Below are 48,824 nucleotides of genomic sequence, written 5' to 3'. Positions count from 1 at the left end.
CAGAATCTGTTACACCCTCAAACGGAGAGAATGAAACATTCTCTCCGTTTTTATTTTTATTGCTTAAATCTGTTTTTCATTACTGCTCATCTTGCTGCGGTACATCATTTTCAGTTTCTAAGCGCTCTTCTTCAACAAGTGGGTGAATATCGCCCCTCATCGCTTTAGGTTCTTGCTCAGGTAGTAATGGTGCAACAACAGGGGCTGACACTGTTGGCAATGCCCCTTCGTTTAAAGGCGTATTAAAGTCATCACTAAGCTTATAGTCGCCTTCAACTTTGGTGAGTAAGTCGCCATCAAAGTATAAAATAAGTTCTTTATGAGTCACTTTAGCGTTACGGCCACTTTTAAAGTGATAAACGTAATACCAAATATTGTCTGCGAAACTATCACGCAACACTGGGCGACCTAAGATGTATTCAGCCTGCTCTTTAGTCATGTCGATACGCAGTTTTTCAACTTGCTGTAACTCCATGTAGTTACCTTGCGGTATATCTGGCTTGTAAATTAAGTAGTCAAAAACGCTACATGCACTTAGTGATACAGAAAGCGCAACGGCGCCTAAAAGGGTAAGACTTTGTTTTTTATTTATCATTGTCTGCGCTATTTCCTAAAAATCTGACGCCATCATACCCAAGGCTTCCCTATGCTGACAAGTGGCTATTGATACTTCATTACTACTTCAATGACGGTTATGACTCATTAGTGACTCAGTTAGTTCCCCAAATTTGACCAATGATGATTTTATTGGCGCTAAATATGTTGTGCAAATGTTTAAAAGAGGTGGTAATAGCGCTGCTATTTATATAAGTTTGATAGTAACTGGAGTTATTTTTAAATGCCGTGTGCCGCCATGGTAATGCTAGGGCATTTAGTGCAGAAAACTCTTAACCTTTTTTTGAAAAAATTGAGCACAATGTCATTAACAAGAGTTGAACCGGGTGAGACTGGACGTTTAGTTTTTGTAGGGACGGGACTGCAACTTGCCGGCCATATCAGTAAATTAAGTCAAAGTTATATTGAGAATGCAGATATTGTATTTTCTATTGTGCCCGATGGTTTTGCTAACCGTTGGCTTGAAAGCTTAAATGGCAATCATATCTCATTACAGTGCCATTATGCTCAAGAGGGTGAAGTGAAGAATCGCCGCGACAGCTATGCTGAGATGGTTGAGGCGATTTTGCAGCAAGTTCGTCAGGATAAGCTGGTGGTGGTAGCCTTATATGGTCACCCTGGGGTATTTTCTTGTGTATCTCATTTAGCCATTAAGCAAGCGGTTAACGAAGGCTATGAGGCGAATATGCTGCCGGGTATTTCCGCTGAAGCATGTTTGTGGGCAGATTTAGGCATTGACCCCGGCTCTAATGGTCATCAAAGCTTTGAAGCAACACAATTTATGCTTTACCAGCATCATCCAGATCCTGCGACTTACTTGCTATTATGGCAAATCGCTTTGGCTGGTGAGCATACTTTGACCGAGTTTAGTACTGATCAACACCGCTTGGAGATTTTGGTTGATCACTTAAGCCAATGGTACCCACTTGATCACCAAGTTATTATATATGAAGCGGCAAACTTGCCAATTCAATCTCCAAGAATTGACCAAATTCCTTTAAAGGATTTGCCGTTTGCGCCATTAAGTATGATCAGTACTTTATTAATCCCACCTTCAATGCCGCTGAAGTTAAATCAGCTGATGATGAAAAAATTAGGGATTAATGCCAATGATATTGGTTAACAGAATACGGGTTATTGTGGACAATAACCGCGCTTGATAGCTGTACTAATCAATAGTGATAACAACCTTGAAGACAAATAAGGAAATAACATGTCAAATTTAACCGAGTTTTTTACTCAATTAAGCTCAGATGCCAAGTTGTTAGAGGCTTATAAGAAAGATCCTCGCGGCGTTATGCAGGCCAATGGTTTATCAGATAAAGACATTGACGCTGTGATGTCAGGGGATATGGCGCAAGTTAAATCCTTGGTGGGTGATGTTGAACTGAAATCAATTTTACTCGTCCATCACTTATCGTAATCTTAGCCTCATGCTAAAAGCGCTTAATCGGTTACTTTGCTCCACGTTATTCATTTTCTGCGCAGCAGTGAGTGCCGATGACGTCAGCGCTGACGATATTGATCAAAAATTAGATCTGCTAGATGTATCAATACTTAAAGATATTGATACCTCTAGCGCCAGCATTAATGAACTGTTTGGTTTGTTTGATAGTCTAAGTCGAGCGCAAAAAATAAGGCTTTATATTTTTGAGTCGGTACGGCTTATTCTTGCCGGAAAATATGAAAGTGCCTTACAGACTTTAGATAAGGCTCTATTACTCAACCCGAACGATGAGCAATTAACGAATATTTATGCTTATAAAATTTCTGCTAGTATTCCTTTAAAGCGCTATGAAGATGCTTTTAGCCTACTGGAGAAAAGCCTAGCACGCATTGACAGCTTTCAAGATAACTCGATTAAAATCAGTTCCTATGTCAGGCTAATGAATACCTATCTAGATTTAGATAAATATGACGAGGTACTTAGGCTTTCGAAGATTGTTTTTATGTTAAATAAAGGCCAAGATAGCAAATCCCATTGCTATGCCATGGTACTGACATCTACAGCGCAATTATCATTGAACCAAATCCCTTATCTAGAACAATTACAATTATTTGCAGATACCCAAGATTATTGTCAGCAAAATAATTTCCCGTTAATTGCAGCTATGGCCATTAAAGGCAAGGCTATAGTTGAGTTTGAACACCATCATTATCAAACCGCAGAAGTGTTATTTCTTAAAGCGTTAGCAGCTTATCAACCGTTTAATTTTGAGTTAGAAATTAATAATATTTACGCTTATTTAAGTGAAGTTTATTTTCAGTTACAACAATTTCAACAGGCGGTTGAGTATGCCGAATTGGTCGATAAACTGACTAACGAGCCTAATAATTATAAGGCTAAGCAGCGTGCTTATAATGTGCTTTCAATGGTGGCCAGTAAACGTGGTCAATTTAAAGTTGCTTATCAATATCATGTGCAAGCCCATGCCATAGGGATGCTGTTAATTAATGATAAAAAGGTCAAAGAAACGGCATACCAAGTTGCAAAATTCGATAATGCAGAAAAGACTCGCCAGTTAAATAAACTGGCACAAGATCAAGAAATGCTAGCGAAAGAGCGCAGCATTATGAATAACGAAAAAAGCGCTTCGTTTATGTTTTCTACCGTCTTGACGGGCACGGTAGCATTTTTGAGTTTGTTGCTTGCCACCGCATGGATGCAAAGAAATCAATTTCGTAAACAAGCTCAAATTGATTTACTCACCGGCTTGTTAAATCGTGGTACTGGCGAAGAAAAAGCCGAAGATGAATTTGTCCAAGTGCTTGCCCGTGGCGGACAATATAGCGTTATAGTGATTGATTTAGACTTTTTTAAACAGATTAACGACACCTTTGGCCACGGCACTGGGGATTGGGCACTGAAAAAGGTTGCTGAGGTGATAACGGCGAATACCCGTAGTACAGATATCGTCAGTCGAATGGGTGGTGAAGAGTTTGCTATTTTTATGCCTTTTACCACAATTGAATTAGCAGTTGAGTTAGCGAAAAAAATACGATTTGATATTGAGTCGATTGATACTCGTTTTTCTGGTCATCAATTTACAATTACCGCAAGTTTTGGGGTTAGCCAAATAACGGCAGATGATCTAAGCCTTGATCTCATCATTAACCGTGCAGATACAGCCTTATATAAAGCAAAATCTGAAGGTCGAAATAAAGTGGTTTATTTATCATAGCTACCTGCTTTGGGCGTTTTTATCTGCACCAATATGGCTTCTGTATTTGCAAGCTTTGACCTTCCTTAGTGCAAAAATGCTTTAAATTGTGACTGTTTTTAACTTTTTATAAAAAAAGATGCATTTTTTTCGACTAAACCAATAACTTTTGTGATGTTGATCCGGTTACAACTCCACCAGTCTAGAGTATATATTCTATACAGCCTATTTTGTTTACGTAAACGTCAAATTAAAACAGTTGTTTAAATTTGGTTGTGATTAAGCATATTATAACTCAATGATTTTAATTATTTTAATGGCTTTACCTCAGGGTATGTTCAAAACAAAATGCTATTTCTACTTTAGTAGAAAACTGCCTTAAGGGTGTACATAATTATTTGCGACATGTAATTAAAGTACTTGTGTAATTACCTTTTTGTGCTGTTGGTAAATTGGTTGGACAAGTTACCAACTAAAACCAATTAAATGTTGTTTTAATTTTTATCTGTTTTAAATCAGTGTCTTGTTGTGTTTTTGCTGTTGGTGTTACCAATTATTAGGTTGCTGTTTGGCTTGTAGAGGATGTTATTTGGTTGTTGCAAATGCAAACGTTTCTGGTTAGGTTTTAGTACGAAACAAACATTTGATGGTTAAAAAGTAGCAGGGTTTGTTTTTAGATATGTGGAAGTAAGTTGTCTGTTTATAAACACTGATAGAGGTGTACAGATAAATACGCTTACTGACCACCATTTAACTTTTAAAAACGAATTATTGCTCAAGGGGCTAAATATGACAGCAGAACAACTAATGGCTAAATATGCTAAATCACAGCCAAGTGCTGAAACTGATTTACCAACAAGCTCAGAGCTTGCTTTGATTGGCCCAGAAGTCCCTGGCCAAGAGGTTATCTTCAATGATGGCTCACTGTCATTATTGGCTAGTTTATGTGGTGCTTTTGCTGCAGAAGTTCCTGAGTTGCTATCACAGCGAAAATTAAAGCAGCAACGCATTGATGATGGTCAATTACCTGGCTTCTTACCTGAAACCCGCGCTATTCGAGATGGTGAGTGGGCGATTAGAGGGATACCTGAAGATCTTACTGACCGTAGAGTTGAAATTACTGGCCCTGTAGATCGCAAAATGATTATTAATGCGCTGAATGCCAACGTAAAAGTATTCATGGCAGATTTTGAAGACTCACTAGCACCAAGCTGGGAAAAAGTCGTTCAAGGTCAAATTAACTTACGTGATGCAGTGCGAGGCGATATTAGCTTTACTGCTGAGGCAACAGGCAAACATTACAGTTTAGATGAAGATCCTGCAGTACTTATCTGTCGAGTACGTGGATTACACCTTAAAGAAAAGCACGTTGAGTTCAAGGGCGAGTCTATTCCAGGTGGTCTGTTCGACTTCGCGATGTATTTTTATCACAACTACCATCAATTATTAGCTAATGGCAGCGGCCCTTACTTTTATCTTCCTAAGCTTGAAAGTCATGTTGAAGCGCGCTGGTGGGCAAAAGTGTTCGCATTCGTTGAAGAACGTTTTTGTTTAAAGCCAGGCACAATAAAATGTACCTGCCTAATTGAAACGCTGCCGGCAGTATTCGAAATGGACGAGATTTTATATGAACTACGTTCAAATATTGTGGCATTAAATTGTGGCCGCTGGGATTACATTTTCAGCTATATCAAAACCTTGAACAAACATGCTGACCGTGTTTTACCAGATCGCCAAGCAGTCACTATGGATACGCCTTTTTTAAGTGCTTATTCACGTCTACTGATTAAAACCTGTCACAAGCGTGGCGCATTAGCTATGGGCGGCATGGCAGCATTAATTCCGGCTAAAACAGCCGAAGAAAATGAAATTATTTTGCAAAAAGTAAAAGGTGATAAAGAGCTTGAAGCGCGTAATGGACATGACGGTACTTGGGTGGCACACCCTGGTTTAGCCGATACCGCCATGGCGATTTTCAATGATTATATTGGCGCCGGAACTAACCAGTTGCACATTACCCGTGATGTCGATGCACCGATATTAGCCGAAGAGCTGCTGACACCTTGTGATGGTGAACGTACCGAAGCGGGCATGCGTTTAAACATTCGTATCGCAGTGCAATATATCGAAGCGTGGATCCAAGGTAATGGTTGCGTTCCTATCTACGGATTGATGGAAGATGCCGCTACAGCAGAAATCTCACGCACCTCGATCTGGCAGTGGATCCAACATGAAAAGTCACTTTCTAATGGCAAGTTAGTCACTAAAGACTTATTCAAAACCATGCTGGCTGAAGAGCTAATTAATGTCGAGCAAGAGCTAGGGCAGCAAAGGTTTACCAGTGGTCAGTTTACTAAAGCGGCCAGTCTGTTTGAGGAAATTACCACCTCTGATGAGTTGGTCGATTTCTTAACACTACCGGGTTATGAGTTATTAACAGCTTAAATTCAGTAGACGTATTACAAAAGTTTAATTTATAGCGGCTGAGAAAGGTTATAGATTCGTGTCGCATCAACAAGAAGTGGGCACAGGTTACTTTGACCAAGTGACAAGCTGTATTCAAGGCGGTTAATCTTCAGTGACGGCATTGACCGGCTTTACCGAAGAAGAGCTGTTTTAATACCACTTCTGTTACAGTTTAGCTGCCATGCAGCTGATGTCCCCCGATGTAGTTCACCTACAGGCTACATCGGGTTTTATCCAGTATTTGGAATTTTAGCGCAAGCTAGTTGTCGTTCTTAATGCGAGGATTTTTACTTCCTACCCAGTAAGTTTTCAACCATTTGCTTGTGTTGCGGCTCTTATGAGCCGTTTTTTTTGCTTAAAATTTATAGCGAAATCACAGCTGATTCAGTTAAACCTTCTAGTTATGTTATTGATTAATATCAATCCAAAGCGGCTAAAGGATTAGTGAGTCATTATCGAAGGCACCTAATGCTAGAGTAAATAACATAGACACTAATAGAGGGGAGTTTTGTTGCTGTATTCTTTTGCTTATGGACTTTTTTGACTGATAGCTCGTTAAACTCATATCTTGAGAAACTAATCGATTGTTTGGCTTAAGCGCTCAAGTAAGCAAAGCCAGCGTAGCTAAGTTGCTGGCTTAGGTTTTTAATCAATATTAACTTATCGATAGAGGTTATTTAGCTTGTTTCTTTGCGCCTATCAACTGCGCCACGGCTTTGGCATTGTCGTTAGGCACTGCAATACTTAAATGATATTGAATAATTTTCCAGCCATCATCAGTTAATTGTAGTGCACCTGTACCGCGACATAGACCATAACTGGCGCTTTCAAGTAATTCATCAAAAACAATGGTGTTATCAAACTGCAGTAGCTGGCGTGAGCTGACTTCATAATGCCAACCATCTGTAGGTCTGGCATAACCGGCAAATTGTTGCATATCCCAGCGCTCTGTGGCATCAGTGCCTAAAAACACCGCTTGCTGGTGATATAGCGAAAAGTAACTGTCCCAGTTCGCCTGGCTGGCATTTTGGTGTAGTTGGTCGAGAATGCTATTAGCTTGTTGCTTTGACTCGTCAGAGAGTGCCTCTTGAGCTGCTAGGGGTAAAGAAGACATTAAACATAAACTAGTGGTTAATAATAATCTTAAGATGGCTTTGTGCATGAAAATTCCTTGTCTGCTAAATGCTGGCTGGTAATGATAGCCGCGAAAATCAATGACTCAATGCTGATCTTAATGCCAATTGATTGGGTCTAGCTGATAAAACTGACTCAGTTCTTTATAAAGCAATTGATGCTGTTGGTAAAACGCTAACGGTTTCTCGAAAAAGGTTTCACTAATGACGGCAAAAAACTCAGCAGGATTGGTCGCACCATAGTAGTTAAACAGCGAGGGTAATTGATGCTGGGCACAATATTGCAGCGCTTTAAACTCACGACCGAGTGTTGCTGACCAAGTGGCATAATCGGTGAACTCTTTTAATGGCGGTGCGCCATTGGCATTGCCGTTTTCCTGATCTAGCTGATGAGCAAACTCATGAATAACCACATTTTGACCATCAAATGGCGCTGCAGCGCCGTCCAAAGTACTTTTCCACGACAAGATGATCTTGCCATTACCCCAGGACTCTCCCAGTAACACATTACGTTCATTAGAGGATACGCCGGCAAAGTCGGTGTTATTTTTCTCAACAATAAACGCATAGGGATACACTAAAATTTGTTTTAACTTGGGGTAAAAATTGGTTTTTCGATTGAGTAATAACAAGCAGGCTTGCGCGGCAATGGTCACTCTTACTTCGTCGGTAATGTTGAAGCCATCACAGCCGACAAATTGTTTTTCATCAATAAAAATCTGGATTAACTTTTTTAGTTGTAGCTGCAGATCTGTGGGCAATGCATGAAAATAGGGTAAGCGACGCTTAAGGATTTGCCGCCATGCTTTAGGGAAAGGCCTTGTCATAAGCTGTTGCCTGCGCTTTTCAGTGCGTTGAGACTTAGTCATAATCAACGCGATGGCAGTTACCGCAACGGTGACAAGTAAAAACACTGCAAACATTCAGCTCTCCCAGATTATATTAGCTTGTCATTATGTTATTGGGTGAATTTGCGCCAAATTCAAGTGGCTGATTTTTATTGAGACAAAAAAACTGGCAAACAACCAAGGTTGCTGCCAGAAAGAAGGGGAGGGAGTTTATTTTTATAGTTGATTTAACGTATTTGCAGTCGTTGCTCTATTTGCTGTTGTTCTTCAAGTGATAATGAAAAATGCTGTTTAATCAATATTCTAATTAACTTTGACTTTGCCGATTGGCTGCTTTGACTTAAGCAGTTTAATTGCTCAATTGCCGCTTCACTTAAGGTAAATGTTGCCCGTCTAAATGGTTTAGGTTTTTCATTTATGGGTTCATTCGCTTCAGCTTGGGTGGTTAATTCCCATAGTTGCTGCATCGCCTGTTGGTTTGAATCTGCATTTTTACAGGCGCTCGACTGCTGTGGTTTGCCCATAGCGTAAAGATTTGCTGCCTCAATAAAGTCATCAACTGACATTTGCGGCAAAAAAGGCGTACTACATGGCGTAACGGTTTTCTTCAGATCGGCCAGGCCCATAACTTCCCCCTAATTGCGTTACATTATCGTTATTATTTCGCTGCCTGATTAGCTGTTTGGCATCGCTTACTTCTAGCAATTCACAAGCAATATTACGGATTTCAACCGCGGCTTTTCCATTGGGGTCTATTTCAATGACTGACAAGCCAGACTCTTCACTGTCGTCATAAATATTTCGGCTGTAAGTAATCGCATCAAGCACGTTAATATCGTAAGTTTTACATACCTCTTTAGCTTCGAGTATTCGACCTGCTTGGTTAGGCAAACTTGGACACTGAGTTACCACAAAAGAGGCTTTCATGGTGGGATTAATCATTTTGCAGGTAGCGACAATATCATCCATGTGACTGACCGTTTTTAGGTCTCTACGCTTGGGTCTTAGGGGCATTAAGGCGTGAGAGGCCACTGATAATGTAGCGCGCAGGGCTAAATTGTCTTGGCCGCCGCAGTCAACGAGTACATAATCATAATGTTTCTCAAGACTGAGTAAGTCGTTACGGATTTTTCCGTACAATTGGACGCAATTTATTGCTGGTAATTCAGGGTTGTTATTGCGCGCTTGGATCCAATCTGATGTGGTTCTTTGCGGGTCGCAATCGACCATGATAATACTGGCTGTGGCTTCTTTAGCGAGAAATACTGCGATATTTTGGGCTAAGCAGCTTTTACCACTACCGCCTTTTTCACCACCGACTAAGATAATCATCAAAACATCTCCTGATGTGGTATAACGCCATTGGATTGTCAATCATTATTGATTCGCTTGGTTATAAAAGGTTGATTTTTCGTTGACGCTTTATGTTGCACTTGTTATTAACTTTATGTTGCTATGACTTGGTCGTCAATGTGCTATAAATTGACGGTTTTAGTGGCTTTGACAGGCGTTTGTTTTTTGACAAAATAGCGGCTAATGGCGATTTTTTGACTGTGTTAACCTTATGAGCTATTCACTAGAATTTATCAATAAATTGAATTGCTTAAGTTGATTATTTGATAAATCAATGACCAGAAAAGTGGCTAGTGTTGCCAACCGCTAAATGTAAATGACTCTTATCTATAACTAAACTTTGCTTTTGTATTTATCGCTATTCCAAAATGTTATATTGCTATTGTTAACTAAATCTCCTGAACAAAAAGACTTTGACACTATGAATGAGAAATTATTATTAGAAGCCATTAACCAAACCATGCCATTTGGTAAATATGCTGGACGAAAGTTACTGGAATTACCCGAGCCATACCTGGTGTGGTTTCATAGTAAAGGTTTTCCTGAGGGGAAGTTAGGCGAGCAATTGGCATTGATGTATGAAGTAAAACTTAATGGTTTAGAGCAGATGCTGCAGCCGTTATTAACAAAGTAAATCCACTGGTTAACGTGTTTGTAAGACTTGTCTTTATCAGTTGATATCTTGCCTTGTGCTGCTGAGGATTAAGATTTAAGTGAGCGGCTTGCTTAAATAGAAACTATTAATCACCTGCTGTTGACTGATTTGGTAGCTTGGCTGGATCAGTGTAAACCCTTGCTTGATGAAAAATGCTTTTGATAAGTATGACGCATCAACATTCAATTCTGCGTAGCCTTGGCTGAGAGCCCACTTTTCTAAGGTTTCATAAAGCTGACATGCTAGCCCTTGTTGCTGATAGGCGGGGGCGATATACAAACTATCAATATAACCGCGGCTTTTAAAATGGGTTTCGACATTGATAACCCCAATAACCTTTGGCTGCTGACTTGCTAAAGTATCGGCTTTGTTTGTTGCCAGCATTAACCAAGATTGCGATCGCGTCAGCCGTAATTGCCAATGTTTTGCTGAGCGCGGTTTAGTTGACCATGCGGCTAACTGGGCTTGAGAGTATCGTCGGTGTGAGATTTGTCGAACACTTTGATGAACTAGCTCACTGACTTGCTGAGCAAAAGCAGGCCTGAAGGTGATAATTGAATATTGCGCTGTTTGAGTCATGGCTGCTTGATATCAGATAAAAAATCGGCTAATGAGAATTAGCCGATTATGGGGTATTTATTGCTAAAGCGAGTTATTTTTTCTCGATTTTGCCAACAAATAATAATTTATCAAAGGTTTTGTTTAATGTGCTGCTGGTGAAATCTTGCATCCACATTTGCTCATTCATGATCACAGTGTCACCTTTAGTGATCGCAACTTGTGGGCCAGCAGCCCAAAAAGTTTTATCTTCTGCTTTAACTTGAACATAGGTATAACCACCGCTGTTCATCGTTTCTACTACTTCACCTTGGTGCATAATACCAGCAGCCCATGCTGATGATACGCCTAATGCTAATGTTGCTGCTGCAGCTAATTTGATCAGTTTTGCTTTCATGAATACGTTCCCTATTTGATTAGGCTAAATTTTGCAATGATTCAGGTCATGAATCTACATAAAGATAGTTTATTAAATCATGAAGCGCACACAGGGTCTGTGATCCGCGGCAGATTTGTGAATACTAAATTACTACACAAGGCAAAATTTAAACTCAATATTACCTGTGGCTAATATAGTAAACATTAGGCTGTAATGGGTTTTCGATTAAGTTTCCATGCTGGGTAACAAAATCAACAAAGGCTTCAGGTAACGTCATGGTATCTAAGTCTTGTTGCCAATGGGCTTTTAGTAATGCGTCATAACCTTCTTTACCTAAGGCGGTATAGGCCGAAGACACCCCAATATAGAGCTTTTCAGGATCAATTGCCGACCATAAACCGTCTTGATATAACTCAACGGAGGTAATACGTTGATGCATCGCTAAGGTGCCATCATAGAAATAGCGGATACCATAAGTGTAGGGGAAGCTACCAGCGCCAGTGCCAGTTACCCCATTATTGGTGGCGGCATTAATGGCCGACTCCAGCACTTCATAAAGGTATTTGCCTTGAATTTGATATTTCACTAATGGCAACTCAAAAGGCAAAATCCGCCCTAATACATCCGCCATTGATAAGCTGCCTTTATTTAATGACTGCCGAACGCCACCGGCATTATGTAAGGCAAAATCGAGTTTTTCACCTGAATGCTTAGTGGCTTTAAACATACTTCTACAAACCCAAGGGGCAATTTCACTGCCATGGGGAAAGTGCTTACTGGGTAAACGGGTATGAATGAAATCATGGGGTATGTAAGCAAGCACTTGCTCTTCTAGCGCATTTAGCGCTGGGCGGTATTGCTCCATTATAGTGTTATGAATGCTTTCACAGGCCTGATCACCACGGATAGCAGGGTGGCTGATAAGCTTGGTTTTTACGCTATTTATTTGCTGCTCTGTGGGCAAAGTATTGAGGTTAGTAAGCTGATTATCTTGCTTAGGATTAAACAGCACTTCTAATTCATCATCAATCATAAAGTAGTTATTACCATTTATGGCAATACAGGCGCCAGAGCGATCAAAAGTGATATTAGCTAAGCCTAAGACTTCAGCGTATTTACTGGCATGGATGATAGGGGTGTTACTTACCCGCTCAGCATAGGGAGTGTGGCTAAGACCTAGTTCATCGAATTGACCTTGTAAGGTATGTGAGTGCCCACCAACTATGACGCTGATCCCAGATACTTTTTCTGCTAACTCTCGGTCTTGCTCTAGCCCTAAATGGCTGAGGACAATAATATGCTGTATGCCTTGCTGCTGCAGACTGGCAATGGTATTAGCCGTCGTGTCAATGGCATTGATAAAATGGGTATCAGGATCGGGGCGAGCAATCAGCGGCATCTGATCCAGTGTAATCCCGACAATGGCGATGTGAGTATCATAAAACGGCTTAACTAGCACCTTGGCACATTGGGTCTGATTGTCGTAATCATAAAGCATAGGGTGACCACTTAGGCGGCCTTCTTTATCGGTTAACTCTTGGCTGAGATCCATATTACCAGCTAACACCGGAAATTCGATACGATTTAAAAAAGCCAGTACTGGGCTATTACCTGCATCTATTTCATGATTACCTAACACCATAGCATCGGGTTTGAGCATATTGAGTAGGTGCGCGTTAGCCGCGCCTTGAAATTCTCTAAAATATAAGGTGCCTTGAAAGCTATCGCCGCCATGCAAAAACAAAAACTCATGGTTATGTTGAGCAGCTTGTTGCCTTGCTGATTCAATTTGATGGCCTAAACGGGCGTAGCCACCTGTTTTCGTGTTGACGTGATAATGCTGTTGCTCGACCGATAAGGAAAATTGAACACTGCTAGGCTCAAAATTAGAATGAGTATCGTTAATATGAGCAAGGCTAAGGCGATAGTTATTGGGCATCTTTTACTCTAATACAGAAAAAGGAGGCTGTTCCTGATCCGGCGTTTAATGAACTTAATGGGTGACTGATTTTTGTAGCTGTTTACTTTAGTCGTTGTTTACTTTAGTTGCTGCTAATGCATAGCCGTTAAACCAAGGCTGTGGTTATATTAACTAAATTAAAAAGGGAGCTTAAGCTCCCTTAAATCTATAGCTATAAAGCTAGAGTATTATTGCGGTGGGGTTTGAGATTGCTTGGTAAACTCACCGTCATCAGATAATACAATGCCTTTATGCTTCATGCGGCTACTCCACAATTTACGCGCTAATTGCTGCATATCGGTGACAGGATCGTTTGAATCGACAATTTCTAGTCCCAGTAAAGACTCAACAATATCTTCTAAGGTGACAATACCTTCACCAGAACCATACTCATCGACAATCATAGCGATTTTAGTATTTCGCTTAATCATCAATTCAAATATCGGTAAAATCTTGGCGGTTTCAGGAATAACCAGCAGGTTTTTCTTCAATACACCAATGGATTCTTTCTGGGTGTAACGTTCTGCTTGAATGATATTATTACGGTTAACATAACCAATAATATTATCAGGGTCGTCTTCATATACAGGAATACGGGTAAAGGGTTTAGCTAAAAACTGCTGCACAAATTGCCCTTGGGTCAGAGTCACCGGTAATTTAAACATCACGGTTCGCGGTGTCATAATCGCTGAAACGGGCATTTCTTTAACCGATAACATTTGCGTTAAAATGGCAGACTCTTGTTTATCAAGTTCACCTGATTGTCGCCCAATTTCGGCCATCGCACTCATTTCTTGACGAATATACTGCCCTTCGTCGCCTTTACCCATTAATTTGGTGACTTTTGAAGACATCCAGATTAGTGGTTTGGTAATACGCTCTAACCACACTAAAACTAGCGACACTGATGGCGCTAATGAACGCCAATAGTTTGCACCTAAGGTTTTAGGAATGATTTCTGAGAAAAATAAGATGAGAAAGGTCAGTACCCCGGAAAATACCCCTAGCATTTCATCGCCAAAGACCTTTGCCGCTTGAGCACCAGCAACAGCTGCGCCTACGGTATGGGAAATGGTGTTGAGAGTCAGGATAGAAACCAGTGGTGATTCCACGTTTTCTTTCTGTTTATTAAGCCGATCGGCAGCTTTACGATTCGTTTTAGCCAAAGTGGCAATATAACTAGGCGTAACAGACAGTAGTACCGCCTCAAATACACTACAAAGAAAAGAGATTGCAATGGCGATAAATACTATAATGATAAGGGTTATCATAAAGGTGGAATTACACCTCCAAATGGCAGACCAATATTAGTCCGAGGAAATTCTAGCATAGTCTCTAAGCTTTGTTGCTACTTCTATAGCCAAATTTTGTTAGGATCTGTATAATTCGCCGCCCGCAAGCAAGTTTTAGGTTTTTTGAGGTTACACAACATGAGTGAAAAAAAGATCAATTTATTGGATCTTGATCGAAAATCGATGAGAGCGCTATTCGCAGAAATGGGCGAAAAACCGTTCCGAGCCGATCAATTGATGAAATGGCTTTATCACTTTGGTGTTAGCGACTTCGAAGAAATGAACAATATTAACAAGGCACTGCGCGCTAAGTTAGCTCGAAAGTGTGAAATTGTTGCCCCTGAGATTGCTAGCTTTCAAAAGTCATCTGATGGGACCATTAAGTTTGCGATCAATGTTGGTCAAGGCCAAGAAGTCGAGACTGTTTACATCCCTGAAGAAGACCGTGCAACCCTGTGTGTATCATCACAAGTGGGCTGTGCATTGGAATGTACTTTCTGCTCAACAGGGCAGCAAGGCTTCAACCGTAACCTCTCAGTGGCTGAAATCATCGGTCAAGTATGGCGTGTATCAGAATTTTTAGGTTTCCATAAAGACACTGGCGATCGTCCAATCACTAACGTTGTTATGATGGGAATGGGTGAGCCACTATTAAACTTAGCCAATGTGATCCCTGCAATGGACATCATGTTAGATGACTTTGGTTTTAGTCTGTCTAAGCGTCGTGTGACCTTATCGACTTCAGGTGTCGTGCCTGCGTTAGACAAATTAGGTGACGTGATCGATGTGGCTTTAGCGGTGAGTATTCATGCGCCAAATGATGAGCTGCGTGATGTATTGGTGCCGGTAAACAAGAAATACCCGCTAGAAGAATTTTTAGCTGGGATTCGTCGTTACCTAGAAAAGTCCAATGCTAACCGCGGACGTGTTACAGTCGAATACGTGATGCTTGATCATATCAATGACAGTACAGATCAAGCCCATGAATTAGCCAAGCTAATGAAAGACACGCCGTGTAAGATTAACTTAATTCCGTTTAATCCTTATCCTGGTTCGCCATATGGTCGCTCTTCTAATTCTAGAATTGACCGTTTTTCTAAAGTATTAATGGAATACGGCTTAACGGTTATTGTGCGTAAAACCCGTGGTGATGATATTGATGCGGCTTGTGGACAATTAGCCGGTGATATTCGTGATCGCACTAAACGTTTAGCAAAAAAACAAATGCAACAAAATCAGATTTCGGTCACAATGGATTAACTCATTGTTTGTATAGATTAATAGGCGTTGGAATATGCATGGATTGCCAAAGTTTTTGATTGTAGTCGCGATGGCATTACCTCTAACGGGTTGTGTCACTGAGCGAACTTATAGCGGTACTGATATTCCTGTTGCCGAAAGAACCTTAGATAAGCAAGCCGCAGCTATTGAGCGAATGCAGCTGGGACTGACTTATTTAAATCGAGGCAATATTGAACAAGCTAAATTTAATTTAAATCGTGCGGTTGAATATGCACCGCAGTTAAGTTCAGTGCATATCGCGATGGCGTATTATTACCAAACGGTAGGTGATACTGTACGTACAGAGGCGGCTTACCGTAAAGCCATTGCCGCGCCAGATGCAGGTGGTGATGCGAAAAATAACTTTGGCGTGTTTCTTTGCCAGCAAGATAAATTCGCACAAGCTGAAGAAATGCTATTAGCCGCGATTGAAACCAAACAATACACTCGCACCGCTTCAAGCTACGAAAACTTAGGCGTGTGTAGTATGTCTGCAGGTGACACCGAAAAAGCCAAGGGCTATTTTGAAGATGCGCTGCGATATGATCCAAGACGACAATCAACCTTGAAAGAATTGATTGAGCTTGCGATAGTAGAAAATGATTATCAAGCCGCTAAAGCGAATTTAACGCGTCTTCACCGTGTGGCACAACAAACACCAGAAAGCTTAGCATTAGGTATTAAAATTTCCCGTGAGTTAGCGGATGATGAAGCGGTAAAACGCTACGGAATTACTTTAATTGCCAAATATCCTGCTTCAGAACAAGCGAAAGAATACAGGGCTAATTTGCATTAATGACAAATAAAATTACAGAGATAGAAACAGATAATAATCTCGAGCAAGCTGAATTACTCGAAACTGTTTCAACAGCGGGTATGCTGCTACGCACTGCCCGCGAAAAAAAGGGTGTCTCGATAGATGCTGTGGCATTACAGCTGCATTTGCGTCCCAGTGTTATTGAAGATATTGAAAATGATATTTTTGATAATATTGCTTCAGCAACCTATGCCCGCGGCTACGCTAAAAACTTTGCCAAGTACGTTGAAGCAGATGTTAATGCCGTTCAACAATGTTTAGCCCAGCAACTTCCTGATGAAACTGCTGCTATGCAAAGCTTTTCTCGCAAAACTACCCGCGAAGCCCGTGACAGCCGTCTCACCTTAGTTACTTATCTCATCGTAGCGATATTACTTGCGCTATTATTGTTGTGGTGGGTACAAAAAGACTCAATGCTAACGGGAGTTGATTTATCAAAGCCGACAGCAGAAGAAGTCGCAGCTGCTAATGTGGCGCAGCAAACACAAGACTTATTAGAGCCAGAAATCGATCCTAAACTGGCTTATCGGGAACCCGTTGCCAGCGAGGTAATCTCAGCACAAAGTCAAAACGATGACGCAGTTCAAGTGAGCAGTAATGTTCAGGAGAGTAACCGTGTTATTAAGCCAGCAACGGCGACTGACACACTTGACTCTGTTGCTGTGTCACCAGCAATAACAGCTGCAGTTGATACTGCAGTAACCACTGCTGATGTGATTGAAACTGATACTATATCGCTTAGCTTTAGTGATGATTGCTGGGTTAACATTATCGATGCCGATGGTAAAACATTGGTTGATGGCGTTAAGGGCTCAGCTAGAGTCGTTGAAGTCACCGGCAAGGCACCTTTTAAAGTGATATTGGGTGCGCCGCAAGTTGTCACCATGAGCTTTAATAATGAAAATGTCAGCCTTGCTGAGTTTTCTGACCGTGTGGCCAAGTTAACCCTGCCTAAAGCCTAGTCTTTAAAGCTTAGTGTTAACTCAATTTTGGTAAGTAGTAGAGCAACAGATTATGTATAACGAATCTCCAATCATCCGCCGTCCTTCTAGCCGCATTTATGTAGGGGATGTTCCGATCGGCGATGGTGCACCAATTGCGGTGCAATCGATGACAAATACTAAAACCACTGATGTCGACGCCACAGTTGCACAAATTTTGGCCCTTGAAAAAGTTGGTGCAGACATAGTGCGAGTCTCAGTACCAACAATGGATGCCGCTGAAGCGTTTAAGCTTATCAAGCAGCGCGTTAGTGTACCTTTAGTTGCCGATATTCATTTTGATTACCGTATCGCACTTAAAGTGGCTGAATACGGTGTTGATTGTTTGCGGATTAACCCCGGCAACATTGGTAATGAAGAACGTATTCGCAATGTAGTTGAATGTGCGCGTGATAAAAATATTCCAATTCGCATTGGTGTTAATGGCGGTTCATTAGAAAAAGATCTGATGGACAAGTATCATGAGCCAACACCAGAAGCATTGCTTGAATCAGCCATGCGTCATGTGGATATTTTAGACCGTCTAAACTTCGACCAGTTTAAAGTCAGTGTAAAAGCTTCAGACGTATTTTTAGCGGTTGAATCATACCGTTTACTCGCCAAGCAAATTAAGCAGCCATTGCATTTAGGCATTACTGAAGCAGGCGGCGCTCGTGCGGGTTCGGTTAAATCAGCAGTGGGCTTAGGCATGTTACTGGCTGAAGGTATTGGTGATACTTTACGTATCTCATTAGCGGCAGATCCAGTCGAAGAAATTAAAGTCGGTTTTGATATCTTAAAATCATTACGTATTCGCAGCCGCGGCATTAACTTTATTGCCTGTCCGTCTTGTTCACGCCAAGAGTTTGATGTGATTAACACTGTCAATGCGTTAGAAATGCGCCTTGAAGATATCACCACCCCAATGGATGTGTCGATTATCGGCTGTGTGGTCAATGGCCCAGGTGAAGCGTTAGTTTCAGATATTGGTTTAACCGGTAGCCACGGAAAAAGTGGTTATTATGATGACGGTAAACGTCAAAAAGAGCGCTTTGATAACAACAATATAGTGGATTCACTGGAAGCAAAAATTCGCGCAAAAGCAGCGATAATGCAAAACCGAATCGATATCAAAGACGCAACAGAATAAGTTAGTTTTAGATAAAAACACACTTACCAGCAGTGGTAGGTGTTTTTTTGTGTAAGGCATATGATTAATTAATTAGCTAAAAATTAGGCGAATTAAACGTGGCAAAACAGATCCAAGCAATCCGTGGAATGAACGACATTCTGCCAACTCAAAGCCCTTTATGGCAACAAGTCGAAGCGGTTATTCGCTCTACTGTTAGTGCCTATGGTTACAGTGAAATCCGTACTCCTATTGTTGAAAGTACTGATTTATTCAAGCGCTCAATTGGTGAAGTCACCGATATCGTTGAAAAAGAAATGTATACCTTTGCTGATCGCAATGAAGACAGTTTAACATTGCGCCCAGAAGGCACAGCATCGACTGTTCGTGCGGGAAATGAGCATGGTTTACTTTACAACCAAGAGCAACGTTTATGGTACATGGGACCTATGTTCCGTCATGAACGTCCTCAAAAAGGTCGTTACCGTCAATTCCACCAATTTGGTGTTGAAGTGTACGGCATTGCAAGTGCGGACATTGATGCGGAAGTATTGATGTTATCTGCAAGATTATGGGATTCATTTGGCATTAAAGACCACGTTAAACTGGAACTTAATACCTTAGGTGATCCTGCTGAACGTGCTACTTACCGTGATGCATTAATTGCATTTTTAGAGCAGCACAAAGAGCAATTAGATGAAGACTCACAGCGCCGTATGTATTCAAACCCGCTACGAGTATTGGATTCTAAATCGCCACAGGTTCAAGCCTTGCTAGCTGATGCGCCAGAGTTAATGGATTATTTAGGTGAAGAATCAAAAACACATTTTTCAACCTTATGTGAACTCTTAGACGCTGTCGGCATCCAATACACAATTAATCCTCGTCTTGTGCGTGGTTTAGATTACTATAACCGCACCGTTTTTGAGTGGGTAACGGATAGCTTAGGCTCTCAAGGAACGGTACTTGCTGGTGGTCGTTATGATGGTCTGGTTGGTCAATTGGGTGGTAAAGATACCCCTGCAGTAGGTTTTGCAATGGGACTTGAGCGTATTGTCTTACTACTGCAAACCCTTGAGCTTGATAAAGATGTCGCGCCAGTTGTCGATGTTTATGTCACGGCAATGGGCGAAAACTGCTTAGTTGAAGCAATTAAAATTGCCCAAGAGTTGCGTCAAAGCCTGCCAGCGCTTAAAGTCATGAGTCATTGTGGCGGCGGTAACTTTAAAAAGCAGATGAAACGTGCTGATAAAAGCGGTGCGCAGTACGCCCTGATCATTGGTGAAAACGAAATTGCCAATAACCAAGTTGCAATTAAGCCACTGAGAAATAAGAACGAACAACTTTTAGTTGCCCGAGAAGAGTTGGCGACTACGATAAAATCATTATTTTAATATTAGCCCTTAGCTAATAAAAAACAGAACTGAATAGAAAGGGGAAGTGCGCGTGGAAATTTATAGCACAGAAGAACAACAAGTAGATGCTATTAAGCAGTTCTGGAAAGATTACGGCAGCTCAATCATTGTGGGTGCAGTCGTAGGTCTAGGTGGATTGTACGGTTGGAATTATTACTCTGACGTAAAAATTGAAAAATCGGAAGCTGCATCAGAAGCATTTCAACGCATTACTGCTAACAGCGACAGCAGTGCAGTACAAGCAGCTATCGCTGAGTTTGGTGCACAGCACGATCAAAAAGGTTACCAAGCCTTGCTTGAACTCATGTCAGCTAAAGCTGCTGTCGATGCAGGCGAGTTAGATAAAGCAGAAGCGGCTTTTACTAAAATCATTGCTGCAAAACCGGGTGCTGCTTTAGAGTCTTTAGCGACGTTACGTCTATCTCGCGTGCAAGCAGAGCAAGGTAACATCGGCACTGCAATTGCGACATTAGAGCAAATTACCGATGAAGCATTTAATGCTCAACGTGATGAGTTAAAAGGCGATTTACTTGTGCGTCAAGGTGACATGGATAGTGCACGTTCAGCTTACCAAGCTGCTGTTGATAACGGCGGTTCGTTAACCAGTCCTGCATTACAAATGAAGCTAGACAATTTAAACAAGGCATAAGGAATTAGCCGAATGAAGTCTTTATGCAAAACTTTGCTAGCAGCGGGCTTAAGCGTCGCATTGCTATCTGCTTGTTCTTCAAATGATAATGAAGAAGAAGTTGTTACTGAACTAACTGAAATTCAAGCAACTGTTTTTCCAGAAGTAAACTGGCATGCCAAGGTTGGGGGCGGAGTCGGTGACTTTTATTCTCAACTTAAACCGGCTATTCGATATGACCATGTATATGTGGCCGATCGCAACGGTGAGGTCGTCGCCTTTGAAGAAGCAACAGGCAAAGTGGCTTGGCGTAAAGACTTAGCTTCAGAATTTAAACATACTGAGCTGGCGAAAACGAAAGAGGCACGCATTGCCGCAGGCGTTACCGCTGGCCGTAATAAAGTCTTTATTGGCGGCGAGTCTGGTTTATTGGTGGCATTAGATGCTCAAACCGGTGAGACCGTATGGTCAGCAGTTGCAAGCGGTGAGCTGTTATCGGCTCCAACTGTGTCTGAAGATTCAGTTGGCGTGCATACCAGTGATGGTAACTTTGAAGCATTTGATATTGATGACGGTGCTAAACTGTGGACCCATGAGATGCAACTGCCAAATCTAACGCTACGCGGCACTAGCTCAGCAGCTTATGATTCAGGTGGTTTCTTCCTTGGCACTGCTGATGGTAAAATAGCGGTTATTGTCAAAAACAATGGACAAGTGGCTTGGGAGCAGGCGGTATTTAACCCAACCGGTGGTAACGAGTTTACTCGTATGGCCGATGTGGACATGACACCGTTAATTTTGGGCGATAATTTATACGCGGTAAGTTACAATGGTAACTTAGTGTCTATGGAGCTAAGAACGGGTCGTGTTGTATGGACGCGTAAGTATTCAAGCTTCAATGAATTAGCGACAGCAGGGGTTGGACTATACTTAGTCGATGACCACAGCCGAATTTATTCAGTAGATAGACGTAACGGTCTTGAATTATGGAGTAACTCTACGTTAATGAATCGTAGTTTAACTTCACCTGCCGTTATAGGCTCTTATATTGTTGTAGGTGACTTTGAAGGTTACTTACATTTTATTGACCGCAACTCTGGCGAAGTCGCTGGACGTGTTGAGGTTGATAGTGATGGTTTATTCTCACAACCAGTAGTGGTTGGAGATAAAATTTATGTGCAAGGTCGTAGCGGCAAAATCGCGACGATTGTACTGCCATAAATTGAATAGCAAACCTTATTAGAGCCCCTGGAAGTGTGTTCCGGGGGCTTTTTATTTTAAAGTTTTTAGAGGCAAAATCATGATCCCTGTAGTGGCCCTTGTGGGGCGACCTAATGTTGGTAAGTCAACTTTATTTAATCGCCTTACTCGCACAAGAGATGCGCTTGTCGCCGATTTTCCTGGTTTAACTCGTGACCGTAAATATGGACGTGCGTTTTTAGCTGGTTATGAATTCATTGTGGTTGATACTGGTGGTATCGATGGCACTGAAGAAGGGATTGAAACTAAGATGGCTGAACAATCGCTAGCGGCGATTGAAGAAGCAGATGTGGTGCTATTTTTAACTGATGCTCGTGCAGGCTTAACAGCAGCTGATTTAGCGATTGCTGAGCATTTACGTAGCCGTGATAAAACTACCTTTGTTGTTGCTAACAAAGTTGATGGTATTGATGCTGATTCAGCCTGTGCTGAGTTTTGGTCATTAGGTTTAGGTGAAGTTTATCAAATGGCAGCTGCGCAAGGTCGCGGTGTTACCAATATGATTGAATACTCACTTGCGCCTTATGCTGAAGCTATGGGTATTACTCGCCAAGAAGACGGTGAAGAAGTTGAAGATGTACGTGAGTACACTGAAGAAGAAGCCGAAGCTGAACAAGAGCGCCTGCAAAACTTACCGATTAAGCTTGCTATTATTGGTAAGCCTAACGTAGGTAAATCAACGCTAACTAACCGTATTTTAGGTGAAGAGCGTGTGGTTGTTTACGATGCACCAGGTACGACTCGTGACAGTATTTACATTCCAATGGAACGTGAAGGTCGTCAATACGTATTAATTGATACTGCTGGTGTGCGTCGCCGCGCGAAAGTACATGAAGTTATTGAGAAGTTTTCAGTGATTAAAACCCTGAAAGCAGTTGAAGATTCTAACGTTGTCTTGTTAGTGATCGACGCTCAAGACGGTATTACAGAGCAAGATCTTGGTTTGCTTGGTTTTGCGCTTAATGCTGGTCGTGCAATTGTACTTGCTGTGAATAAATGGGATGGTCTTGACCAAGCATTTAAAGAAGGTGTCAAAAGTGAGTTAGATCGCCGTTTAGGTTTTATCGATTTTGCCCGCATTCACTTTATTTCAGCGCTTCATGGCACAGGTGTTGGTCATTTATACGAGTCAATTGAAGAAGCCTATGACAGTGCAACGCGCCGCGTAAGTACTTCAATGCTGACCCGCGTTATGCAAATGTCACAAGATGATCATCAGCCACCATTAGTACATGGTCGCCGAGTGAAGCTTAAGTATGCCCATGCCGGTGGTTATAACCCGCCAATCGTTGTGGTACACGGTAACCAAGTAAGCAAGTTACCTGACTCATACAAGCGTTACATGATGAACTACTTCCGTCGTTCATTGAAAGTTGTGGGTACGCCAATTCAAATGCGCTTTCAAGAGGGAGCTAATCCATTTGAAGGCCGCCATGAAAAGCTAACCATTAGTCAAGAGCGTCGCCGTAAACGCGCAATGAGCCACATTAATAGCCGCAAAAAATAAATTATTTTCTGTGAGTTAAGCAAAACCTGAATGACTGCAAAGTGATTCAGGTTTTTTTATGTCTCTGATTTACTAGTGTTTGAACTGAGGAGTTTGAACCGAGGTGTTTGAACCGAGGTTATTGAATGTTATTGGCTTGGTAAGGTGAAACGCTCAATGATCTAGCATAAGCAAATGTTAAGTTTTACCTCTTATAATAATCATTCACTTTCAATCGCTGAGGTTTTTATGAGTACTCACAGCCATTTCCCTGCTATCCATCGTCTTCTGCATTGGGGGCTTGCGTTGTCGATGTTGGTGATGCTGTTAACCATCTTACTGCGTTTAGGCTGGATGGAGAAAAATCATATGGCAGAGATGATCCAACAAGGGCTATTGCCGCTTGATTTACTCATCAGCGATAAACAAGCCGTCATCATTGCTAAAAGTATCCGTAATGTGATGTTCCAGTGGCACCTATATTTTGGTTATGCGGTGGCTGTTTTTGTGTCGCTGCGCTTTATCTATATGGCAAAATGCGGTTTACAATACCCTAGCGCATTCAGTAAACAGGCTAGCGGCCGTGAAAAATTTCAAGCGTGGGTATATTGGCTATTTTATCTGGGTATTGCGTTATCGGTCTCCACAGGCTTGTTGATTGAATTTGGACCAGAGTCAATTGAACACCAAGCTGAAACCGTGCATAAACTTGCCTTGTGGTATTTTATTCCGTTTATCAGTTTGCATTTGGCCGGAATAATACTGGCCGAATTTACCCACGATAAGGGCTTAGTCTCGAGAATCATCGGCGGGTAAACACAGTCACCAGTTGTGTTGAACTAAGCCTATTGAGCAGCGTATCAGCGGTTGTTCTAGCTATTGCTTCAAGACCGCGTCATGGCGTTAGTGCTAGCGCGGTGATTATTAGTCCTCATTAACCAACTCTTGTTCGCTATCCTATACTCGTCAGACCTTGTTAACGGGTTAATCTTTACCTATTTAACTCTCCAACTTAACACTCTGTTAAACTAACTCGTCACAATGCTTAATAAAACCTTAAGATTGAAGATTTAACTTAGATGATATTGAATCATTAAAAATTAGTCATTCATGACTCCTCAAAAATTAAAACTAACAAAGCGAGACTCCATGAAGCGATCATTACTAGCGAGTTTGTTACTCACATTGGCCTTTAGCGGCCCATTATTTGCCGCGCCTTCACTTGAGCATACTGTACTAACCAAAGATGGCACCGAAACTAGCTTGAAAGAGTTTGCTGGCAAGGTGGTGTATGTGGATTTTTGGGCATCATGGTGCGGTCCATGTCGAAAGTCTTTTCCTTGGATGAACCAGATGCAGGCCAAATACCAGCAGCAAGGCTTTGAAGTGGTTGCTATCAATCTTGATGTTGATACTGAGTTAGCCCATGAGTTCCTCACTAAAATCCCCGCTAATTTTAATTTACGCTTTAATCCAGAAGGGGATGTGGCAAGGGAGTTTGATTTACCTGGTATGCCAAGTAGCTATTTATTTAACCGCCAAGGCGAATTAGTTCAGCGTCATGTTGGTTTTTTTGACAAGAACAAGCCTGCTTACGAACATGAAATTCAACTGTTATTAAAGGAATAAGCCAATGAAAAAATCGAGTTTTAAGCAATACATTAAGCTGTTATTGGCCTTGTCTATTATCAGCAGTTTAGCAGGCTGTTCGAGTTTAGGGGTAGAGCCGTGGGAGAAGGATCAATTTGCCCGCGCTGATATGGCACTTAATAATGAAAAGTTAGATTTAGCATTGGATGACCATATTTACTTCAGTAAAGAAGGCACCAGTGGCGGACGCTCATTAGCTGGTGGAGGTTGTGGATGCAACTAACTTCGAAACTAACGCCGAAACAAAGCATCGCTAGTGCATTGGCCATGGCTAGCTGCAGTTTGTTGTCACAACAAGCTAGCGCACAAGAGCCGGTACCGGCAAACGATGATTGGAAAGTCGATGCCGCCATTATGTATTACGGTGAGCAAGACCGTGTACAAGCCGTTGAAGCTATTGGTAATGTGCAAAAAGCCTTTGGTGAAGATTCGCTGCTCGATATGAAAATCGTTGTCGACAGCTTAACCGGCGCTTCAGCTTCTGGCGCTGTAGCACAATCCATCAGCCAAACCTTTACTCGACCTTCAGGTAAGGGAGAGTATACGGTCGCCCCAGGTGAAACGCCCCTTGATGATACGTTCCAAGATACCCGGGTGCAGTTAAGTGCCAATTGGCAGGAAATTTTAAATCCTGACTGGACGGTTAACTTAGGTGTTTATGGTTCTAAAGAATATGATTATTTATCATTAGGCTTAAATGCGGGTGTGGAGCGCAGTTTTAACAAAAACAACACCACCCTTGCCTTATCGGGTGCCTATACGAATGATACTGTTGATCCTGTGGGCGGACGTCCTGTGGCGTTATCAGAAATGGTATTTCGCGGTGATTATGATGGTGATGATGCCTTTCAAGCTGCATTTGACGCCACTCGATTAGACGGTGATGACACCAAGCAAACCGCTGATGTCATGCTAGGTGTGACCCAAATCTTGAATCGTAACTGGTTAATGCAAGCCAACTACGGTTTTTCAAGTGTGTCGGGCTATATGACCGATCCCTATAAAATTCTCAGTATGGTCGATGGTAACGGTGAGTCCCATGGTTATCGCTATGAAAACCGCCCAGACTCGCGCACTAAGCACAGTGTTTTCTTGTTAGCAAAAGGCGCATTGGACTCAGGGGTGATTGATTTCTCTTATCGCTACAATACTGATGACTGGGATATTCAAGCGCACACTTTAGAAACCCATTATCGCTATTACTTTATCCCAAGCTTATATGGCCAGCTGCATTTGCGTTATTACCAGCAGCAAGCTGCTGAGTTTTATCAGCCATTATTGCGCACAGAAGCTGCATTACCTGAGTATGCCAGTGCGGATTATCGCATTGGTGACATGTCAGCTTATACCGTAGGGCTTAAGTTTGGCCATCGCTTATCTGGCGGCCATGAACTTAGCTATCGTATTGAGTATTATCAGCAAAACCCTGAAAACAACGGCACAGATATCCCTGGTGAGTTAAATAATCAGGATTTATTTCCATCGGTGAAAGCAATCGTAGCTCAAATAAGCTATTCGTTTTAAATAAATAGTCTTAAGATAAATAAACGCAAAACATCAGAGTTATTGAAATTGTTAAATAAAGCCGCTGTTACATCACAAGCCGCTACATCTAAGGCCCCACAGGTCGCGACGCTTACACGTCGCCCTTGGGGCTTTTTAGGTTCATTTAGCGCCATGGCAAGTCCATGTGAAATGTTAATGCGACTAGATGATGAGTGCATTGCCCAGCAGATGTTAAATATCGCGGTGGCTGAAGCCAGTAGAATAGAGCGTAAATATAGCCGTTTTTTACAAGGTAATATTGTTTGGCAACTCAATAATGCCCAAGGGCAGGCGGTTAACATTGATGCTGAAACCGCACATTTACTGCAATTTGCCCAGCAATGTTATCAATTAAGTGACGGCGCTTTTGATATCAGCGCAGGTCCTTTAATGAAGTTGTGGCGCTTTGATGGTAGCCATCAAGTGCCACCAGCTAGTGCGATTAAATCGGCATTAAAGCTAGTGGATTTTAGCGCCATTGATTTTACTGACAGCAAATTGACTATGCCTGCAGCAATGAGTTTAGATTTTGGTGGCATAGGCAAAGAGTATGCGGTGGATAGTACAGCGCAATTACTCAGCAAGCGTTGGCCTGATATCTCTGTGTTAGTTAATTTTGGCGGCGATATTGCCTGTCCCATCCTTAACCCAGATGGCTGGCAAGTGGGGATTGAAAACCCGCAGCAATTGGATAATGCCGCGGCGCTGTTAACCATACGCCAAGGCGCATTAGCCACTAGCGGCACCACTCGGCGCTACATTGAAGTGGATCAAAAACGCTATGGCCACATTATTAATCCTCGAACAGGATATCCTGTGGAGCAAGCGCCGCTTTCAGTGACGGTATTAGGGCCAAATAGCGTAACCGCGGGAATGTTATCGACCATGGCAATGTTAAAAGGCGCTGCTGCTGAAGCCTTTTTGAGTGAGCAAGGTGTTGACTTTAAAGTGTTTAGATAAGCTTAAATCGCGCTTTAGTTATTATAAAAGTAATAAGGGAATAACCGATGCGGGTATTGTTAGTAGAAGACAATCAGTTATTAGCACAAGGCGTGGTTTTGAGTTTGGCTAAAGAAGGGATCCAAGTGGATCACTTATGTTCTTATAACCAAGCATTAGCGGCGCTGGATAATGAAGATTTTAGCGCCATTATTCTTGATTTAGGTTTGCCTGATGGCAATGGCGAAGATTTATTAAAGCACTGGCGTAAAGCGGGAGTATCTTTGCCGATTATTGTGCTTACAGCCAATACGGATTTTGATACTCGCTTAAACTGTTTAGACATTGGCGCTGATGATTATCTTAGTAAACCGTTTGATGTGCGGGAATTAGTTGCAAGACTGCGAGCGATTGTTCGCCGCCAACACGGCTTAGATAACAATCAATTTAGTTTCGGCGCATTGACCATCGATTTCAGTTGTTGTGAAGTGCATTTTCGAGAGCAATTAATCAATCTGCCACGGCGGGAATATCAATTGTTATTGGAGTTTGCCCAATCAGCAGGGCGAGTACTAACCCGCAGCCAGCTTGAGCAATTAACCTATGGTTGGGATGAAGTCGGCAGTAATTCCATTGAAGTGCATATTCATCATTTACGTAAAAAAATGGCCCCAGAACTGATTAAAACTGTTAGAGGCATTGGCTATATTTTAGCTGAAATTCAATAAGCATTAATGGTCAGTAGATCATAAAAGGATATTATGTTTTCGTTACGTTTCTCCCTTAGTTTATTGATGTTAGTCGGCATCTTACTGACCGTATCGGTTGCCAGTGTGCTGAGTAGCCGCGATGCCATGTACGAGATAGAAGAGCTATTTGATGCAGAAATGGTGCAAACCGCCAAAGTGCTGGATTTGTTTTATGTCAAAAGGCTTACTGCCGCCAAAGTAGCAAGCTTAATTGAGCAACCTATTCGCTTTCATGTGTCAGAGTCTGAAATAGAAACCTTTGCCGAGCAGTCTACGGTAGAAACCCTCTCTTACGAGCGAAAGCTGTCATTTCAATTATTTACCTCAGCAGGTGAGTTACTTGCATACTCAGATAATACTGGCGAGCAACCGCTAACGGATTTTAACCACGGCTATGCCTATCAGGCAGTCGGTGAGCACACCTGGCATGTGTATAGCTTGTTTTCAACGGCGCAACAGGTGTGGATAGTGACTGCACAGCGTGATGATGTGCGCCAAGAGTTGGTGGATAAAATTAACGCCAATAGCTGGCGCTCGCCTTTGATTATTGCGCCGATCATGTTGCTGATTATGCTATTGGTGACTTACTACTTATTTAAACCCATCAAGCTACTCGAGCGCCATTTAGCTTATCGCAGTGCTCAAGATCTAGCGCCAATTAATATCCGCTTACCGTCAGAACTTATTACAATTCAGCAGTCGCTTAATAGTTATTTAGCCCGTATCGCCGATATGATGATCCGCGAACGACGCTTTAGTGCTGATGCCGCCCATGAATTAAAGACCCCCTTAGCCATCATTAAACTTCATGGTGATGGTTTAGAAAGCGTGATTAATTCATCAACCGATGAAAGCTTAAAGCAACAAGCAATACCTTACACCCAAGCCATGGGGCAGGGCATTACGCGCATGAGTCATACCGTTGAACAACTGTTATTACTCTCAAGGGTTGATGCCATTGAAGCGATTAATAAAACTGAATGCGACTTACAAAGCTTGATTGATAATGTGATTAATCAGTTAGTGCATATTGTGGCCGATTATCAGTGGCAGCTTGATATTCCTAAGGGACTTACCGTTAAAGCTGATAGCTTTTATCTTGAATTAGTATTAAAAAACATTATCGAAAATGCTTGTAAATACAGCCCTAAAGAATCGGTTATTAGCATTGGTGCTGAGCAAGAAGCTAACCAATGCGTTATAAATATCATTGATCAAGGCATAGGCATGTCTGCAAGCGAAATTGATTTAGCCAAGAACCGTTTTTATCGGGTTGATGAAAATGTATCCCAAGGTGCAGGGTTAGGGTTATCCATTTGTCAGCTAATTATTATGTTGCACCAAGGTGATTTGAGTTTTCATCAAGCTAAGCCTCAAGGGCTAAAGGTCAACATTGTGTTACCCAATTAAACTAACTTATTTAATCTTGGGATAAAAAAGCCTGAGTCACAGTGAATGTGATTCAGGCTTTTTATTTATTTCAGACTCAGTTTTTGCCTCAACTTCTGGTTCAGCTTTTGACTAAGCCAAAGCGCAGTTTATTTCACTCGCTGTTTAGACGACGAGTGATGACTGCTTGAGCGACTACCACCACGGTTGTTGTGGGATGTATTACTCGCTCTTTGCTGCGGCTTGATGCTGTGGTTTTGGGCGCTACGGTTGTTATTCACTCGCGCTGTTTGGTTATAGTGCTTGCTACTTTGCTGTTTATTAACAGTCGGTCTGCTGGTCGCTTGTCTATTAGTAACCTGCCTGTTTGTCGCTTGTCTGCTGCTCGGTTGCTTGGTCGCTTTTTGGCTTTGATTAGCCTTATTTGAACGGTTTGGCTGTGATTTATTTGCCGTTCTCAGCGCTTTATCCTGCTGGCCATTATGCATTTTATTCGTATTACTTGGTCTAGTGCTCGGTCTAGTACTGGGCTTAGTGCTCGGTCTAGTATTTGGCTTAGTACTGGGTCTTGAGCTATAGCTCGGCTTAGCATTATGATTATTTTTTAATGCTTTATTCACACGTTGCTGCTTTGCTATATGGCTTGGCTTAGAGTTATGTAGCTGTGCTGGCTTACCTTTATGACCAGGTTTTTGAGCATGAGCCAGCTTGTGGCTGTTATTGTAACGGGCACGATCATACTTATGGCTTACTCTCGGCGCTTTATAAGCAACCCCGCGGCGATGAGCTGGTTTGTGCTTCCAGCGGTGTGAGCCTTGGCTATAGGCAATCTTATGGGGCTTACGATAGTAATGAGTCTTATGATGATTAATCACCACCACGCGTCTATTTGACCAATGCACCGCGCCAAAGAAGTAGTTAAAGTTGATATAAACACTTGGTCCCCAATAAATTGGGCGGTTCGGGCGGTAATGCACATAAGATGGATAACGCCAATATACTGGTGGGTATGCATTCCAGCGCCAGCTACCGTAAACAATTCTTGGATCGTAATAGGGAACATAAACCACTTCCGTACGGGCAGGCTCAATAATGATCTGCTTTTCTTCACGGGTGATGGTCATGTTTTCCATATCATCAAAACTATTGGCTTCATCTGCTTGATGGCGCAATGTTTGAATGCTGGCTAATACCGTTTCTTCATCTTGCAGAAATGCTTCACCTAACTCCTGAGTCCAATCAAGATCTTCATTAAGCTTTTCAAGCACAGTGGGAAAGGCCACCAATGCCATGACGCTAGGGTCCCAATCCTGTTGCTCGGCTTGCTGCATTTTCTGTTCGCTATCAAGCTGACTATTTTCTTGCTGCCAGCGATGGGCTTGTACTACCTCTAGAGGGTAGGTAGACGCAATCAGAATATGGGTTAACAAACTATCTGGATATAAGGCTATAGGAGCAAGCATTTGCGCCAGCTGCGCTTCAGACAGCTGCTCAGCATCTTGACTGTAGGCTTGATCGCTTACCAGTGTTTGTGCGCCACTGTCTGTGGCCGCGAATGCCGCAGGAGAAAGCATAATGCACACGGCAACTAGGCTTGTTCTGATGCGATTAAACGTCGTATTCATTAATATCATATCGTCTCCAACTCCTTTTTGATAAAGGCAGTTTTTGAATGTTAGATATAGGATAACGAAGTGAAAATGAACACAAGATGAAAGCAGGGAATTTATTTCGAGTGAATTAAGCGACTAATGGTAAAAGCTAGTCATTAAATGTGATGGTGAATTTAGCGCCGCCATAAGTGTCAGATGCACCGACGCTTAATTGCCCCTGATAACTTTCGACAATATCACGCACTATGGCTAAGCCAATGCCGTGACCTTGTTGGTAGGTATCGGCTCTGATGCCACGTTCAAAAATACCGTGCTGTTGCTCTGGGGTTAGGCCTTTGCCGTCATCTTCAATGATTAAGTGTAATTGGTTATCGGTTTGCAATACGCTAAGGCAAACTTGGGCCTTAGCGGCTTTACAGGCGTTGTCTAACAGGTTGCCAAGCATTTCACTTAAGTCAGCTTCTTCGCCTTTAAATAGCATGTTGGCTTGGGCTTGGTAATCGATATCAAGGTGTTGCTGTTGGTATATTTTACTTAAGGTTCTGATTAACTTGCTGGCGACATCATCCACTTTAACCCCTAAATGCCAAGGCTTATTACCGCTAGTTTTGGCTTTATTGAGCTGATAGCTAATGATGTTATTGATATTGCTGGCTTGCTCTTTGGAGTCGGCACTTAAGTCTTTTTGGCTTTGCAGCACTGCTAGCGGGGTTTTTAAGCTATGGGCTAGATCGGCTAAGGCATTTTTATAACGCTGCCTTTGCTGTTGCTCAGTTTTTAATAGCACATTGAGCTGTTTTGCCACCGCGTTGAGCTCTATTGGGTAGTTTTGCTCAATGCGAGTTTGCTCACCTTGCTCGACTAACGTGAGCTCTTGAGTAAAACGGTTTAACGGTTTTAATGTCCACAGCAACCATATGGCCTGTATCAAGGCTAGTACCACCATTAACACTGCTAACCATGTCCATAGAGTGTTGCTAAACTCACTAATTTGCCTTTGAAAATCTGCGTCATCTTTAATGATATGAACCGTTATTTGTAGCGGTTTTTTATCTGTTTCAAAAGAAACGGTGAAGTTATATACCACATGATTATTGGGTTCATTACTAATGTCATCATCAAAGATGATTTGAGTAAGCTTGCCTTCGCCCATGGCCGGTATTGGTAATTGAGGCAGGGTTAAGCCTAAAAAAGATTCTGATGACCATACTTCATTAACGCCAGAGGGAGAATTTGAAGTGATAAGTGCATACAAACCCGAGCCGACAATATTAAATTGATTTTCCAATAAGTAATTGGGCATCACCACCTTATTGTCTTTGACTTCTGCCACTGCCAGCACCGAATACACATAGGCTTTTAACTGGTTATTAATCGATTGGGCGATTTGATGTTTAAAGGCATTATTAACCGCCGCGCCAATGAGAGGCAGTAACACCACAATTAACACTAAGCCACTGAGCATCAACCTTACTTTTAAGGAGTTAAAGAGTGCGAGTCGAGGCAAAGTTAATGGCTTTTTCATCAGAAGGTTATTTACTTAGCTGGCGTAGGCGATAACCTTGGCCACGCAAAGTTTCAATTAATTTATATTGGTTATCAGGGTCGAGCTTTTTACGTAAGCGGCGGATAAACACTTCAATGACGTTGGAGTCCAAGTCAAAATCCTGATCGTAAATATGTTCAATTAAGGTGGGTTTAGAAATCACTTCACCCTGATGCATCATAAAATATTCAAACAGTTTGAATTCAGAGCTACTTAAAATAACCGACTGCTGTAAATGCGTTAACGCTAAGGTGCGGGTATTAAGACTAAAAGGGCCATTACTGATCACCGGACTTGCTTGCCCAGCTGAGCGGCGGATTAATGCATTGAGACGGGCGACTAACTCTTCAGGCTGAAATGGTTTAGTGAGGTAATCATCTGCGCCAGAATCTAGCCCTAGCACCTTGTCTTGCCAGCCATCTCTAGCGGTTAAAATCAAAATCGGATAATCGATTTGTTTTTCACGCAGCTGGGTAATTAAGCTCAGGCCATCTATTTTAGGTAACCCCACATCGATGATAGCTGCATCATATTGATACTCAGAGGCTTGAAACAATCCGTCTTCGCCATCAGATGAAATATCAACGCTGTAATTTGCCCCTTGAAGGTGCTCAGTGAGATTGCGTTGTAAGCCTAAATCATCTTCAACTAATAATATTCTCATGCCTAGCCTCTTGAATTTAGTTGCTAAAAATTAAGCTTTGGCAACGATGGCGGTTAAAGATTAGTTTCTTGAAACTGAACCTGAACGTGCATTGACGGTGGCGTAAAACACCATGCCTTTATTTGACAGTAGTTTAACCCGATAGCCAGGAGAGCCGTTCACTGAGGTTGATTGCACCGACAGCACTTTAGCCGAGTATTGCCTTTTAGCCAGTTGCGCAGCCTGCTGTGAGCTATTAACGGCTAACTTTTTCGACTGGTTGGTTTTTTTTTGATTGGGCGCATGCTGATTGGGCGATTGATGGGCACGCTGATGGATGCCTTGTTGACTCCAATTGCCTGAAACTGGCGCAGCCTGAACTAATCCGATACTGAGAAAACTCAATATTAAGATAGTCAGGGGAATGCGTAATTTCGTTGTTACTTTGCTCATTTGCCAAGTCCAATTGAATATTTATCTTTGAAATCAGTCATCAGTGTAAAAGATCTGCTGCAATATAGAAATAGCGCTTCGCTATCAAAACTGCCTATCTCACAGCAGTAGTTTTAATCATTATCTAATGGCTTTGATGAATTCTAGCTGAACGTGTTCAGCTTATATTCATTTTCAATGCACTTAAATAGAAAGCAGGTTTCACCAAGCGCATTGAAAACAAGGATTGATTATGATGACTTTATCTATTTCAAAATGGTCGCTGACGGCAGTAGTGCTTTTATCGATGAGCGGTTTTGTACACACTGCTGTCGCCTCTGAAGCGGCTGCTTTGTCAAATGTGGCTGCTTTATCAAATCAAGTGCAGGCAAAAGTATTAGTGAGTAGTGAAGGGCGACAATTAACTGCCTCAGAAAAGCCAAACCAAGTGAAGGTTGACCCGCAGCGCATTAACGCATTGGTAAATAATGCCAAGCAGCTTGAGCCTGCGCTAGCCGTTGAGCGTTCAGTGCGCATCAAGCAGTTATCGCAGTTATCTAAACAAACCACATCACAAGTAGCGCCTAAAAATACCTTAACCAATAATGCCATAACCAATACTGCCTCTATGATGTATGTGCAGCCGGGGCTTAGGGATTTTACGATTTATCAGGCCTACAGTCATTTATATGATGATTTTGATGAAGATGGTTTTTATCAAACTTTTACCGTGACCTTTGATGCTGATGTTTACGGCTTTAGTGTCGGCGAGCCTGCTAATGTTTATGCTGAATTGTATTTAAGCCGAAATGGCGGCCCGTGGCAGCATTATTACTCCACCGATATTTTTACCATTTATGGCGAAGCTGAAGATGACAGTTATGAGGTGCTAACCACCTTAGCCCAAGGGTATAAAACCGATTACTATGACGTACTGATTGATTTATATGAGGTGGGTTATGAGGATATTGTTGCCACCATCAGTAGTGAAGAGGCTGATAGCTTATATGCCTTGCCGTTAGAAAGTAGCGATAGAGATACGGTTTATATTGAAGAAGAAATCATTGAAACTGAAGTGATAGTCAGTGGCGGTAGTACCTCAGGTGTCATGTTAATCTTAGCTGTAGGTTTGCTAATAATGAGACGAAAAAGTATGACGTCATGAGCTTATTAACTCACCACCGTGACTCTTATTAATTAACAGCGTCGCGGTGGTTATTCATTTCTACTTCACTGTTACTTCACTATTTATTTAACTAGGGACTCAATCTCACCATGATGTAGCTGAGTAACCAGTAAGTCACCTGAGCTTACTTGGTTCGCCTGTTCAACTACCTTGCCATCACTGTCTTTAGTAATACTGTAACCACGGCTTAAGGTGGCTAACGGGCTTACGGTTTCCAGCTTATGAGCGCTGTAACTGAGTTGCTTACTGGCGTTATCAACTCGGCTTTTCATCGCTTCATTTAAGCGATTACTTAGATAAGTCATTTTGTTTTGCTCAAGGGTGAGTTTGTGCACTGGCGATTGCTGCTGCAAACGGCTTTTTAATTGTTGTTGCCTCATTTGGGCGCGGGCCAGTTTGTGCTGCAACGCAGACTCAAGCTTTAACTGCATTTCATCAAAACGTTGTTCAAGCTGTTGTAGTTGCCTTTTAGGATCTTGTCTTTGCAGCTGGTGGCTTAATTCAGCAAGTTGGGTGCTTTGATGCAATATGTAATGACGATAGGCTTGCCTTAAACGCGCGAAAGTCGCAGTCAATTTTTGGCTTTTATTGCCTTTATCATCAGATAACAACTCAGCCCCTGCCGATGGCGTCGGCGCTCTTACATCAGCAACATAGTCACTGATGGTGGTATCAATTTCATGGCCCACAGCGCTCACTACGGGCAATGCACTGTTATAAATCGCGTGGGCTAAGTCTTCATCGTTAAAGCACCATAGATCTTCCAGTGAACCGCCACCACGGGTGAGTAGCAGCACATCAACCTCAAGACGTTTGTTGGCGGTAGTGATGGCATCGATAATTAATTTACTGGCAGTAGCACCTTGTACTTGAGTGGGGTAAACCACCACTTCAATGGACGGATCGCGCCGCGATAACACATGCACTACATCGCGAATGGCTGCACCAGTAGCTGAGGTAATCACACCTATTCGTTGGATATTTTGTGGAATAGGGCGCTTAGTTTCTGTTGCAAATAAGCCTTCTGCGGCTAATTTTAGCTTAAGCGCCTCATATTGCTGTGCTAGCAATCCATCACCCGCAGGCAACATCGACTCTAATAGTAATTGATAATCGCCGCGGGGCTCGTAAACACTGATGGCGCCTTTAACTAAAACCTGTTGTCCATTAACCGGTCTAAAGGCGACTGATTGATTACGACCTTTAAACATCGCACAACGAATTTGTGAGCGACTGTCCTTTAAAGTCATATACCAATGACCTGAATTTGGGGAAACAAAGTTCGAGATTTCGGCCTCTAGCCAGACCTTACCAAGCTCTCCTTCAAGCAGCTGGCGGACTTCACCGTTTAATCGCGAAACGGAGTAAACATTATTTTTTGAGCTTTTCATCAATTTAGGCCACCCAATCGGAACTTTTGACTATTTTCCATTTACCAACCCCAATATGCAAGGTATAATCCCGCCGCAATATTTACCCTTTCTAAACCCTACACTTTCTGGGAGATGTTGCATGTTAAGATTAAGAAATGACGCACTAACATTTGATGATGTACTACTGGTGCCTGCTCACTCAACCGTCCTCCCAAATACCGCTGTTCTAAAAACACGTCTGACTAGAAAAATAGAATTAAACACCCCAATTGTTTCTGCAGCTATGGATACCGTAACTGAAGCTCGCTTAGCGATCGCGATGGCACAAGAAGGTGGTTTAGGTTTTATTCATAAAAATATGACCATTGAGCAGCAAGCTGAAGAAGTTCGTAAAGTTAAAATTTACGAAGCGGGTATTGTTCAGCAACCTGTTACAGTTAATCCATCAACAACCTTAGCTGACGTTAAGCAATTAACTGAGCGCAATGGTTTTGCTGGTTACCCAGTGGTTAATGACGCAAGTGAACTTGTGGGTATTATCACTGGCCGTGATGTGCGCTTTGTCACTGACTGGACCATGACTGTTGAACAAGTTATGACCCCAAAAGATCGTCTTGTGACGGTTCAAGAAGGCACTAAATTAGATGAAGTACAAACATTAATGCATTCTCACCGCGTTGAGAAAGTGCTAGTGGTTGACGCTAACTTCAAGCTTAAAGGCCTTATCACAGTTAAAGATTTCCAAAAAGCTGAACGTAAACCAAATGCATGTAAAGACGAGTTAGGTCGTTTACGTGTAGGTGCAGCCGTTGGCGCTGGTGCAGGTAACGAAGAGCGTATTGCTGCATTGGTTAAAGCCGGTGTTGACGTATTATTGATTGACTCATCTCATGGTCACTCAGAAGGCGTATTGCAACGTATTCGTGATACTCGCGCATCATTCCCTGACTTACAAATTGTTGGCGGTAACGTTGCAACAGCTGAAGGCGCATTAGCCCTAGTTGAAGCTGGCGTTGATGCGGTTAAAGTGGGTATTGGCCCTGGATCAATCTGTACTACGCGTATCGTAACCGGTGTTGGCGTGCCGCAAATTACTGCAGTATCTGACGCAGCAGCGGCAGTTAAGCATCTTGATATTCCGGTTATTGCCGATGGCGGTATTCGTTTTTCAGGTGATTTAGCTAAAGCATTGGCAGCGGGTGCATCTTGCATCATGGCAGGTTCAATGTTTGCTGGTACTGATGAAGCGCCGGGCGAAACTGAGCTATACAATGGTCGTGCTTATAAGTCATACCGCGGTATGGGCTCTTTAGGTGCGATGACTCAAACTCAAGGTTCATCAGATCGCTATTTCCAAAGTGACAATGCTGCTGACAAATTAGTACCAGAAGGTATTGAAGGCCGCGTTGCTTACAAAGGTAAATTAAAAGAGATTATTCACCAGCACATGGGCGGCTTACGTTCATGTATGGGTCTTACCGGTTGTGCCACCATTAAAGAATTAAATGAAAAAGCTGAGTTCGTTAAAATTACTTCAGCAGGCATGGGCGAGTCTCATGTGCACGATGTCACCATCAGTAAAGAAGCGCCGAACTATCGTAGCGGCACTTAATAATTAATAAGGCGCTCATTTATTTGAGCGCCTTTTTTCAATTTCATTATGCATTTGAAATTATGCATTTGAGATTGAAGCAAATCTACTAGATCAAACCAGATATAAGGTAACCCATGAGCAACATTCATGAGCATAAAATCCTGATCCTAGATTTTGGATCGCAATACACGCAGTTAATCGCCCGCCGTATTCGTGAAATCGGTGTTTATTGTGAGCTTTGGGCTTGGGATGTATCTGAAGAGCAAATTAAAGGTTTTGCTCCTAACGGCATCATTTTAGCTGGTGGCCCTGAAAGCGTTACCGCTGCTAACTCACCACGAGCACCAGAATATGTATTCAATGCTGGCGTACCTGTTTTAGGTATTTGTTACGGCATGCAAACCATGTCTGAGCAGCTTGGCGGCAAAGTGATCCAAGGCGTTGGCGAAGGCGAGTTCGGTTACGCGCAGGTTGAACTGCAAACGGAATCAGCCTTATTCAAAAGCATTGAAGATGCCATCAGTGAAACAGGCAAGCCATTACTGGATGTATGGATGAGCCACGGCGATAAAGTATCTGAAATCCCAGAAGGTTTTGTTACTGTCGCTAAAACTGACACTTGCCCATACGCTGCAATGGCCAATGAAGATAAGCATTTCTACGGGGTGCAATTTCACCCAGAAGTGACCCACACTCGTCAAGGTAAGCGCATGCTTGAGCACTTCGCGCTAGAGATCTGTGGCTGTCCTGCTAACTGGAAACCATCATCAATTATTGAAGATGCTATTGAAAAACTGAAAAAACAAATCGGTAACGATGAAGTAATTTTAGGTTTGTCAGGTGGTGTAGATTCATCGGTTGTGGCCATGCTATTGCACCGCGCAATAGGCGACAAACTGACCTGTGTATTTGTTGATAACGGTCTGCTACGTTTAAACGAAGCCAACCAAGTCATGGAAATGTTTGGCGATCACTTCGGACTGAATATTGTTCACGTTAATGCTGAGCACCGTTTCTTAGAGCAAATGGCTGGCGAAGCAGAGCCAGAAGCTAAACGTAAAATCATTGGCCGCGTTTTCGTTGAGATTTTCGATGAAGAGTCAAAGAAATGCGTTAATGCAAAATGGTTAGCACAAGGCACGATTTACCCTGATGTAATTGAATCTGCAGGCAGCGCCACAGGCAAAGCCCATGTGATTAAGTCGCACCATAACGTTGGCGGTTTGCCAGATGATATGGAAATGGGACTAGTTGAGCCATTACGTGAGTTATTTAAAGATGAAGTGCGTAAAATTGGTTTAGAGCTTGGTCTGCCATACGACATGCTTTACCGTCATCCGTTCCCAGGACCGGGTCTGGGTGTGCGCGTTTTAGGTGAGGTGAAAAAAGAGTACTGTGACTTACTGCGTTTAGCGGATGCTATCTTCATTGAAGAGCTGCACAAAGCTGACCTTTACAACAAAGTCAGCCAAGCATTTACCGTATTCCTACCTGTTCGTTCTGTCGGCGTTATGGGCGATGGTCGTAAATATGATTGGGTAGTATCGCTGCGCGCAGTTGAAACTATCGACTTTATGACAGCCCACTGGGCACATTTACCTTATGACTTCTTAGGTCGTGTATCTAACCGCATTATTAATGAAATCGATGGTATTTCACGTGTGGTTTACGATATTTCAGGTAAGCCACCGGCAACCATTGAATGGGAATAACCCATTTAGATATTGCTGAATAAACAAAAAGGCGCTTCGGCGTCTTTTTTGTTTTAAACTATCTAATTCAATCTAACTGTTTTACAGCTATTTTTTACAACTAAAGCGTTATGAATTATCGAGCCCCCATGCCAACATCTACTGACATTGCAGATCCTATCATTGATGCCGATCTTGAAACCAAGCCTGAAACTGAGCCTAGCTCTGAGCCAGTGAATAAACTGGTTAATAAGCAGATCAATCAACTCGGTCAATTAGTTGAAACCGAGCTGACCGCTGAACAAACAGCTATTGATGAAAAGTGGATGCGAGTAGCAATGGCGCAAGCCAGGTTAGCAGAAGCCAAAGGAGAGGTGCCCGTGGGCGCAGTCTTGGTTAAAGATGATGAGTTGCTTGCTAGTGGCTTTAATTTAAGTATTTGCGAGCATAACCCCACAGCCCATGCTGAAATTGAATGTATTCGCGCCGCAGGGCAGGTGCTTGAAAACTACCGCATGTTAGACACTAGCTTGTATGTCACCCTAGAGCCTTGTTCCATGTGCGCTGGCGCTATGGTGCATAGCCGAATAAAACGAGTGGTATTTGGCGCAGATGATTTAAAAACCGGCGCCGCTGGCAGTGTGGTTAATTTAGTTCAACATGCTGATTTTAATCATCAGCTAGAGGTGACGTCTGGGGTATTAGCGAGCGAGTGTGCTGGGCAATTAAGTGCTTTTTTTAAACGTCGCAGAGAAGAAAAAAAAGCACTTAAAAAGTTACTGAAACAGCAATCAGACTTGTTGCTGCAAAAAGGCGAAAAATAATTTCTGGCGGTTAAGCATTTTACGTTGTTTAAGCTTGATAGCATTACGGCGACGAGCGCTGTTATTAGTGTTTCTTCTCATGTTAAGCCTTACTACATTGGTGAGGTTTTATATTAGTTAAAGCGAGCATAAATCACTTTCGAAAACAAACCATCGCTGCCCGGTTTGCTGTAAATCTAAAACTGGGTTAGCTCACAATCCCCATTTGCTAATTCGTATCCCTTACTTGCATTCACTAGCATAAAGGTGATGGTTAAAAAGTTACCCTAGACAGTGTAAAGCCAGTAAGTGACGGTTTTATTGCGCCGCTGATTTTACAATATCTTCTGGATTTTTATCATCATTGGCTGAAGTCTTAGCTTGGCCTGTGGTGTCATTTTCTGCTTGTTGCTGCATAAGTTCAAGCTGTTTATTTTGACTATCGACCCACACTAAGGTGTCGTAATATCGGCGGATGTTTTCCACATAGTGAACCGCTTCATTACCACGAGCATAACCATAACGAGTATGTTGATAATATTTGCGTTGTTGCAGCAGTGGCAAGACCTCTTTGACATCTCGCCATGCACTGGGATCTTTACCCATCCCTTGGGCTATTTTGCGGGCATCCTCCACATGACCTAAACCCACATTATAGGAGGCAAGGGCAAACCAAATACGCTGACTGTCAGGGATTGATGCTGGTAAACGATCGATCATTTTTTGCAAATAAATTGCGCCACCGCGAATGCTTTGTTCTGCATCGAGGCGGTTATCCACCCCCACAGAGCTTGCCGTTGGCTGGGTGAGCATCATCATGCCGCGAACGCCAGTGGGTGAGCGCGCTTTAGGGTTCCAATGGGACTCTTGATAACCGGCGGCGGCCACTTTACGCCAGTCGAGATCGCCAGCATGTTTTTCAAATAAGGCTTGGTATTCAGGTAGCACATTATCAATAGCGCGAATAAACGCGCGAGTATCAACATAGTCAAAGCGCTTAACATGGCCAAAATACTTTTCATTTAAATGCTCAAGGGTGCCATTCCGTTTTTGCTGATGCCAAAACGACAATAACGAGCCCATTAAGCGGTCGCTGCCATTGGGGCGCAATAACCATACAACGTCAGTTTTATCATCTAGGACGATACTGCCCCGTAACTCAGGTAAATAGCGTTGATTTATTCGTAGACTTTTAGAGTCTGCCACCGTATAAAGCAACTCGCCTTTCGCCACCAAAGAAAACAATTCTTCGTTGTCTTTGTCATACACTTGCTGCCATTTAAGGTTTGGGTGTGATTGCTGCAAGCTGGTTAATGTATCCACCGCCGCAGACTCAGAGATGACATAAATATCACCGCTCAGATTATCAAGATTTCTTGGCTTTTGAGTGCCGGTTTTATAAATCAATACTTGATTGACCTCATATAAAGCTGGCCCTAGTAAAAATTGTTCACGACGGTTTTGGGTAGTGGTAATTGCGGCGGCAACAATATCGATTTCATCATTTCGCAGAGCGGCGAATAACTGCTGCCTGTGGGTGTAAGGCACCATTTCTAATGGCACATCAAGATACGCTGCAAACTTTGCCGCCATTTCATAATCAAAACCACTCTCGCCAAGATCTGAGTTGAGGTAGGTTTGCGAGCCGTAAAGCGTCCCTACCTTTAAGACGGTACGTTTGGGGGAGGTTTCAACAAATTCAGTGACTTCAAACCTAGGTGGCTCACAGGCCACCAGTAAAAAGCTGAATGAAATAATCGTTAAAAGTTTGGTCATATCCATCTGTAAGCTATTGGTATTAGGCACTGTGCACTATTCAATGTTGAGCCTGAAAATATAATACCGTTTTAAAAAATGTCAGCGCTTTAGATATTTTAGCAGTAGTTTGCTATTTCACCTAGAAACCGGCTCAAGCTGAGTAAAATATACGTTTGAATTGATTAAAGAAAACCAAATGACAATTGGCTTTTAATCGCGAATTAACGCTTAAATTTTAAGCGCTTTTATGTGTTATTTAAATTGATTGTTTTCGTTAACGGGAAACACTGTTCTCACGCGCCTTGGTGGGTGATTTATAGGGTGTGATTCCCTATAATAGCGCCAATTCTTACCCTGCCATTATAATTAATAAGGTGAATTGACGTGATTGAGATCATTCGCGGAGCCCCAGCACTTTCAGCTTTTAGAGTTCAAAAGCTTATGGAGGCCTGTGAAACAGCAGCGCTTCCTGTTGAGCAAATCTATGCTGAGTATGTCCATTTAGCCGATTTAAGTGACAAGCTTGATGATAAAGAATATCAGCAACTTGAAACCATTCTAACCTACGGACCTGCAATTGAATCTCATACTCCAGAAGGATCATTGATATTTGTAACACCTCGCCCTGGAACGATTTCTCCTTGGTCATCTAAAGCAACTGACATCGCCCAAAATTGTGGTTTAGGCAAAGTAAAACGCCTAGAACGCGGTATTGCCTACTATGTTGCAGGAGCATCATTAACAGCGCAGCAGTTAGAGCAAGTGAAAGGCTTAATCCACGACCGTATGGTTGAAGTGATTTTACCTGAGTTTGCCGCAGCATCAGTATTGTTTGAACGCACTGAGCCATTGCCCTTCAAAAGCATCAATATTTTAGCTGAAGGTCGCCGCGCCCTTGAAGTGGCAAACGTGCAATTAGGCCTAGCGCTAGCAGAAGATGAAATCGACTACTTAGTTGATAACTTTGTGCGCTTAAACCGTAATCCTAACGACATCGAGCTAATGATGTTTGCTCAAGCAAACTCAGAGCATTGTCGTCACAAGATTTTCAATGCAGACTGGACTATCGATGGTGAAGTTCAGCCTAAATCATTATTCAAAATGATTAAAAACACCTTCGAAGTCACCCCAGACAACGTGTTATCAGCTTATAAAGATAATGCCGCTGTCATGACAGGCTCTGTTGCCGGTCGATTCTTCCCTGATCAAGATGGCGTTTATAACTATCACACCGAGCCAATGCACGTGTTGATGAAGGTTGAAACCCACAATCACCCAACAGCAATTAGCCCCTATCCGGGCGCTGCCACAGGATCAGGCGGTGAGATCCGTGATGAAGGCGCAACCGGTCGCGGTTCAAAACCTAAAGCAGGTTTAACAGGCTTTAGCGTATCAAACCTTAAAATCCCAGGCTTTGTGCAGCCATGGGAAGGCGACTACGGCAAACCTAGACGTATTGTAACGCCACTTGAAATCATGACTGAAGGCCCATTAGGCGGCGCAGCATTTAATAACGAATTTGGTCGTCCAGCCCTTGTGGGTTACTTCCGTACTTACGAGCAAGAAGTTGCCAGCCATAACGGTGTTGAAGTACGCGGTTACCACAAGCCAATCATGCTTGCTGGTGGTTTAGGTAATATTCGTGAAGATCATGTTCAAAAAGGCGAAATTACCGTTGGCGCTAAGCTGATTGTACTTGGCGGCCCTGCAATGAACATTGGTTTAGGCGGCGGCGCTGCGTCATCAATGGCCTCTGGTCAATCAAGTGAAGACTTAGATTTTGCTTCTGTACAACGTGAAAACCCAGAAATGGAACGTCGTTGTCAGGAAGTGATCGACCGTTGCTGGCAGATGGGTGACGATAACCCAATTCAATTTATTCACGATGTGGGCGCGGGCGGTTTATCAAATGCCTTCCCTGAGCTGGTGAATGATGCCGACAGAGGCGCATTGTTTAATTTACGTAACGTACCATCTGATGAGCCGGGCATGAGCCCACTTGAGATCTGGTGTAACGAATCTCAAGAACGTTATGTTCTGTCTGTGGCACCTGAGAATTTAGAAACCTTCAAGAAAATTTGTGAGCGTGAACGTGCGCCGTTTTCTGTGGTAGGTGATGCAACTGAAGAGCAGCACCTCACCCTTGAAGATAGCCACTTTGACAACAAGCCAATTGATTTACCCCTTGAGGTTTTATTAGGTAAAGCACCTAAAATGAGCCGCGATGTGGTCACTGCCAATGCTGAGTTTTCAGCGCTCGAAACCGCTAATATTGACCTTAAAGAAGCGGTATCGCGCATCTTGCATTTACCTACTGTGGCCGATAAGTCTTTCCTTATCACCATTGGTGACCGCTCGGTAACAGGTTTAGTTAACCGTGACCAAATGGTTGGACCTTGGCAGGTTCCTGTTGCTGATTGTGCCGTAACTGCAGCAAGTTATGACAGCTACGCCGGTGAAGCCATGTCTATTGGTGAACGTACTCCATTAGCATTACTTGATTTTGGCGCTTCAGCTCGTATGGCCGTCGCCGAGTCAATCTTAAACATTGCGGGTACTGATATTGGTTCATTCAAGCATATTAAATTATCAGCTAACTGGATGTCGGCAGCAGGTCACCCAGGTGAAGATGCCGGTCTTTATGAAGCAGTAAAAGCAGTGGGTGAAGAGCTTTGTCCTGAACTTGAGTTAACTATCCCAGTGGGTAAAGACTCAATGTCGATGAAAACTGCGTGGAACGAAGCCGGTGAAGATAAAGCTGTTACTTCACCAATGTCACTGGTTATCACTGCATTCGGTGTGGTCAAAGACATTCGCAACACTGTGACTCCAGAGCTTCGCACTGATAAAGGCGATACAGAACTGTTACTGATTGATTTGGCTAATGGTCAAAACCGTTTAGGCGGTTCTTGTTTAGCGCAAGTTTACAGCCAGTTAGGTGATGTGGCGCCAGACTTAGATGATGCAGCAAGCTTACGTAGCTTCTTTGAAGTGATTCAGCCATTAGTCGCTGCTCAAAAAGTCTTTGCTTATCATGACCGCAGTGACGGCGGTTTATTCACGACACTAGTGGAAATGGCATTTGCGGGTAATACCGGCCTTAATATTGATTTAGCAGCACTTAAAGGCACAGACCTTGAGCGCTTGTTTAATGAAGAGTTAGGCGCGGTTATTCAGGTGTCTAAAGCTGATTCAGCTAACATTCAAGCTCAGTTCGCTGCCGTGGGCGTGTCTTGCCAATATATTGCCAAGCTAACCCAAGATGATCAAATCACTATCGTTGATGGCCAGACGCCAGTATTTAGTGACAGCCGCGTAGCACTGCGCACCATGTGGTCTGAAACCACTTATCGCATGCAGTCACTACGTGACAACCCTGAATGTGCTAAAGAAGAGTTTGAACTTAAGCAGCAAGCCAAAGACCCAGGTCTTACAGTTGATTTACGCTTTAACCCAAGCGAAGACGTTGCCGCGCCATTTATCTTAAAAGGTGTCGCACCTAAGATGGCGATTATCCGTGAGCAAGGGGTTAACTCCCACGTTGAAATGGCAGCAGCCTTTGATCGCGCAGGTTTCGAAAGCCGCGACGTGCATATGTCTGACATTTTATCGGGTCGCATCAACCTAGAAGAATTCCAAGGCCTAGTGGCTTGTGGTGGATTCTCTTACGGTGATGTACTGGGCGCAGGTGAAGGTTGGGCTAAGTCAATCTTATTTAACGACCGTGCTCGCAGTGAGTTCTCACAGTTCTTTGAACGTGATGGCACGCTAGCATTAGGTGTATGTAACGGTTGTCAGATGTTATCTAACCTGAAAGAAATCATTCCAGGAAGTGAGCATTGGCCACACTTTGTCCGTAACCGTTCGGAGCGTTTTGAAGCACGTGCGAGTTTGGTTGAAGTACAAAAGAGCCCATCAATCTTCTTTGAAGGTATGGAAGGTTCACGTATGCCAATCGCAGTATCACACGGTGAAGGCCGCGCTGAGTTTAAGTCAGTTGAAGCCTTAGCCGCCGCTGAAGCGACAGGCACAGTGGCACTGCGTTACGTTGACGGTAATGGCGCTATAGCAACCCAATACCCACAAAACCCCAATGGTTCGCCAAATGCGATTACCGCATTAACTACCACTGATGGCCGAGTGACGATTATGATGCCGCATCCAGAACGAGTATTCAGAACCGTTGCCAACTCTTGGCACCCAGATGAATGGGGTGAAGACAGCCCATGGATGCGTATGTTCCGCAATGCACGGGTTAAGTTAGGTTAAGCTTCACTTAACCTAGATTGAGTTAACAGCAAAAAGGCGACCAAATGGTCGCCTTTTTATTGGGTTTGAGTTTGTGGAGAGTATTGCTAACTCATTTCTGGATAGAAACGCGTTAGACATTTAACTCTATCTGTGAGTTTCAGATTAAAATTTCGATGAATTAACGCTGGCATAAATGGCGGAACAAGTTTGGTAGTTTTATTGCGTTTCTTTGCAATAAAAATCGCCAAGCTTGTGGAGTCCATTTGATGACCCTTGTTAAATTGCATTTGGTTTTATCCCAATATCAGAACATACCTCAGGTAAGATTTCGTCTGTTAGGCCAGAGGGAAGTTTTTCTAATTTTGGCCTTGTTAATTGTAGTTGAACAGCCTTGTCACCACTTGTAACTTTGTCAATCCAAGGCTTAAAGTAGGAAGCTCTTGAGTAAACCTCTTGAACTCCATATTTACCTATACCTTCACCTTCAACTCTAGAACTAACACCAAGCAAGTAATTTGTTCCATTAGATTTTAGAAATGCAGGTCCTCCACTATCTCCTCCACCAGAAACCCCTTCTAACGGTAAAGCTGAATCTCCACTATCAAAAACAAATTTTAATAATGGCCCATCGGCCATAGTAATTATATTTTGAGCTTTACGTAACACCCCGTTATTTTCATAGTTATCCACCGTTTGGCCAATTAAACCATTACCAGTACCACCTACACCGATAAACCAAGTTGGTTTTCCAAGCTCATCAGTATTTCCGTAAACAGTTGCAGGCTCAATTCCCGTTACAGGATTAATTAATTTGACTAAAGCTATATCGTGACTTTTACCGGGTTTGTAGTCTCTATGGACAAATACACTTTCTACTTTATGCAGACCATTATTGAACGCTACATAACTTTCGGGGGTCACACAAAATGTGGCATGCGCAGCGGTCACTATCCAATCAGGTTTAATTAATGTTCCATGTGCGCCATCAACATAGAATGTTGCCAATGGAGCAAAATCACTTGGCATAGCCTGGTACTTTTTGTCATCAACATCATGACGAACAACTATTGCTGAAGACGAAAAACTTAAAATAAACAATGAAATAAATAGAAATATACGCATGACTTCCCTTTGCAATTTAACGCCGCATTAAGCGGACTAAAATTGTGGGTTATACTGTGGAGCGAAGCGGAACGTAACCCACTGTTTTAGTTCCGTTTAAATGCCTTGTGTACGCCCAGCATGGGCATGAACTAATGAGGTGAAAGTCCTCTGTAGGAAGGTCACCGTTTATTAACATGCTGTTATTAAACGTTAACTACTAGCGAATGGCAAGGGCTTATCCGCGAGGATTGGTCTGGAGGAAGCCGCTAGCAAATTTGCGAGCTGATGAACAAGAACATCATATGAGGCGTAGGCTAGAGGTGAGTTGGCAGGGTCTGCCCCGCGAAGCAAGGGTACAAGACGACGAAACCACGTGATCTAATGGCCACCGTAAATGATGCAGCAGTGCAAAGAAAGTTCATGTTCTTATCTGGGGAGATCTACTTAACACGCGATCGGTAATTAACCAGTAAGGCTCTGGTTTATAGGTGCCTTGGCTTTTCAGCGCCATCGACTGAAAAGAGCGAATCAGATGGAAACCGATAGCGCATGACGGGGTAACTCGGCGTGTGATTAAGCAGAAGTCAGCAGACGGCATAGTAGCCCAACGCCCATCGTAATGGATGGGATATGGTGAAGGCCTGAACATTCAGAAGAAGGAGGAGTCTTGTCAAACTTGTCGATACTCACTACGTCGCCAGACGATTACTATCAGCAGCGTATTGACCTGCAACCGGCCTTCAACAGCGATCTATTCCAGCAACTACTCGAACCTGAGAATTTACACCGAGCGTGGCGGCAAGTTAAAGCCAATAAAGGCGCGGCTGGTATCGATGGTATGACTATCGAAGCCTTCCCGATCTGGATGCAACAAGGCGGTTGGCAACAGTGTAAAACTCAACTTGAGCAAGGTAAATATCTACCCTCAGCGGTCAGGCGTGTAGAGATCGACAAACCCGATGGCGGTAAACGCAAATTGGGGATCCCGAACGTCATTGACCGTGTCATACAGCAAGCGATAGCTCAAATACTCACTCCACTGTTTGACCCATTTTTCTCGGCTAATAGCTTTGGCTTTAGGCCGAATAAAAATGCCAAACAAGCGGTACTGCAAGTTAAGGATATCATCAAACAGAAACGTA

The 48,824-nt window shown here is 42.7% G+C and carries 42 protein-coding genes; 26 read left to right on the top strand and 16 right to left on the bottom strand.

Features of this window, described 5'->3' with window-relative positions; genetic code table 11:
* Window positions 1-79 precede the first annotated feature (79 nt).
* Window positions 80-595: an outer membrane protein assembly factor BamE gene (locus AB4140_RS08035; RefSeq protein ID WP_102520534.1), complete on the bottom strand. Its 516-nt coding sequence runs from the start codon at window positions 593-595 to the stop codon at window positions 80-82.
* 321 nt (window positions 596-916) lie between these two features.
* Here AB4140_RS08035 and AB4140_RS08030 point away from each other — a divergent pair, with 321 nt between their 5' ends.
* From AB4140_RS08030 to aceB, 4 genes are all read left to right on the top strand, one after another.
* Window positions 917-1,738: an SAM-dependent methyltransferase gene (locus AB4140_RS08030; protein ID WP_102520548.1), complete on the top strand. Its 822-nt coding sequence runs from the start codon at window positions 917-919 to the stop codon at window positions 1,736-1,738.
* A 90-nt stretch (window positions 1,739-1,828) separates the two neighbouring features.
* Window positions 1,829-2,038 (top strand): hypothetical protein, encoded by a 210-nt coding sequence (locus tag AB4140_RS08025; protein ID WP_102477204.1) that lies wholly within the window; start codon window positions 1,829-1,831, stop codon window positions 2,036-2,038.
* A gap of 67 nt (window positions 2,039-2,105) precedes the next feature.
* A complete protein-coding gene (locus AB4140_RS08020; protein ID WP_372000490.1) occupies window positions 2,106-3,797 on the top strand; it encodes a diguanylate cyclase in 1,692 nt (563 codons plus the stop codon).
* Between the two features lie 768 nt (window positions 3,798-4,565).
* Window positions 4,566-6,221: a malate synthase A gene (aceB, locus tag AB4140_RS08015; protein WP_198589344.1), complete on the top strand. Its 1,656-nt coding sequence runs from the start codon at window positions 4,566-4,568 to the stop codon at window positions 6,219-6,221.
* Window positions 6,222-6,915: 694 nt separating this feature from the next.
* Here the strand turns inward: aceB and AB4140_RS08010 are convergent.
* From AB4140_RS08010 to AB4140_RS07995, 4 genes are all read right to left on the bottom strand, one after another.
* Entirely contained in the window at window positions 6,916-7,404 is a 489-nt protein-coding gene (locus AB4140_RS08010) for a nuclear transport factor 2 family protein (protein ID WP_102440600.1), read from the bottom strand.
* Between the two features lie 69 nt (window positions 7,405-7,473).
* Window positions 7,474-8,298 carry a zinc-dependent peptidase gene (locus AB4140_RS08005; protein WP_102477205.1) on the bottom strand — a complete coding sequence of 275 codons (825 nt, stop codon included), beginning with the start codon at window positions 8,296-8,298 and terminating at the stop codon, window positions 7,474-7,476.
* 152 nt (window positions 8,299-8,450) lie between these two features.
* Complete coding sequence (locus AB4140_RS08000; RefSeq protein WP_133126441.1) at window positions 8,451-8,849, bottom strand: CopG family transcriptional regulator; 399 nt, start codon at window positions 8,847-8,849, stop codon at window positions 8,451-8,453.
* Window positions 8,809-9,555 carry an AAA family ATPase gene (locus AB4140_RS07995; RefSeq protein WP_076542673.1) on the bottom strand — a complete coding sequence of 249 codons (747 nt, stop codon included), beginning with the start codon at window positions 9,553-9,555 and terminating at the stop codon, window positions 8,809-8,811. Before AB4140_RS07995 ends, AB4140_RS08000 begins: the two co-directional genes overlap by 41 nt.
* 442 nt (window positions 9,556-9,997) lie before the next feature.
* Here AB4140_RS07995 and AB4140_RS07990 point away from each other — a divergent pair, with 442 nt between their 5' ends.
* Window positions 9,998-10,210: a DUF3820 family protein gene (locus AB4140_RS07990; RefSeq protein WP_102440597.1), complete on the top strand. Its 213-nt coding sequence runs from the start codon at window positions 9,998-10,000 to the stop codon at window positions 10,208-10,210.
* Window positions 10,211-10,285: 75 nt separating this feature from the next.
* Here AB4140_RS07990 and AB4140_RS07985 read toward each other — a convergent pair whose 3' ends face one another.
* The 4 genes from AB4140_RS07985 to AB4140_RS07970 all read right to left on the bottom strand — a co-directional run bounded on the left by AB4140_RS07985 (window position 10,286) and on the right by AB4140_RS07970 (window position 14,399).
* Window positions 10,286-10,810, bottom strand: a complete 525-nt coding sequence (locus AB4140_RS07985; protein WP_102440596.1) for a GNAT family N-acetyltransferase — start codon at window positions 10,808-10,810, stop codon at window positions 10,286-10,288.
* Window positions 10,811-10,883: 73 nt separating this feature from the next.
* Window positions 10,884-11,186, bottom strand: a complete 303-nt coding sequence (locus AB4140_RS07980; protein ID WP_102440595.1) for an NrfJ — start codon at window positions 11,184-11,186, stop codon at window positions 10,884-10,886.
* Between the two features lie 160 nt (window positions 11,187-11,346).
* Window positions 11,347-13,107, bottom strand: a complete 1,761-nt coding sequence (locus AB4140_RS07975; protein WP_372000486.1) for a bifunctional UDP-sugar hydrolase/5'-nucleotidase — start codon at window positions 13,105-13,107, stop codon at window positions 11,347-11,349.
* A 209-nt stretch (window positions 13,108-13,316) separates the two neighbouring features.
* Window positions 13,317-14,399, bottom strand: a complete 1,083-nt coding sequence (locus AB4140_RS07970; protein WP_102440593.1) for a CNNM domain-containing protein — start codon at window positions 14,397-14,399, stop codon at window positions 13,317-13,319.
* A gap of 159 nt (window positions 14,400-14,558) precedes the next feature.
* Between AB4140_RS07970 and AB4140_RS07965 the strand changes: the two genes are divergently transcribed.
* The 15 genes from AB4140_RS07965 to AB4140_RS07895 all read left to right on the top strand — a co-directional run bounded on the left by AB4140_RS07965 (window position 14,559) and on the right by AB4140_RS07895 (window position 29,709).
* A complete protein-coding gene (locus tag AB4140_RS07965) occupies window positions 14,559-15,680 on the top strand; it encodes a bifunctional tRNA (adenosine(37)-C2)-methyltransferase TrmG/ribosomal RNA large subunit methyltransferase RlmN (RefSeq protein WP_076542685.1) in 1,122 nt (373 codons plus the stop codon).
* A 34-nt stretch (window positions 15,681-15,714) separates the two neighbouring features.
* Window positions 15,715-16,497, top strand: a complete 783-nt coding sequence (pilW, locus tag AB4140_RS07960) for a type IV pilus biogenesis/stability protein PilW (RefSeq protein ID WP_102477209.1) — start codon at window positions 15,715-15,717, stop codon at window positions 16,495-16,497.
* A complete protein-coding gene (locus tag AB4140_RS07955) occupies window positions 16,497-17,480 on the top strand; it encodes a RodZ domain-containing protein (protein WP_102440591.1) in 984 nt (327 codons plus the stop codon). Before pilW ends, AB4140_RS07955 begins: the two co-directional genes overlap by 1 nt.
* A 52-nt stretch (window positions 17,481-17,532) precedes the next feature.
* On the top strand, window positions 17,533-18,648 hold the full coding sequence (gene ispG / locus AB4140_RS07950; protein WP_076542693.1) for a flavodoxin-dependent (E)-4-hydroxy-3-methylbut-2-enyl-diphosphate synthase: 1,116 nt from the start codon (window positions 17,533-17,535) through the stop codon (window positions 18,646-18,648).
* A 98-nt stretch (window positions 18,649-18,746) separates the two neighbouring features.
* Window positions 18,747-20,021 carry a histidine--tRNA ligase gene (hisS, locus tag AB4140_RS07945; protein ID WP_102440590.1) on the top strand — a complete coding sequence of 425 codons (1,275 nt, stop codon included), beginning with the start codon at window positions 18,747-18,749 and terminating at the stop codon, window positions 20,019-20,021.
* 52 nt (window positions 20,022-20,073) lie between these two features.
* Complete coding sequence (locus AB4140_RS07940) at window positions 20,074-20,691, top strand: tetratricopeptide repeat protein (protein WP_076542697.1); 618 nt, start codon at window positions 20,074-20,076, stop codon at window positions 20,689-20,691.
* A 12-nt stretch (window positions 20,692-20,703) separates the two neighbouring features.
* Entirely contained in the window at window positions 20,704-21,891 is a 1,188-nt protein-coding gene (gene bamB / locus AB4140_RS07935; RefSeq protein ID WP_076542699.1) for an outer membrane protein assembly factor BamB, read from the top strand.
* Between the two features lie 79 nt (window positions 21,892-21,970).
* On the top strand, window positions 21,971-23,437 hold the full coding sequence (gene der, locus AB4140_RS07930; protein ID WP_102520528.1) for a ribosome biogenesis GTPase Der: 1,467 nt from the start codon (window positions 21,971-21,973) through the stop codon (window positions 23,435-23,437).
* Window positions 23,438-23,665: 228 nt separating this feature from the next.
* Window positions 23,666-24,232: a cytochrome b/b6 domain-containing protein gene (locus AB4140_RS07925; RefSeq protein WP_157936137.1), complete on the top strand. Its 567-nt coding sequence runs from the start codon at window positions 23,666-23,668 to the stop codon at window positions 24,230-24,232.
* Between the two features lie 333 nt (window positions 24,233-24,565).
* Entirely contained in the window at window positions 24,566-25,045 is a 480-nt protein-coding gene (locus AB4140_RS07920) for a TlpA disulfide reductase family protein (RefSeq protein ID WP_102440588.1), read from the top strand.
* A 4-nt stretch (window positions 25,046-25,049) separates the two neighbouring features.
* The gene (locus AB4140_RS07915) at window positions 25,050-25,289 is read left to right on the top strand and encodes a DUF4266 domain-containing protein (RefSeq protein ID WP_102440587.1); all 240 of its coding nucleotides are present in this window, start codon (window positions 25,050-25,052) and stop codon (window positions 25,287-25,289) included.
* Complete coding sequence (locus tag AB4140_RS07910) at window positions 25,280-26,590, top strand: DUF3570 domain-containing protein (RefSeq protein WP_372000481.1); 1,311 nt, start codon at window positions 25,280-25,282, stop codon at window positions 26,588-26,590. The genes AB4140_RS07915 and AB4140_RS07910 overlap by 10 nt, the downstream gene beginning before the upstream one ends.
* A gap of 153 nt (window positions 26,591-26,743) precedes the next feature.
* The gene (locus AB4140_RS07905; protein ID WP_372000495.1) at window positions 26,744-27,571 is read left to right on the top strand and encodes an FAD:protein FMN transferase; all 828 of its coding nucleotides are present in this window, start codon (window positions 26,744-26,746) and stop codon (window positions 27,569-27,571) included.
* A gap of 47 nt (window positions 27,572-27,618) precedes the next feature.
* Window positions 27,619-28,278 carry a response regulator transcription factor gene (locus tag AB4140_RS07900; protein ID WP_102440584.1) on the top strand — a complete coding sequence of 220 codons (660 nt, stop codon included), beginning with the start codon at window positions 27,619-27,621 and terminating at the stop codon, window positions 28,276-28,278.
* Window positions 28,279-28,311: 33 nt separating this feature from the next.
* Complete coding sequence (locus AB4140_RS07895) at window positions 28,312-29,709, top strand: ATP-binding protein (RefSeq protein WP_372000479.1); 1,398 nt, start codon at window positions 28,312-28,314, stop codon at window positions 29,707-29,709.
* Window positions 29,710-29,837: 128 nt separating this feature from the next.
* On the opposite strand, the gene AB4140_RS07890 is transcribed toward AB4140_RS07895, so the two are convergent.
* The 4 genes from AB4140_RS07890 to AB4140_RS07875 form a co-directional block, all read right to left on the bottom strand.
* Window positions 29,838-31,322: a DUF3300 domain-containing protein gene (locus AB4140_RS07890; protein ID WP_372000477.1), complete on the bottom strand. Its 1,485-nt coding sequence runs from the start codon at window positions 31,320-31,322 to the stop codon at window positions 29,838-29,840.
* Window positions 31,323-31,449: 127 nt separating this feature from the next.
* Window positions 31,450-32,826 (bottom strand): ATP-binding protein, encoded by a 1,377-nt coding sequence (locus AB4140_RS07885; RefSeq protein WP_372000475.1) that lies wholly within the window; start codon window positions 32,824-32,826, stop codon window positions 31,450-31,452.
* 7 nt (window positions 32,827-32,833) lie between these two features.
* Window positions 32,834-33,511, bottom strand: a complete 678-nt coding sequence (locus tag AB4140_RS07880; RefSeq protein ID WP_102440581.1) for a response regulator transcription factor — start codon at window positions 33,509-33,511, stop codon at window positions 32,834-32,836.
* 60 nt (window positions 33,512-33,571) lie between these two features.
* The gene (locus tag AB4140_RS07875; RefSeq protein ID WP_133126440.1) at window positions 33,572-33,943 is read right to left on the bottom strand and encodes a PepSY domain-containing protein; all 372 of its coding nucleotides are present in this window, start codon (window positions 33,941-33,943) and stop codon (window positions 33,572-33,574) included.
* A 232-nt stretch (window positions 33,944-34,175) separates the two neighbouring features.
* Between AB4140_RS07875 and AB4140_RS07870 the strand changes: the two genes are divergently transcribed.
* On the top strand, window positions 34,176-35,087 hold the full coding sequence (locus tag AB4140_RS07870) for a choice-of-anchor H family protein (RefSeq protein WP_102520522.1): 912 nt from the start codon (window positions 34,176-34,178) through the stop codon (window positions 35,085-35,087).
* An 83-nt stretch (window positions 35,088-35,170) separates the two neighbouring features.
* On the opposite strand, the gene xseA is transcribed toward AB4140_RS07870, so the two are convergent.
* Complete coding sequence (gene xseA, locus AB4140_RS07865; RefSeq protein ID WP_102440579.1) at window positions 35,171-36,499, bottom strand: exodeoxyribonuclease VII large subunit; 1,329 nt, start codon at window positions 36,497-36,499, stop codon at window positions 35,171-35,173.
* Between the two features lie 121 nt (window positions 36,500-36,620).
* Here xseA and guaB point away from each other — a divergent pair, with 121 nt between their 5' ends.
* The 3 genes from guaB to tadA all read left to right on the top strand — a co-directional run bounded on the left by guaB (window position 36,621) and on the right by tadA (window position 40,590).
* Window positions 36,621-38,093, top strand: coding sequence for an IMP dehydrogenase (gene guaB / locus AB4140_RS07860; RefSeq protein WP_076542723.1), 1,473 nt, complete (start codon window positions 36,621-36,623; stop codon window positions 38,091-38,093).
* 116 nt (window positions 38,094-38,209) lie between these two features.
* Window positions 38,210-39,787, top strand: coding sequence for a glutamine-hydrolyzing GMP synthase (guaA, locus tag AB4140_RS07855; protein ID WP_076542725.1), 1,578 nt, complete (start codon window positions 38,210-38,212; stop codon window positions 39,785-39,787).
* A gap of 128 nt (window positions 39,788-39,915) precedes the next feature.
* Complete coding sequence (tadA, locus tag AB4140_RS07850) at window positions 39,916-40,590, top strand: tRNA adenosine(34) deaminase TadA (RefSeq protein ID WP_102440607.1); 675 nt, start codon at window positions 39,916-39,918, stop codon at window positions 40,588-40,590.
* Between the two features lie 297 nt (window positions 40,591-40,887).
* Here tadA and mltF read toward each other — a convergent pair whose 3' ends face one another.
* A complete protein-coding gene (gene mltF, locus AB4140_RS07845; RefSeq protein WP_102477228.1) occupies window positions 40,888-42,345 on the bottom strand; it encodes a membrane-bound lytic murein transglycosylase MltF in 1,458 nt (485 codons plus the stop codon).
* A gap of 369 nt (window positions 42,346-42,714) precedes the next feature.
* On the opposite strand from mltF, the gene purL reads away from it, so the two are divergent.
* On the top strand, window positions 42,715-46,596 hold the full coding sequence (purL, locus tag AB4140_RS07840; protein WP_372000493.1) for a phosphoribosylformylglycinamidine synthase: 3,882 nt from the start codon (window positions 42,715-42,717) through the stop codon (window positions 46,594-46,596).
* Window positions 46,597-46,854: 258 nt separating this feature from the next.
* Here purL and AB4140_RS07835 read toward each other — a convergent pair whose 3' ends face one another.
* Window positions 46,855-47,700, bottom strand: a complete 846-nt coding sequence (locus AB4140_RS07835) for a trypsin-like serine protease (RefSeq protein WP_372000471.1) — start codon at window positions 47,698-47,700, stop codon at window positions 46,855-46,857.
* A gap of 649 nt (window positions 47,701-48,349) precedes the next feature.
* Between AB4140_RS07835 and AB4140_RS07830 the strand changes: the two genes are divergently transcribed.
* On the top strand, window positions 48,350-48,824 hold a 475-nt coding region (locus AB4140_RS07830; RefSeq protein ID WP_372000469.1), incomplete at its 3' end, for a reverse transcriptase domain-containing protein.

This window comes from Shewanella sp. 10N.286.51.B2 (assembly GCF_041469265.1).
Lineage (GTDB): Bacteria > Pseudomonadota > Gammaproteobacteria > Enterobacterales > Shewanellaceae > Shewanella.
This window is presented reverse-complemented; position numbering and strand designations above follow the sequence as displayed.

What these genes read in the sequence shown, in the direction of transcription:
- AB4140_RS08035 (WP_102520534.1), bottom strand. Translation starts at nt 595, where the DNA reads ATGATAAATAAAAAACAAAGTCTTACCCTTTTAGGCGCCGTTGCGCTT.
- AB4140_RS08030 (WP_102520548.1), top strand. Translation starts at nt 917, where the DNA reads ATGTCATTAACAAGAGTTGAACCGGGTGAGACTGGACGTTTAGTTTTT.
- AB4140_RS08025 (WP_102477204.1), top strand. Translation starts at nt 1,829, where the DNA reads ATGTCAAATTTAACCGAGTTTTTTACTCAATTAAGCTCAGATGCCAAG.
- aceB (WP_198589344.1), top strand. Translation starts at nt 4,566, where the DNA reads ATGACAGCAGAACAACTAATGGCTAAATATGCTAAATCACAGCCAAGT.
- AB4140_RS08010 (WP_102440600.1), bottom strand. Translation starts at nt 7,404, where the DNA reads ATGCACAAAGCCATCTTAAGATTATTATTAACCACTAGTTTATGTTTA.
- AB4140_RS08005 (WP_102477205.1), bottom strand. Translation starts at nt 8,298, where the DNA reads ATGTTTGCAGTGTTTTTACTTGTCACCGTTGCGGTAACTGCCATCGCG.
- AB4140_RS08000 (WP_133126441.1), bottom strand. Translation starts at nt 8,849, where the DNA reads ATGGGCCTGGCCGATCTGAAGAAAACCGTTACGCCATGTAGTACGCCT.
- AB4140_RS07995 (WP_076542673.1), bottom strand. Translation starts at nt 9,555, where the DNA reads ATGATTATCTTAGTCGGTGGTGAAAAAGGCGGTAGTGGTAAAAGCTGC.
- AB4140_RS07990 (WP_102440597.1), top strand. Translation starts at nt 9,998, where the DNA reads ATGAATGAGAAATTATTATTAGAAGCCATTAACCAAACCATGCCATTT.
- AB4140_RS07985 (WP_102440596.1), bottom strand. Translation starts at nt 10,810, where the DNA reads ATGACTCAAACAGCGCAATATTCAATTATCACCTTCAGGCCTGCTTTT.
- AB4140_RS07980 (WP_102440595.1), bottom strand. Translation starts at nt 11,186, where the DNA reads ATGAAAGCAAAACTGATCAAATTAGCTGCAGCAGCAACATTAGCATTA.
- AB4140_RS07975 (WP_372000486.1), bottom strand. Translation starts at nt 13,107, where the DNA reads ATGCCCAATAACTATCGCCTTAGCCTTGCTCATATTAACGATACTCAT.
- AB4140_RS07970 (WP_102440593.1), bottom strand. Translation starts at nt 14,399, where the DNA reads ATGATAACCCTTATCATTATAGTATTTATCGCCATTGCAATCTCTTTT.
- AB4140_RS07965 (WP_076542685.1), top strand. Translation starts at nt 14,559, where the DNA reads ATGAGTGAAAAAAAGATCAATTTATTGGATCTTGATCGAAAATCGATG.
- pilW (WP_102477209.1), top strand. Translation starts at nt 15,715, where the DNA reads ATGCATGGATTGCCAAAGTTTTTGATTGTAGTCGCGATGGCATTACCT.
- AB4140_RS07955 (WP_102440591.1), top strand. Translation starts at nt 16,497, where the DNA reads ATGACAAATAAAATTACAGAGATAGAAACAGATAATAATCTCGAGCAA.
- ispG (WP_076542693.1), top strand. Translation starts at nt 17,533, where the DNA reads ATGTATAACGAATCTCCAATCATCCGCCGTCCTTCTAGCCGCATTTAT.
- bamB (WP_076542699.1), top strand. Translation starts at nt 20,704, where the DNA reads ATGAAGTCTTTATGCAAAACTTTGCTAGCAGCGGGCTTAAGCGTCGCA.
- der (WP_102520528.1), top strand. Translation starts at nt 21,971, where the DNA reads ATGATCCCTGTAGTGGCCCTTGTGGGGCGACCTAATGTTGGTAAGTCA.
- AB4140_RS07925 (WP_157936137.1), top strand. Translation starts at nt 23,666, where the DNA reads ATGAGTACTCACAGCCATTTCCCTGCTATCCATCGTCTTCTGCATTGG.
- AB4140_RS07920 (WP_102440588.1), top strand. Translation starts at nt 24,566, where the DNA reads ATGAAGCGATCATTACTAGCGAGTTTGTTACTCACATTGGCCTTTAGC.
- AB4140_RS07915 (WP_102440587.1), top strand. Translation starts at nt 25,050, where the DNA reads ATGAAAAAATCGAGTTTTAAGCAATACATTAAGCTGTTATTGGCCTTG.
- AB4140_RS07910 (WP_372000481.1), top strand. Translation starts at nt 25,280, where the DNA reads ATGCAACTAACTTCGAAACTAACGCCGAAACAAAGCATCGCTAGTGCA.
- AB4140_RS07905 (WP_372000495.1), top strand. Translation starts at nt 26,744, where the DNA reads ATGGCAAGTCCATGTGAAATGTTAATGCGACTAGATGATGAGTGCATT.
- AB4140_RS07900 (WP_102440584.1), top strand. Translation starts at nt 27,619, where the DNA reads ATGCGGGTATTGTTAGTAGAAGACAATCAGTTATTAGCACAAGGCGTG.
- AB4140_RS07895 (WP_372000479.1), top strand. Translation starts at nt 28,312, where the DNA reads ATGTTTTCGTTACGTTTCTCCCTTAGTTTATTGATGTTAGTCGGCATC.
- AB4140_RS07890 (WP_372000477.1), bottom strand. Translation starts at nt 31,322, where the DNA reads ATGATATTAATGAATACGACGTTTAATCGCATCAGAACAAGCCTAGTT.
- AB4140_RS07885 (WP_372000475.1), bottom strand. Translation starts at nt 32,826, where the DNA reads ATGAAAAAGCCATTAACTTTGCCTCGACTCGCACTCTTTAACTCCTTA.
- AB4140_RS07880 (WP_102440581.1), bottom strand. Translation starts at nt 33,511, where the DNA reads ATGAGAATATTATTAGTTGAAGATGATTTAGGCTTACAACGCAATCTC.
- AB4140_RS07875 (WP_133126440.1), bottom strand. Translation starts at nt 33,943, where the DNA reads ATGAGCAAAGTAACAACGAAATTACGCATTCCCCTGACTATCTTAATA.
- AB4140_RS07870 (WP_102520522.1), top strand. Translation starts at nt 34,176, where the DNA reads ATGATGACTTTATCTATTTCAAAATGGTCGCTGACGGCAGTAGTGCTT.
- xseA (WP_102440579.1), bottom strand. Translation starts at nt 36,499, where the DNA reads ATGAAAAGCTCAAAAAATAATGTTTACTCCGTTTCGCGATTAAACGGT.
- guaB (WP_076542723.1), top strand. Translation starts at nt 36,621, where the DNA reads ATGTTAAGATTAAGAAATGACGCACTAACATTTGATGATGTACTACTG.
- guaA (WP_076542725.1), top strand. Translation starts at nt 38,210, where the DNA reads ATGAGCAACATTCATGAGCATAAAATCCTGATCCTAGATTTTGGATCG.
- tadA (WP_102440607.1), top strand. Translation starts at nt 39,916, where the DNA reads ATGCCAACATCTACTGACATTGCAGATCCTATCATTGATGCCGATCTT.
- mltF (WP_102477228.1), bottom strand. Translation starts at nt 42,345, where the DNA reads ATGACCAAACTTTTAACGATTATTTCATTCAGCTTTTTACTGGTGGCC.
- AB4140_RS07835 (WP_372000471.1), bottom strand. Translation starts at nt 47,700, where the DNA reads ATGCGTATATTTCTATTTATTTCATTGTTTATTTTAAGTTTTTCGTCT.